The organism is Streptomyces sp. NPDC059166, assembly GCF_042755185.1.
GTDB lineage: Bacteria > Actinomycetota > Actinomycetes > Streptomycetales > Streptomycetaceae > Streptomyces.
This window is the reverse complement of record NZ_JBHZCI010000024.1, coordinates 1-55,028: the sequence shown is the minus strand read 5'-3', so window position 1 is coordinate 55,028 and position 55,028 is coordinate 1. Positions and strand designations below refer to the sequence as shown.

Below are 55,028 nucleotides of genomic sequence, written 5' to 3'. Positions count from 1 at the left end.
GTCGAGCTCGGCGTTCCAGAGCAGATACCCCTCGACCTGGGCCAGGCCCCGGGCGCTGTCCTTGTCCGGCTTCACACGGTCCTCCTCTTCCCTCGAGCCGTCCGCGGGGCGTCAGAGCTGCTTGTCGCCGGGCGCCACGGTCACCGATTCGTGCGGCCGGGTGGCGGCTTCCTCGAGCGCGCGGATCGAGGGATAGTGCAGGTCGAAGGCGGGTGACTCGGAACGGATCCGCGGAAGCGTGAGGAAGTTGTGGCGCGGCGGCGGGCACGACGTCGCCCATTCGAGCGAACGGCCGTAGCCCCACGGGTCGTCGACCGTGATCTGCTTGCCGTACTTGGCGGTCTTCCAGACGTTGTAGAGGAACGGGAGCATGGAGAGCCCGAGCACGAACGAGGAGATCGTCGAGATCGTGTTCAGCAGGGTGAAGCCGTCCGCGGCGAGGTAGTCCGCGTACCTGCGGGCCATGCCCTCGGCGCCGAGCCAGTGCTGCACGAGGAAGGTGCCGTGGAAGCCGCAGAACAGGGTCCAGAAGGTGATCTTGCCGAGCCGCTCGTCCAGCATCTTGCCGGTGAACTTCGGCCACCAGAAGTGGAATCCGGCGAACATCGCGAAGACCACCGTGCCGAAGACGACGTAGTGGAAGTGCGCGACGACGAAGTACGAGTCGGAGACGTGGAAGTCCAGCGGCGGCGAGGCGAGCAGCACACCGGTGAGCCCGCCGAACAGGAAGGTGACGAGGAAGCCGATGGACCAGAGCATCGGCGTCTCGAAGGACAGGGAGCCCTTCCACATCGTGCCGATCCAGTTGAAGAACTTCACACCGGTCGGAACGGCGATGAGGAAGGTCATGAACGAGAAGAACGGCAGAAGCACGCCGCCCGTGACGTACATGTGGTGCGCCCAGACCGTCACCGAGAGGCCTGCGATGGCGATCGTCGCGGCGACCAGGCCGATGTAGCCGAAGATCGGCTTCCTGCTGAAGACCGGGAAGATCTCCGTGACGATGCCGAAGAACGGCAGCGCGATGATGTACACCTCCGGATGGCCGAAGAACCAGAAGAGGTGCTGCCACAGGAGCGAGCCTCCGTTGGCGGGGTCGAACACGAGGGCGCCGAACTTCCGGTCGACCTCGAGCGCGAAGAGCGCGGCGGCGAGGACCGGGAAGGCGAGCAGGACCAGGACACCGGTCAGCAGGACGTTCCAGGTGAAGATCGGCATGCGGAACATCGTCATGCCGGGGGCGCGCATGCAGATGATCGTGGTGATGAAGTTGACCGAGCCGAGGATCGTGCCGAAGCCGGAGAAGGCCAGACCCATGATCCACATGTCGGCGCCGACGCCCGGTGAGCGGACCGCGTCGGTGAGCGGGGAGTAGGCGAACCAGCCGAAGTCGGCAGCGCCCTGCGGGGTGAGGAAGCCGGCCACCGCGATGAGGGAGCCGAAGAGGTACAGCCAGTACGCGAACATGTTCAGCCGCGGGAACGCCACGTCGGGCGCGCCGATCTGCAGCGGCATGATCCAGTTCGCGAACCCGGCGAACAGCGGTGTAGCGAACATCAGCAGCATGATCGTGCCGTGCATCGTGAACGCCTGGTTGAACTGCTCGTTCGAGACGATCTGGCCGCCCGGGCGGGCCAGCTCGGCCCGCATGACGAGTGCCAGGACGCCGCCGATGAGGAAGAAGGCGAACGAGGTGCTCAGGTAGAGCGTGCCGATCGTCTTGTGGTCGGTGGTGGTCAGCCACCTGATGACCACGTTCCCCGGCTGCCGACGCCGTACAGGCAGTTCGTCCTGGTAGGCGACATCGGCTTCCACCGGTGCTGAGGGGCCCCTCGTCGTCACTGCGGCACTCCTTCGGTCGACGGCCGGTTGCGGACTCGGCGACCAGGATGGACTCCCCGCGGGGGCACCGCAGGTCATCTCCGTACGCAGTGCACCAGTGGTTGACAAAGGACACTCCACTGGCCGAAGGGCGCGGCCCGCTCGTTGACGCGGTGGGGCCTGATGCTCAGTTCGCCGCCCAGGAACGCATCGCCTCCCGGGTGGCGAAGTCGGCGACGTTCTTGTCGAGGGGGTGGTCCGTGTACTGGTGGATGCGCCAGGCCGCCTCGATCCGCGGCGCCGCCGGCTTGCCGTAGTCGGCGATCCAGAGTCCGTCACCCGCGTAGCCGCTCGTGTCGTGGCCGGTCCAGAACGCGCGGTTGCAGTAGAGCAGGACCCGGTGGCGGGGGCTCAGTCTCTTCACCTCTCGGATGAAGCGGTCCTTGTCCGCGCTGCCGGCGCGCGTCCCTTCGCCCGTCTGCTCCCAGTCGACGGCGAGCAGGTCACCCTCCCTCGGGCTCGCGTGTTCGAGGAAGTACGCGGCCTGGTCCTTCGGGTGGCCGGGCCAGAGGAAGTGGTAGAAGCCGAGGACGCATTCGGAGTCCCGCACGCGCTTCACCTGGCTCCTGAGCTTCGGATTGACGTAGGAGCGGCCTTCGGTCGCCTTGACGAACACGAAATCCAGTCCGTCCGTGTCGAATTCCGTCTGGAAGGCGCTGACGTCGACACCGTGCAGCACGGGCGCCACCTCCAAGTGGGGGATTGTGGTTCCGCTTGTCTCTGCCATGGCTGCCCACCCGGGGCCGGCTCATCCCCCGCGCGGCTGCTGAACCGATTCGTCGCCCTCGGCAGCCGATCGCGGCCCTCGACGGCCTGCCCGGGGTCCGGCTTCCGGGCCCACGGCCCGGTGGGTGACACTGTCCCCGGAACGCCCGCCGCGAGTCGCACACGCACACGGCTCCGGCCGCCTCCGGCGTGCGGAGCATCCGAGGACGAGGAGCATCTCTCATGCCACGCACCATGTCCGTGTCGGACACCATCCTGATCAGGGCCGCGCCCTCGGCCGTGTACGACCAGGTGAGCGACCCCACCGCCATGGGCCGCTGGAGTCCCGAGAACCTCGGGGCCCGCGTGCTGGGAGAGCGCCGCAGTGCTCACGTCGGCATGGTCTTCGAGGGCAGGAACAAGCGCGGCTCCTTCCGCTGGACGACCCGTTGCACGGTCACCGCGGCGGACCCGGGTGAACGGTTCGCCTTCCGCGTGCACGCCATCGGCGCCCGGCGCCCGCTGCTGCCAGGGGCGATCGCGCTGTGGGAGTACCACTTCGAGGCGGTGGACGGCTGCACCCTGGTCACGGAGACCTGGACGGACAACCGCCGCGCCTGGCCCGACGTGCTCGCCAACGCGTTCGACCGGGTGGCGACCAGAGGGCACACCTTCGCGGAGTTCCAGCGCGCCAACATCCGCACGACACTCGAGCGGCTCAAGACCGCGCTGGAGCAGACCGGCCCGGGCGGTTCGGCTCCGGGCGCGAGTGATCCGCGCCAGGGCTGAACCGTCGTCGAGTCCACAGCTCGGTGTACGGGCCCCCCTGGCCAGGCCGGCCGAAACGTGCCGCCGGCGCGCGCCGGCGGCACGCGCCGGGCAGGCGGGGGTCCTGCTGTCGGTGCCCGGGGGCACACTTGGCTGAACGAGCGGCTGTCCGGCGAAGGGGGCAGACATGGTGACGGCACCGGACGGCGGATTCGAACCGGCCACCGGTGACGGTCCGGTGCCCGGCGATGCGGCGGCCGAGCGCGCCGGTGAGGTACGCACCGCCTTCGAGGGGATGCTTCAGATCCGGAGGCTGACAGGCTCCGACCACGCACATCCGGAGGGCGTGCCCGCCCTGTGGGAGCTCCACCGGCCGCTCAGGGCGGTGGCGCTCGCCCTGGAGGCCGCGGGCTTCCCGGCCTCGGCGCTCACCCCGTCAGGCGACCGCGCCCGCACGGGCTACCGCGTGTCCGAGGACGGGACGCCGGGTTCCGTGAGAGTCGAGTGGGCCGGTCCTCCGGGGAGCGGCGCGGTCCACGACGAGGAGGAGGCCCTGAGCGGCTGTGGCGCAGCGCTGCGGCGACTGGGCTGGACGGTCCTGTCGTACCGCGGCCGACGCCGGCGCCGGTTCCTCGAGGTCGAGCCGCCGGCCGGACTTCGCGCCTGAGTCCGTCCGGCGGCGCCGTACGGCGATTGTCAGACCCATGAGGGATCCTTGACGGTCCGACACCTCCGAGGGGGAGATGCTGAGATGCACCAAGCCGAAGTCGCCGCGGCACAGGCCTACATCCGCTTGCTGGCGGCCACCCGTGCCGCGCTCGCCTCGCCTGAGGACGCGCCGCTGTACATGCCGGTTCTCTCCTCCCCGATGGAGGAGGCCGACGAGGCTCTGCGCCTGGCCGGGCTCGCGGGCAACGAGGACCGCTTCTTCGCGCTCGTGCGTGAGATGCAGCCGAGCGTGTCGGGTTCCGGCCGGTGAGAGCTCCTCACGGTGGTGCCGCTCCGGAGTGATGCGCCGCCCGCCCCGTTGTGCCTGACCGGGCGGAGCGACTCGTCGGGCGCGCAGCCGCCGGACGGGTCGGCCGACCGCAGTTGCATGCGGCAGGCGGGCGTCGGGGCGTCCCGGGCCGAGCGCCTTCGGACCGGAACGGGCCATCGGCCGAGTTCCGGAGGCCCACGCCGTCTCACGCGCAGGTCGTCGTGTCCACGGGCATCCGAGGGGGACGGTCTGCCCGTTCGCATTTCCTGGTGACCTGAGTCCGCCCTCGCCCGCCACCTCGCCACCCGCTGTGCGACAGGCGCCGTGCGCGTGCCTGTCCGGAACCATCTCAAGGGCGCCTGCTCGCCTGCTTGCTCTCCCGGGCGGGCATGGGGGGGACGCAGCAGCCCTCGACAGGGAAGCGGACCCCTCGCGCACCGGACTGGCCGCGGTCCTGGGAACAGTTCGTCGAGCGGAGGGCGTCCGACGGGTCCGGCGCCGGCGAGCTCCGCGTCCGCGCATCCACGACATGTGCCCCATGCCGCGCATGCCCGCGCGGAGAGGGCGCCGTTGACGCGTCCGGCTGTGGTGAATTGATTCAAACCACCAGGAAAACGCGACGGACACCTTGACGCGCAACAGCGGTGAAACCTAGCGTACGCGGCAGATGAAACGATTCACATCCTCGATCCCGACCGATCGCCGGATGCTCTGCTTACGAGGTGCTCATGTCTGATGTGTCGGCCGTCAAGGCAGCTTTGAAGTCTCAGGTCATAGAGACGCCGTCCTGGGGGTACGGAAACTCGGGGACCCGTTTCAAGGTCTTCGCCCAGCCCGGTGTGCCGCGCGATCCCTTCGAGAAGCTGGCGGACGCGGCGCAGGTCCACGCCTACACCGGGGTCGCACCCAAGGTGTCGTTGCACATCCCGTGGGACAGGGTGGACGACTACGCGGCACTGGCCGGCCATGCCGAGGACCTGGGACTGAGAATCGGCGCGATCAACTCCAACGTCTTCCAGGACGACGACTTCAAGCTCGGCTCGGTCACCCACCCGGATCCGAAGATCCGGCGCAAGGCGACCGACCATCTGCTCGAGTGTGTCGACATCATGGACGCCACCGGCTCGCCCGATCTCAAGCTGTGGTTCTCGGACGGCACCAACTATCCGGGTCAGGACGACATCGTCGGCCGGCAGGACCGCCTGGCCGAGGCCCTCACCGAGGTGTACGGGCGGCTCGGGGAAGACCAGCGGATGCTGCTGGAGTACAAGCTCTTCGAACCGGCCTTCTACACCACCGACGTCCCCGACTGGGGTACCTCGTACGCCCACTGCCTCAAGCTCGGGCCGAAGGCCCAGGTCGTCGTCGACACCGGACACCACGCGCCGGGCACGAACATCGAGTTCATCGTGGCGTTCCTGCTGCGTGAGGGAAAGCTCGGAGCCTTCGACTTCAACTCCCGTTTCTACGCGGACGACGACCTGATGGCGGGTGCCGCGGACCCGTTCCAGCTCTTCCGGATCATGCACGAGGTGGTCAGGAACGGCGGCCTCGATCCCGCGGCCGACGTCAACTTCATGCTCGACCAGTGCCACAACATCGAGGCGAAGATCCCCGCCGTCATCCGCTCGGTCACCAACGTCCAGGAGGCCACGGCGAAGGCACTGCTGATCGACACCGAGGCCCTGGCCGGCGCACAGCGGTCCGGTGACGTCCTCGCGGCCAACGGGGTGCTGATGGACGCGTTCAACACGGACGTGAGGCCGCTTCTCGCCGATGTCCGTGAGGAACTCGGCCTGGATCGCGACCCGTTCGGGGCCTATCTCGCGTCCGGGAACCAGGCGCGCATCGCAGCCGACCGCGTCGGGGGCGACCAGGCGGGCTGGGGAGCTTGATCCACCGCTCCCCCGCCCCGGACAGCCCCCGCCGTACCCGCCCGTCCTCCCCACCGAAGGAAACCCCATGACGTCCGCGACGCACCCCGAGGTCGCCGCGCTCCTGGAGCGCGCCCACCGGATCGGCTCCGATCCCCGCAACACCAACTACGCGGGTGGCAACACCTCGGCCAAGGCGACGGAGACCGATCCGGTCACCGGAGGCCGGGCCGACCTCCTCTGGGTCAAGGGGTCGGGCGGTGACCTGGGGACATTGACCGAGGACGGCCTCGCGGTCCTCCGGCTGGACCGGGTGCGCGCCCTCAAGGGGGTGTACCCGGGGGTCGAGCGCGAGGACGAGATGGTCGCGGCGTTCGACTACTGCCTGCACGGCAAGGGGGGTGCGGCGCCGTCGATCGACACCGCCATGCACGCGCTGGTCGAAGCGGCGCACGTGGACCATCTCCACCCCGACTCCGGCATCGCGCTGGCCTGTGCCGCCGACGGCGAGAAACTGACCGCCGAGTGCTTCGGCGACAAGGTGGCGTGGGTGGGCTGGCGGCGGCCAGGGTTCCAGCTGGGCCTCGACATCGCGGCGGTCAAGGAGGCGAACCCGCAGGCCGTCGGGGTGGTCCTGGGAGGTCACGGCATCACCGCGTGGGGCAGCACGTCCGAGGAGTGTGAGAGCAACGCCCTGTGGATGATCCGGACGGCCGAGACCTTCCTCGAGGAGCGCGGGCGGGCGGAACCCTTCGGTCCCGTCCTCCCCGGCCGGGAGGCGCTCGGTGGGAGCGCTCGCCGGGAACGGGCCGCTGCGCTCGCCCCGGTCATCCGCGGGCTGGCCTCCACGGACCGTCCCCAGGTGGGGCACTTCACCGACGCGGAGCCCCTGCTGGACTTCCTGTCACGAGCCGAGCACCCCCGGCTCGCGGCCCTCGGCACGTCCTGCCCCGACCACTTCCTGCGGACCAAGGTCCGCCCGCTGGTGCTCGACCTGCCGGCCGACGCACCACTGGACGAGGCGGTCGCCCGGCTCCGGGTGCTCCACGAGGAGTACCGGGAGGCGTACCGCTCCTACTACGAGCGCCACGCCGCACCCGACTCGCCGCCGATGCGAGGCGCCGACCCCGCGATCGTGCTGGTGCCCGGTGTCGGGATGTTCTCGTACGGCAAGGACAAGCAGACCGCCCGGGTCGCCGGGGAGTTCTACCTCAATGCCGTCAACGTGATGCGCGGGGCCGAGGCGGTATCCGCCTACGCTCCGATCGAGGAGTCCGAGAAGTTCCGCATCGAGTACTGGGAACTGGAGGAGGCCAAGCTCCGCCGTATGCCGAAACCGAAGGCGCTGGCCACCCGGGTGGCGCTCGTCACCGGAGCCGGGTCGGGCATCGGCAAGGCCATCGCCCGGCGGCTGGTCGCCGAGGGAGCGTGCGTCGTCGTCGCGGACCTGAACACCGCGGCCGCCACGGCGGTCGCCGATGAGCTCGGCGGCCCGGACAAGGCTGTCGCGGTGACCGTGGACGTCACTTCCGAGGACGCCGTGGTGGAGGCGTTCGAGGCGGCCGCGCTGGCCTTCGGCGGAGTCGACCTGGTCGTGAACAACGCCGGGATCTCGATCTCCAAACCCTTGCTGGAGACCACGGCGCGGGACTGGGACCTTCAGCACGACATCATGGCGCGTGGGTCCTTCCTGGTCTCGCGCGAGGCGGCCCGCGTGATGCGGTCCCAGAACCTCGGCGGCGACATCGTCTACATCGCGTCCAAGAACGCCGTGTTCGCGGGCCCGAACAACATCGCCTACTCGGCCACCAAGGCCGACCAGGCACACCAGGTCCGTCTGCTGGCCGCCGAACTCGGGGAGCACGGCATCCGGGTCAACGGGGTCAATCCTGACGGGGTGGTCCGCGGCTCCGGCATCTTCGCGGCGGGCTGGGGGGCCCAGCGCGCCGCGACGTACGGGATCGAGGAGGAGAAGCTCGGCGAGTTCTACGCCCAGCGCACGATCCTCAAGCGCGAGGTGCTGCCCGAGCACGTCGCGAACGCCGTCTTCGCGCTGACGGGCGGGGACCTCACCCACACCACCGGCCTGCACATTCCGGTCGACGCCGGGGTGGCGGCGGCCTTCCTGCGCTGACGCCGTGCCACTCGGCCGCGCCCCGGACGCCTTCGCGTACCTGTCCGGGGCGCGGCTCCCCGTCTTGATCGGATGAGATTGCCATGCCTGCGAGTTCCACGAACGATCCGGTTTTCGCCGCGGTTGACCTCGGTGCCACCAGCGGCCGGGTCATCACCGGACGGGTCGGCCCGGAGACCCTGGTGCTGAACGAGGTGCACCGTTTCACCAACACCCCTGTGGAGCTTCCCGACGGGCTCCACTGGGACGTGCTCTCCCTGTACCAGGGCATCCTGGACGGTCTGCGCTCAGCGGCGCGGCTCGGTCCCGTCGCCTCCGTGGGCGTGGACACGTGGGCCGTGGACTATGGCCTTCTGGACTCGGACGGATCCCTGCTCGGCCTCCCCTTCCACTACCGTGACGCGCGCAACGCGCCCGCGGCGGACGAGGTCCTCGGCCGCTTCGGCGCGGAGGAGCTGTACGGCGCCAACGGACTGCAGCACCTGCCTTTCAACACGCTCTTCCAGCTCGCGGCACACCGCTCCTCCGCACAGTGGCCGACGGCCCGGACACTGCTGCTGATCCCGGATCTGCTCGTGTACTGGCTCACGGGTTCGCTGGGGGCGGAGGAGACGAACGCTTCGACGACGGGCCTGCTGGACGCGTGTACCGGCCGGTGGTCGGACACGCTCATCGAGCGGCTGGGTCTGGAGCGTTCGCTGTTCCCCGCGCTTCGGCGGCCGGGTGAGCGGGCCGGCGTGCTGCTGCCGCACGTGGCCTCGTACACCGGCCTGCCGCCCGACACCCCGGTGACCGTCGTCGCCTCGCACGACACCGCGTCGGCGGTGGTGGCGGTTCCCGCCACGGAACCGGGATTCGCGTACGTGTCGTGCGGGACCTGGTCGCTGGCCGGCCTCGAACTGGAGGCGCCGGTGCTGAGCGAGGAGTCGAGGGCGGCGAACTTCACCAATGAGCGCGGTGTGGACGGCACGGTGCGCTACCTCCGCAACATCATGGGGATGTGGCTGCTGGAGGAGTGCCGTCGTGCGTGGGAGCGGGACGGCGCTCCCACGGACCTCTCCGGCCTCCTTGCGGACGCGGCGCGTTCGCGGCCGTTCGCCGCGGTGATCGATCCCGACGATCCGGTGTTCCTGGCGCCGGGAGACATGCCGTCGCGGATCGACGCGGCGCTGTCCAGGACCGGCCAGCCCGCGCCCGCGGGGCGCGGAGGCTATGTGCGTTGCGTGCTGGAGAGTCTTGCCCTGGCCCATCGCAGGACTCTGCGCGAGGCCGCTTCCCTGGCGGGCCAGGAGATCCGCCGGGTCCATCTGGTCGGCGGTGGTTCGCGCAACGAGCTGCTGTGTCAGTGGACGGCGGACGCGACGGGCCTGCCCGTCACCGCGGGCCCCGCCGAGGCGACCGCCTTGGGCAATGTGCTGCTGCAGGCACGGGCACGGGGGCTGGTCGGTGGCCTGGCGGACGTGCGCGGGCTGGTGGCGCGCACCCAGGGGCTGCGTCACTACACCCCGCAGGGTGACTCCGCCGCTTGGGACCGGGCCGCCGACCGGCTGTCCGTGGTGGTCTGACCGGGCTGGGGTCCTTCACCAGGCACGCGAGCCCGGCATGATCCGAACGGGAGGCCCTGGGTGCGGTCCTCGTGCCGGGTCTCCGGCTCCAGGACCGTGCGGAGCCGGCCGGTGCGAGCGCGGCCGGCCGGCGTCGGCGGAGGCCGCCGGTGCGGGTCAGGCCGCTGCCAGCCCCAGTTCCTGATCGCCGAGCGGCTCGAAGTGGCGGGCCACCTCGGCATCGGTGACATCCGCGAGCCGGGCCGGGCTCCAGCGAGGTGTCCGGTCCTTGTCGATGATCCGGGCACGCACCCCCTCCACCAGGTCATGCCCGGCGAAAGCCCGGCAGGAGACCCGGAACTCCTGGTCGAGGACCGCTTCGAGGCCGCCGAGTGCCCTCGCCCGGCGTACGGAGGCGAGGGTCAGCTTGAGCGCGGTGGGTGACAGGGTGAGCAGCGTGGCCGCGGTCTCCTTCGCCTCGGGCACTCCGCTGTTCTCCAGCCGGTCGATGATCTCCTCGACGGTGGCTGCGGTGTAGCACTCGTCGATCCACTCCCGCTGTCCGGTGAGCTCTCCACCGGTCGCGGCGGCCGAGTGGCGCCGTACGGTGTCCGTCACATCGGCGGCTCCGGTGCGGGAGAGCTCGGCGGTGAGTCCGGCCAGCCGGTCCGAGGGCACGAAGTGGTCAGCGAGCCCGCACAGGAGGGCGTCGGCCGCGCCGACGGGACGGCCCGTGAGCGCCAGGTGGGTGCCGAGCTCGCCCGGCGCCCGGGCCAGGAGGTGGGTTCCTCCGACGTCCGGGACGAAGCCGATTCCGGTCTCGGGCATCGCGACACGGGAACGCTCGGTGACGACACGCACGTCGCCGTGGGCCGACACGCCCACCCCTCCGCCCATCACGATGCCGTCCATCAGCGCCACGTACGGCTTCGGGAACGCGGCGATCCGGGCGTTGAGGATGTACTCGTCACGCCAGAAGGCGAACGAGGCGTGACCGCCGGCTCGGGCGTCCTCGTGGATCGAGCGGATGTCGCCACCCGCGCAGAGGCCGCGTCCGCCTGCCCCGTCCAGCACGACCGCGGTGACCGCGTCGTCGGTGGCGGCCGCGTGCAGCGTTTCACGGAGGCGGAGCACCATGTCGTGGGTGAGGGCGTTCAGGGCCCGTGGGCGGTTGAGGGTGATACGCAGGACGCTTCCCTCCCGCTGGAGGAGGACGGGTTCGTCGTTGTTCATGCGTGCGCTCCGGGTGGGCCGTGGACGGTCTCCGGTTGCCATTGTGCGACGGGCCCCGCGTGGCCCTCACGCCGGGTCCGCGTTCGTAGCGCTGTGGCATTCGGGCATCGAGGGCTCGACAATTGAGGCCTACGGGCCGCGACGTCCGGCCTGACCGCCGGACAACCTCCGGAGCAGGCATGACCGACTCTTCACGGCGAGCAGACGACGACGCCGCGCCATGGCGCCGGTCGGCCCGGGGCATGGGCACGACCGGGACGTCCGAGCGCCTCGCCCTGAACCGGACGGGCAGCTTCGAATGGGATCTGGACGCCGGGACCGTGGATTTCGACGACGCCGGACTGACGGTCCTCGGCCTCGATCCCGCCTCGTTCGACGGATCGCCGTCGGCGCTGGTCGCCCGGCTGGACGACTCGGACCGGGCGCGCCTGGACGTGACCCTCGACGAGGCGCTCTGGGGCGGCGGCGACTCCTACAGTGTCCACTTCCAGGTGCCGATGGAGGACGGCACCCGGCAGTGGACCCACGTCCAGGCGCGGATCCTGCGGACCGGGGACGGTCGTGCGCGCCGTGTCATCGGTCTGGTGCGGGACGCGACCGCCGAGGTCACCCATTCGGCCTTCGTGCTGGACCTGGAGAAGAGACGCCGTCGTCAGACCGGCATCGTCGAACGCACCACCACTGCGATGTCACGCGCTGTCACCGTCGACGACGTGACAGCGGCCCTCACCGGCCCGGGCGGGCTGGTCGGGATCGGCGCGGACGGGCTCGCGCTCGGCCTGGTGGAGAACTCCGCGCTGAGGATCATCGCGCTGAGCGGCGACTCGGTCGAGGCCGTCGAGGGTCTGGGCTCCGGGCGGCTGAATCCGGCGCTGCCGCTCGGGGACACGGTTCTGAGCGGGCGGCCGCGGTTCATCACCTCGCTCTCCGAGCTGGTCAGGCGCTATCCCGTGCTCGAACCCCACGCCGGCGAACTGGACTTCCGCGCAGTCGCCTACCTGCCGTTGATCGCCCAGGCGCGCACGCTCGGAGGTCTCGCGCTCTTCTACCGTGACCGCACCGCGTTCAGCGCGGACGAGAGGATCCTCTGCCTGGGCCTGGCGGCCATCGTCGCCCAGTCCCTGCAGCGGGCCATCCTGTTCGACGAGGAGCGTGAGTTCGCCACCGGCCTCCAGTCGGCGATGCTGCCACGGCGCATCCAGGCGGTGGAGGGCGGCGAGATCGCGGTCCGCTACCACTCGGCCTGGAGCGGACGGGAGGTGGGCGGGGACTGGTACGACGTGATCACGCTGCCCCGCCACCGGATCGGCGTCGTGGTGGGCGACGTGCAGGGGCACGACACACACGCGGCGGCGATCATGGGTCAGCTCCGCATCGCCCTGCGCGCGTACGCGGCCGAGGGCCATGCTCCGGCGACGGTTCTCGCGCGGGCCTCACGGTTCCTGGCGGAGCTGGACACCGACCGGTTCGCCACGACCACGTACGCGCAGGTGGATCTCGCCACCGGTGCGGTGCGGGTGGCGAGGGCCGGACACTTCGGGCCGCTGATCAGGCACACCGACGGGCGGGTGGGCGCTCCGCAGGTCCGTGGAGGGCTGCCGCTCGGCATCTCCACCCACTTCCAGGACGAGGAGTTCCCCGAGACCCGCCTCGATCTGGTGCCCGGGGAGACGCTCGTCCTGTACACGGACGGTCTGGTGGAGGAGCCGGGCGCCGATGTGGACGCCGGGGTCGCCGCGCTGATCCGTGAGGTGAGCGAAGGCCCCGACGGCGCCGAGGCGCTGGCGGACCATCTGTCGGATCGCCTGTGGGAGCAGTGGGGTTCGGGGGACGACGTCGCGTTGCTGGTTCTGCGGCGCAGTCCGGATGTCGGGTCGGCGAGTGCGCCGAGGCTCCATCAGTACATCCACCAGGCGGATCCGCAAGGGCTGTCGGAGGCCCGGTCGATCGTCCGTCAGGCGCTGGCGGACTGGGATCTGGCGGCGCTCGCGGACGACGCGGAGCTGGTGACCGGGGAGCTTCTGGTCAACGTCCTGCTCCATACGGAGGGTGGCGCGGTACTGACCCTGGAAGTGCTGCCGGAGCCTGTCAGGCGCATCCGGCTGTCGGTGCAGGACCGGTCGAGCGTGTGGCCACGACGCCGTACCCCGGGCGAGACCTCGACGTCGGGGCGTGGTCTGCTCCTGCTCGACGCGGTGGCCGAACGGTGGGGCATCGAGCCGCGGGGCGAGGGGAAGGCCGTCTGGTGCGAGATCGGGCCCGGCTCCTGATCCGCGTGTCCGTGCGAGCGCGTTGCGGCACATGGTTCGTACGACCCCGTCGCAGAGAGAGCGGGCGAACGCGGCGGGGGTGAACCGCAACGGGGACTTTGCGGTGCACCCCCGTCCGGTACGTCGGTGTCGGACACCTCGGTGCCGGAAGGCGTCGGACGCGTCAGTGCTGGGCGCCGCGCCGCTTGCGGACGGACCACAGGATGCCGCCGCCGGCGAGCAGGACCGCGAACGCGGCTCCGCCGATGATCGGCGTCGCGGACGACGAACCGGTCTCGGCCAGGTCGGGCGCGCTGCTGCTGGGCTCGGCCGCTGCGGGCGCGGCCTCGGTGGCGGTCTCGCTCGGCGTCTCGCTCGCCTTCGGGGCCGAGGTCGGCGGCTCGGTGCTGGGCTTCTCGGAAGGCTTCTCGGTCGACGCGGGCGGAGGGGTGTCCTCTTCGCAGACCGGTGCGGTCTTCGTCTCGTCCCGCGAGAAGTTGGCGCCGTCGCCGGCCTTGACGACGAGGTGGACCGTCAGCTCCTTGTCGTGCTTCGGGAGCTGGAGCGGCTTGTCGGTCCTGAACTCCCGGCCGAACTTGGTCGTGGGAAGCAGAACTTCCCCGTCCACGATCGACACGGTCACCTCATTGGTGACCCCGGAGTTGTAGGCCGTCAGGTCGAGCGACACTTCGGAGCAGGTCACGGCCCAGGTGGGGGTGTGAGCTGCGGCCGGACCGGCGGAGATGACCCCGCCCGCCAGGCCGGCAACCGCGGCGGCCGCGAATGCTCCCGCGCCTCGCCACGATCTCCTGGGTATGGTCATGGATTCTTCCTCCATATGAGTTCACCGCTGAATGGCGGTGGGGCGCACAGTACTGCCCGCCGTCCCGGAGGCCACACCCGCCCCTGCTCAATGAGGTGCCAACCGCGCCCAGACCGCCGCCACTTGTGACATGCCGGACACTTCAGGATGGCCGGAAGCCACTCCCCCACTTCTTGTCCCGGTCGCCGTCGCCTCTGTTCAGAGGGGCTTGTGCATGATGTGCAGTCCCACATAGCCCTCGGTGGGATGGTTGAACCCCTCCGGCAGGGTCCCGATGACGTCGAAGCCGAGGGAGCGGTAGAGCCCGACCGCGCGGGTGTTCGTCTCCACCACGGCGTTGAACTGCATGGCCCGGTAGCCCGAAGTACGCGCCCAGTCCACGGTGTACCGGCACAGCGCCCGGCCCACGCCCCTGCCGGAATGCTCCGGGGAGACCATGTAGCTCGCGCTGGCGATGTGAGAGGCGTTGCCCATGTGGTTCCTGTTCATCTTGGCCGTGCCGAGTACGGTGCCGTCGTCGTCGACCGCGACGACCGCACGAGCGGGGGCGGGGACGAGCCACCACTCCCGGGCATCGCTCTCCTCGAGGTCCACGGGGTAGGTGAAGGTGTCGCCCGCTGCGACGATGGTCCGGAAGAAGGGCCAGATCGCGGGCCAGTCCGCGGGGTCGGCTTCTCTGATCAGCATGGGGTCACGATGCGGCGACGACCCGCACCCGGCAACTGATTTATCGTCCTCGGCCGCGAGAGGCCCGCGCTGCCGGGCCGGCCGCCTCCCAGCGCTCGCGGCCGGTGGTGCGCGCGACCGGGGGTGCGCCTGTCGCGGCATGACTTCGTCCGGATCATCCGGCGTCGTGTCCTGGCCGAGGGCTCGCGGCCGCCCGTGGTTTCGGCCGCGGAGGGAGGCTGCTTCGGGCGGCGTCCCGGCGAGGGGGCCGCGTCCACTCACGTGGAGCCCGGGCCGCGCCTGCTGCCGGCCTCGGAACCATGCCTGCCCCGCTCCTCCCGTGAGCCGGTCACCCGGTGCGACCGACGTAGCGGGGGGCGGCGGTTCTCGCCGGCTTGTGGAAACCCCTCCCGGACCGGGGAAGTCGCGGTCAGAGCCGATCGAATCGGTCGGCGCCCTGCCGCGTCGCGACGCCGAGGTGCTCACCGACCCGGTTGACCATCAGGGTCATCTCGTAGGCGACCTGCCCCACGTCCGCCTCGGCCGCGCTCAGCACGCACAGGCAACTGCCGTCCCCCGCGGCCGTCACGAAGAGCATGGCCTCGTCGAACTCCACCATGGTCTGACGGGCGCGGCCTGCCCCGAAGTGGCGGCCTGATCCGCGGGCCAGGCTCTGCAGCCCCGAGGACACGGCCGCCAGGTGCTCGGCGTCCTCCCGGGCGAGGCTCGTGCTGGCCCCGGTCACCAGCCCGTCGTTCGACAGCACCAGGGCATGCCGGATGTGCTCGACCCTTCCGGTCAGATCATCGAGGAGCCAGTCAAGTCCCCGTTCCAGCGCCATGTGTGCGTCCTCCCCGTTCATCTGTTCCCCGCGTCCCGCGCAAGCCTTGCGTACGGCCTGCCCGCGGGCAAGCGCGTCCCCGCCCCGGAGGCGCTGCTTCACGCCACGCCTCCGCACACCCCGGAACGGCGTCGCGCACGCTCGTCCGGACCGTGCGAGCGTGCGGACCTCCGGAGACCGGCCCGGCTGTCACGCAGATTCCGCGCCGTGGCCGACGGAGTCGAGGAGCCGCGCGGTGTGCATCCGCCCGGCGTATTCGACCATGCGGATCAGCACCTCCTTGCCGGAGTCGCGGTCGCGCGCGTCGCACAGGACGACGGGGGTGCCCCGGTCGAGGTCGAGTGCGCGTGAGACGTCGTCCTCGGCGTACGTACGCGCTCCCGTGAAGCAGTTGACGGCCACGACGAACGGGATACGCCGGTGCTCGAAGTAGTCGACCGCCGGGAAGCAGTCCTCCAGCCGGCGGGTGTCGGCCAGCACGACGGCACCGAGCGCGCCCTGGGAGAGCTCGTCCCACAGGAACCAGAAGCGGTCCTGACCGGGGGTGCCGAACAGATAGAGGGACAGACCGGAACGGATGGTGATCCTTCCGAAGTCCATGGCGACGGTCGTGGTCGTCTTCCGGGCCACCGGGCCGGTGTCGTCCACGGACTCTCCGGCCTCGCTGAGCAGTTCCTCGGTCCGCAGCGGCCGGATCTCGCTCACCGCGCCGACGAGGGTGGTCTTCCCGGCCCCGAAGCCACCGGCCACCAGTATCTTCAGTGCGAGCGCGCCGGATTCCACGGACTCTTCCTCGACCGTGCTGTGCAGGTTCTCGGACGACATCGACCACTTCTTCCGCGAAAGGCCATCGGTAGGGGCGACAGCATGACAATCAGGGGCGGGTGTCCGGAGGCGGTGAACGGATTCCCACGGATCTGTCCGAACGAAATCGCTCCGCGCCCGGACGCGTTCGCATTCCACTGCGAATGCGCGCGGTGCACGATCACCACCGATGCGCTCAGAGCGCCCGGAGGCCGTCGATCACTTCGCGCAGGATGCGCTCGTCGGGCAGGTACGCCGGCGGCACGGGCATGCTGACCCGTACGCACCCGGCTTCGAGGAGGTCGCCGAGCAGCACCCGGACCACGCCTACGGGCAGATCGGCTTCGGCGGACAGTTCCGCCACCGACTGGGGCTCCTCACGGCAGAGTGAGAGCAGGGACCGGTGCTCGGGCCCCAGCAGCGCGTAGCCCTCGCCGTCCGTACCGCTCCCGGCCGCCACGAGAGCCATCAGGTCGAACCGGACACCGGTCGCCCCCTCCGTCCTGCCGCCCGTGACCGCGTACGGCCTGACCAGAGGACCTGCCTCGGCGTCGTACCACCGGCTGCCGTCCGGTGCGGCCGTCGCGCCGCCGTCGCCGCGTCCGCCGTCCGGTGGTCGTGGAACCGTGCCCCCGAACGGCGGTCCGCCCTCGCCCATGCGTGTGCCTTCCTCAGCCTGCCGCCGGCGGCCCGGCGAGTCTGACCGGGGAGGCCAGGTGCTCCCCGACGCGCTTCACCAGGCGCGCCATCTCGTAGGCCACCAGTCCGATGTCCGCGGACGCGGTGCTGAGGACGGTGAGGCAGGAGCCGTCCCCGGCGGCGGCGACGAAGAGGAAACCGTCGTCCATCTCGACCATCGTCTGCCGGACGCCGCCGACACCGAAATGCCGGCCCGTCCCCTTCGCGAGGCTGTTGAAACCCGAGGCCACCGCCGCGAGGTGCTCGGCGTCCTCCCGGCTCAGCGCTTCGGACGACCCCACGGCGAGGCCGTCGTTGCTCAGGACGACGGCGTGGCGGATGTCGGTGACTCGTGCGACCAGATCGTCGAGGAGCCAGTCGAGTTCGCCCGTGCGGCGGGAAGCCCTTCCGGGCCTGTGGTTCACGATCATGCAGGGTCTCCTTCGGTGTGCGTGCGTGACGGCGCCGGGGCGGGGACCGCGGGCGGGGACTGGGCACCCGGCAGGGTGCCTCCCCCGCGCACCCACCCGTCGCGGTACGCCGTCATGCGAGCGCGCGCCAGTTCGGGTGTGCGTGCGGCCGGGGAGCCCGGTGCGTCGGGATCCGGGCCGTCTTCCTCGGAGGGCCGCTGTTCTCGGAGTTGCGGGACGAGACTGGCCTGCCGGATCCGACGCGGCAGCGTGCCGTCCTCCTCGGCCGCCTGCCGGTCGACCTGGACGGCCGGCCTGGGCGGGCGTGCCTGAGCGCCCCCGCCGGCCGGCTCGCGCGGCTCGAGGGCGGGGACGGCGACGGGCGTGGGGAACTCTGCGGCACGTGGTCCGGTCCGGGAGCCGAGGTCCTCCCTCACCACCTCGGTCGTGGTGGCCGGCGGGTCGGCGGCGGTCGGCGAGCCACCCGGGGGGCCGACGCGCAGCAACGCGGTGGGCAGGAGCACCACGGCGGTGGTCCCGCCGTAGGCGGAGGTGCGCAACTGGACCTTGACCTGGTGGCGGGCGGACAGTCGGCTGACGACGAAGAGACCGAGCCGGTCGCTGTCGAACAGGTCGAGCGTGTCGGACTGTGCGACACGCCTGTTGGCCTCGTCCAGGAGTTCCCTGCCCATGCCGAGGCCCCGGTCCTCGATCTCCAGGGCGTACCCGTTGCCCACCGGTTCGCCACTGATCCGTACCTTGGTGTGGGGCGGTGAGAACTGTGCCGCGTTCTCGACGAGTTCGGCCAGCAGGTGGGTGAGGTCGGCCACCGCCACGCCTTTGACGGCGGCGTCCGGGAGCGGCCTCACCTCGACCCGCGCGTAGTCCTCGATCTCGGAGACCGCCGCGCGGACGACGTCGGTGAGGGGTACGGGCATCCGCCAGGCGCGTCCGGGCGCGGCGCCCGAGAGGATGATCAGGCTCTCCGCGTGTCTGCGCATGCGGGTGGTCAGGTGGTCGAGGCGGAAGAGGTCGCCGAGTTCGCCCGGATCGTCGGTGCGCCGTTCCATTCCGTCCAGCAGGGCCAGTTGGCGGTGGACGAGCACCTGGCTGCGCCGGGCGAGGTTCACGAAGACGCCGGAGATGCCTCCGGCCAGTTCGGCGCGTTCCACGGCCGCGTCGAGTGCCGCGCGGTGCACGGTGTCCAGTGCCTCTCCCACCTGCCCGATCTCGTCGTGCGACGTCCGGGCGGTGGGCGCCTCCCGCCGTACGTCGATCTCCTCACCGGCGCGCAGTCGGCGCATGGCGTGGGGCAGTTTGTGCCGTGCGATCTCCAGGGCGCTGTCCCGGAGGCCGACGAGCTCGACGACGAGCGCCCGGCCGATCCGTACGGAGATGAGCAACGAGGCGGCCACCGCGAGGAATCCCAGGAGTACGGCCGCGCCGGACGGGGTGGACAGCACGCGGGCGAGGGGGAGCGCGTCGGCGGTGGCGCCGTTCTTCGCCGGCCGGCCGATGGAACGCAGTCCCTCCTGGACGGCTCCGGCGTCTCGCCCCCAGGCCCCGGGTGAGACCGCCGCCGCCGCGAGGCGTCCCGGCCGCGCGGCCAGGACGGTGTCCTCAGCCGCCTGGAGCCTCCGATAGGCGCCGCTGCCGGCAAGTCCGAGCCAGGCCTCCCGGCCGGCGCCGGGGACATCGCTCCCGGCGGCTTCGGCGAGCGCCCTGCGGCTCGCCACGGCCTCGCCGAACAGGTGCAGCCGCTGCCCTTCCAGGGTGCCGGTGAGTGCGGCGGCCGCGAGCAGGCTCTCCTCGCGGGCCAGCATCTCCCCGCTGCGGGTCAGTTCGAGAAGGACGCGAGGGGCGGAGCCGGTCGGTGAGTCCTGGCCCGAGGTCAGGGCTCCGGGGACCCGGAGGGCGGCCTCGATGGTCGAGGTGTAACGGGTGTAGGCGTCGTCCGTGCCCGAGGCCGCGCCGGTGTCCGCGCCCCGCGCGTCCAGGAGGCGGGCCCGCAGGGGGGCGAGGTCGCGCGCACGGTCCAGGAAGGCGCGGAGACGGGCCGCCGCTTCGGCGGGAAGGAAGCCGGCGTCGGCGACGCTGTGGTCCTCTCCCAGACGCAGCGCGCCCAGCGCCCCGTCGGTGCGGCTCACTCGTCGCTCCAGCTGGGCGGCGTGGCCGTCGCCGGGTTCGGCCAGCTGTCGCACCGCGGCGGTGCGTTCGTCCTGCAGCGCCTGGACGGCTGAGGCCACGGGCGTCAGGACGGTCTCGTCCACCCGTCGGACGTCGCGCTGACGGGCCAGGTCCTGGGCGGTGGTGACGGTGGCCAAGCCCCACAGAGCCAGCAGGGAGACCACCGGGACCATCAGCAGGGAGATGATCTTCGCCCGTACCGTCCTGGGGCGCAGCGAGATCCGTCCCGGCGGCTGTCCGCCGGTCGGGGGCGGTCCCGCCTCGTGCCCTTGGCCCTCGTCCGCGGGCGGTCCCGCGTGCGCGCGCCGTCCGCGTGGCGGGTTCGCGGGCCCGTCGGCGGGTGGGCCGGGGTCCGTGGTCGTCGTGCGGGGTGTGCGCATGGCCTCCTCGTTCCGGATGGGGAGCTCTCCGCCCCGAACTGCCTTGTGGCCGGGGCCCGCCACGGGGCCGGTGGCTCTCAGGGGGCCACGGCCCTCTCCCGCCGGGCGAGGGCGACGCCGCTCCGGGCGGGGGGTGCCGGCTCGGCCTGGCGGGTCCTCGCGGCGGGCGACAGCGCGACGAACGCCGAGGTGAGGAAGAGGTACGAGCCGAGTCCCACGGCGAGCGGGAAGATGAACTGCATCACCGTGGCCCCCGGGAGGGCGGCTCCGGACGGAGCGACCCGGACACCGACGGCGAGCATCCCCGTGTAGTGCATGCTGCTCACTGCCGCGCCCATGACGAGGGAGGCGAGGGCGACGGCCCGGGGCGACCTGATGTTGAGGGCTGCCCACAGAGCAGCGGTGGCGGCGACGACGGCGATGGCGACGGAGGCCGCGACGAGCCCCGGGTCGTACGTGACGACGCCGTGGAGCCTCAGGGCGGCCATACCCAGGTAGTGCATGCTCGCGACACCGAGACCGGTGGTGAGGCCCCCTGCGAGGAGGGCGGCGGGGCGATTGCGGCCGTAGCCGACCATGAAGACGCCCGCTCCCACGACGAGCATCGCGACCAGCAGGCTGAGAAGGGTGAGCGGCACGTCGTAGCGGATGTCGGTGCCGGTGACCCCGAAGCCGAGCATGGCGACGAAGTGCATCGTCCAGATCCCGGTTCCGAGAGCCGATGCGGCGGTGAGCAGCCAGTTCCGGCGGGAGCGGCCACGGGCTCCGAGCGCACGCACGGTACAGCGCAGCCCGAGGGCGGCGCCGATCGAGGCCATCGCGTACGACAGCACGGGGGTAAGCCAGCCGAAGGCGGCGTGGTCCAGGTGTCCCATGGGTCCGGGAGGCTAGCCCGCGGCGGACGGCACAACGGCGCCGCGTTTCGAAAGGTGCTGGGAGATGACAGAGAGTGGTGTGCCGCCGATCGGCCGGCGTCCGGACGAGTACGCCGACGCGATACGTTTCGCCCGGCTCCGGGCTGCGCGATCATCTCCTCATGGCCTATGACCACACGCACGTACAGGACTTCTTCACGACGCGCGCGGCGGGCTGGGACAGCCGCTTTCCCGACGACGGCCCCGCGTACGCAGCCGCGGTGGACGTGCTCGGGCTGGGTCCCGGCGACACGGTGGTCGACGCGGGGTGCGGCACGGGGCGTGCGCTGCCGGCCCTGCGTGCGGCGGTGGGAGCCGGGGGCACGGTCGTGGCGGCCGATCTGACGCCGGCGATGCTTGACCGGGCGAGGCTGGCGGGGAGGCAGGCGTACGGTTCGCTGCTGCTGGCGGACGTCACGCGGCTCCCGCTGCGCACGGGCTCCGCGGACGCCGTGTTCGCCGCCGGGCTGATCTCGCACCTCCCGGAGCCGCTCCAGGGGCTGCGGGAGCTGGCCCGCGTGGTCCGCCCCGGCGGCCGGCTGGCACTGTTCCATCCCGTCGGCCGGGCGGCTCTCGCGGCCAGGCACGGCAGGGACCTCGCCGACGACGATCTCAGGGCTGAGTCCAGGCTCGTCCCGCTGCTGGCGGAGGCGGGCTGGCACTGCACCGGTTACGTCGACGAGGACAGCAGGTTCCTGGTGCCGGCGGTGCGCACCGGCTGAGCGGTCGGCGGACCGGTCGGCCTCGAAGGTCAGGCGCCGGGTGAGCCGTTCGAACGGGGATGCGGCACTGGGCAGCCCCTGACGCCCGGGGTGGGGAAGGTGCCGAGGTCCGCGACCTCGTACCCCTCCCGATAGCCCTTGATCTCGGGGTTCTGACGGGCGTAGTGGGGCACCCTGCGGGGCGGCAGCAGCCTGACCGCCCGCGCCCTCAGCCGTAGCGCCCCGCGGGTCAGGCCGCGGGCGGTCCGCCCCGGTCGCTCGTACCGGAAGGCCCGCAGCAGCGAGTCGTCGAGCAGCGCGAGGCTCGCCCCGCGCACCAGCGGGGCGAGCGGGCGCGGATACCAGGAGCCCATCAGTTCCAGCGTGGCGTCGGAGACGGCGCGCGCCCCTTCGTCCCAGCCGAAGTGCTCGTTCTCGTACGCCTCCAGGAGACGCTCGAAGTCGTCATAGGTCTGCGGCAGGTCCTGGATGCCCATCCGGGCACCCAGGGTGCGGTAGTACGCGGCGAAGGCGCGCACTTCGTGGCCGGACAGCTTCCGCCAGCCGTAGGTGTCGAGCCAGCGTTTGGGCGTGACGACGAAGGTGCACAGGACGTAGCGCATGTCGTCGTTGCTGATGTCGTAGCTGCGGTGCATCGCGTTGATCCGGCGGATGGCGGTGCGGCCCCGGTCGCTCTCGAAGCCGTGCTCGAGCACCGTGTCCAGGAGCAGTGCGGTGTCGTCGTATCGCTTCTGTGAACGTTCCGTCAGTTCCGCCGTCCGCGCCAGCAGTCGGCCGATGCTGGGTACCGCGTAGGTCCGGTACAGGGCGAGTTCGAGGGCGCGGGTGATGTCCCAGGGGAATTCACAGGTCACGGTGAGCCGGTAGATCTCCAGGAAGTCCTTCTCGGGGTCCAGACGCCGGATCTCCCTCAGCCGCTCGTACCTCTTCGTCATGCCGTCCCCCCTCGTCCGCCGGAGCCACAACCCTACGGGCGGCGGGGTGCGGGCACCATGGCGCCAGGGGCGCGTCGGCCTGCCCGGACCATGCCGGGACCGGTGGCCGCCTCCACGTCTTCCCTTGTCAGGGCCTCGACGAGAGGGTTACCCAGTAGTTAAGGTGCGCCGACGGACCAAGCGATCTGGGATGAGGATGGGTGCTGTGGCTGGGACGGACGACACGGTCGCGGAGGACGACGCGCTCTTTGTGCTGACCGCGGTGCTGCTGACCCCCGCGCAGTTTCCCAGCGTGCTCGGCGACGACTACGTGGCCTCCTGCGAGTCCCTGGGGCTGGAGCCGTTCGCGGAAGGCTACGGCCTGGTGCTCGGCCAGGACGGTTCCGGCGCCCGCTGGACGGTCGTCGTCGAGGACGTCTCGCTGGTGGCCGTCGCCATCGCCGCGTGGGACTGCGGGATGGAGTACGACCTCTCCCCCGACGACCGGTCGGTGGTCTGCGCGCTGCCGGGATGGCCGCTCGCCCTCGCCGTCGCGGCGCCCGGCGTACCCGAGCCCCACGACCCCCTGCCCGACCCCGCCGAGGAGGGTGAGGCCCCCGCTCCGCTGACCCCGCCGGACACCGAGGTCTGGGGGCCGGCGCAGCGACGGCTCGGTGCCGACGAGATCGCGCTCCAGTGGGCCCTGTGGCGGGGGCAGATCGACGGTGGGAGCGAACCGGGGGAGGCCGATCCCGGCCCCGGCGAGCAGGAGGCGGAGGACGGTGGGGCTGACGCGCCCGAAGCCGTGGCCTCCGGTCAGCACCCCGGTGTGCGCCGAGCGCTCGCCGCCGCACGGGCGTACGTGGGCTCCCCGCCGCCGCCCGGCAGGATCAGGTCGGCCTTCGCGCCGGGCGGAGCCCGTACGCTCCGCGTGGACGGGCCGGGCTGGTCCCTCGTGGCGAGGACTGACGACATCGCCTTCGTCCTTCTCGACGAGGAACCGGGCGAGATCATCCCGGTGCACCGCGGTCCGGAGCTGCCAGGACTGCTGGAGTCACTCGATGCCCTGGCGGTCCGCCCTTCCTGACGGGGGACCGCTCCCGTCGGACCGGGGCGGCCGGACACCGCCCCGGCGCGGTGTCCGGAACGGTGGCTCCACGGCTGGGGACAGGCCGTCGCGTGCGCCGGACCCGACCGGCGCGAGGGGGCGTGTTCGGCCTCGCGCGGCGTCGCACCGGGCGCCGTCCGCTTCTCCGCGGACACCGGTGAGGCACAGCCTCCCGCGCCCCGATCCGTCCGGCCTCAGACGCGCTCCAGCGGACGATGGGGTTCAGCCGGCAGCCGCACTTCGATCCCGTCGCCCGGCCGGACCCGTCCGCCCGTGAGGACGACGCCCATGATCCCTGCCTTGCGCACGACGGCGCCGCCGGGCCCGCGCCCCACGACCTCCTTGAGCAGCCCCTTCCGGAAGTTCTCGATCTGGAGACAGGGGTTGCGCAGCCCCGTCACCTCGACCACGGCCTCCGGTCCGAGGTGGAGCAGCGTCCCCGTGGGCAGGTTCAGGAGGTCGATGCCGGCGGTGGTGACGTTCTCCCCGAGGTCCCCGGGCCCGACGTCGAATCCCGCCGTCCGGAGCTCGGCGAAGAGCTCCTCGTGGATGAGGTGGACCTGTCGCAGATTGGGCTGCGTCGGGTCCTGCGCGACCCGGGAGCGGTGCCTGACGGTGACACCGGCGTGGACGTCACCCTCCACACCGAGCCCGGCCAGGAGGGTGACGCTCTGCCTGTTCGGTTTGGTGAAGGAGTACGCGCCGTTGCTGCTGACCGCGGTGACCGTGCTGTTCAGCGCCCTATCTCCTTACGGCTGATCCTGCGGAGCCTGCGTCTCTGCGACGGGTCGAGCATCAGGTACCCCACCGCGGGTACGCCGATGAGAACCAGCAGCGACCACCAGAATCCGATGAACGGAATCAGGATGACGGCCGCGACGACTCCCCCGATGGCGATCTTTGCACCGTTTGACATGATCCATGCCTCCTTCGCGGCCGAAGCCGCTCCTGATGGGAGAACGCCTGTGCGCCCTTGTCGGTTCCACCTGCCCGGCGGGAGTTGCGGGGCGGGCCGGGACCGTGCGACGCGCCAATCCGGTTCCGGCCGCCTTCAGCGCAGCGGCTCGCCGACCTCGTGCATGTGGCGAAGGGCCTGGCGGTAGGACTCGACGATGCCCGTCTCGGCGTAGGGCATGCCGAGGGACGCGCAGTGCGCCTTCACGAGCGGCTGTGCCAGGCGCAGGTGCGGCCGGGGCATGCTCGGGAAGAGGTGGTGCTCGATCTGGTAGTTGAGGCCACCGAGCAGCCAGTCGGTGAGCACGGCCCCCCGCACGTTTCGCGAGGTGAGGACCTGTCGCTGAAGGTGTCCCCAGCGGTCTCCGTCGGGATCGGGCATCTCCATGCCCTTGTGGTTCGGCGCGAAGGCCATGCCCAGGTGGAGACCGAACAGCGCGTGGTGCACGAGCGCGAAGGTGAGGGCCTTGCCCGGGGACATCACGGTCAGCAGCAGCGTGCCGTACAGGCCGAGGTGGGTGGTGAGCAGAAGACCGGACAGGGCACGCTCACGGCCGGGCTGCCGGCGCAGGAACTGGAAGCCGTAGATCTTGAGGGCGAAGCCTTCCAGCAGCAGCATCGGGAAGAAGAGGCGGGCCTGGTTGCGGGTGAGCCACCGGGCGAAGCCCTCTCTGCGGACTGCCTGCCGCTGGGTCCACACCAGGGCGCCGACCCCGACGTCGGGGTCCTTGTCGACGTGGTTCGGGTTCGCGTGGTGCCGTACGTGCTTGTCGTTCCACCAGGCCTCGTTCATGCCGAGGAGGAGGTCGGCGTGCAGGAGCGCGAGGATTCTGCCGGCCCTGCGGTCGGCGGTCATCTGGGCGTGGCCGGCGTCGTGCCCGAAGAAGGCGGTCCTGGCCCACAGGACGGCGAGCGGCAGGGTGAGGAGCAGGTTCCACCAGGTGTCGCCGACCAGCGCCATGGCGGTGACGACGGCTCCGAGGGCCAGCAGATTGACGGTGATTCCCGTCGCGTACCAGCCGGTGCGCGACTCGAGCAGCCCCTGTCCTCTGACGGCCTTCAGCAGTGGGGCGAAATCACTTCCGGACGGCTGGGGTCCGGCTTTCTCCTCCGTTCCCTCATACGTACGCTGCGTTGGGGTGGCTGTAGCCGCTTGGGGCATGACGTCTCCGGTTTCCGAGCTTCCGCGCCGACTTCGTGAAAGGTACGAAGAACCGTCCTCCGCCGGCCATGGCGCCCTCACCCGGGTCGTGCGGGGGGTTACCCCACGGTCCGGTGGTGGTGCGAGCCGCACCCCGGGGCGGCGCCGCCCGTGGACGGCCCACGCGGCCTGGACCGGCTGGGCACCCCGGCCTCACCCGGTCACGGCGGCCACGCGTGAGTGCGGGCCGGCTCCGTCCCTTCCCGTGACGCGACTTCGACCTTTCCCGCGAATTCGGCGGCTTTCTCCTACTCGGAAGAAATTCAGGGAATTCAGGGGAGTGACGAAATGCGGAACTCGCGGCCGGCCTCGAGGGCATGGATGCAACAGGTAAGTCAAGACTTACCTTGACGGAACTTCGGCCGTATGGTGCGTCTCGAATCGAAGGAGTTCCTCGTTGTCGAAGACAAATGATTCCGCCGTACGCGAGGTCGAATCGGAGCAACGTCACGTGTCCTCGTTGTACGAGCTGCTCGCCCAGCGGCTCTCCGAGGCCCGGGCGCACCGGGCGAGTGTGCTGAAGGCCCAGGCGGACGGCCCCGGCGAGGCGTACGAGCGGGAGGTCGCCGCCGACCGTCTGGCCAGGGAGATGAACCGGCTGGAAGGGGCCGAGAAGGGGCTGGTCTTCGGACGCGTCGACCGGGCGGACGGTACGGCCCTGCGTATCGGGCGGATCGGGCTGCACACGGAGGAGGACGACCTGCCGCTGCTCGTGGACTGGCGCGCGAACGCGGCGCGGCCCTTCTACGAGGCGACACCGGTCCACCCGATGGGTCTGCGGCGGCGCCGGCATCTGCGCCTCGACGAGCGCACGGTCGCCTCGGTGACCGATGAACTGCTCGACGGGACCGCCCCTACCGACGAGGACGTCGTGGGGGACGGCCCGTTGGCCGAGGCTCTGTCGGCACGGCGTACGGGCAGGATGCACGCGGCCGTCGCGACGCTTCAGGCCGAGCAGGACGAGATCGTCCGCTCGGCCCACCGCGGGGTGACCGTGGTGCAGGGCGGGCCGGGCACCGGCAAGACGGTGGTCGCTCTGCACCGGGCGGCCTACGTCCTGTACGCGTTCCCTCGCGCGGCGGAGGAAGGCGTCCTGGTGGTGGGCCCCAACGCCCGTTTCCTCGACTACATCTCCCAGGTCCTTCCCTCGCTCGGGGAGAACGACGTCGATCTGATGACCTGTCAGGAACTCGCCGGAGTGTCCCCGGGCGCGGTGGACCCGTTCGGCACGGCGCGCCTCAAGGGGCGCCCGGACTTCGCCGACGCCTTGGCCGGCCTGCTGAGAGACCTCCAGGCTCCCGCCGGTGACCTCACCGTCCGGGTCGGGCAGGAACTGGTCCGTCTGTCCGAGAAGGAGGTCGCTTCCGCACGCACCGCCGCCCTGGCGGCCGCGTCCGGCCACAACCCCGCGCGCCAGGTGTTCAAGGAACTCCTGGTCGACGCGGTCACCGACGCGATGCAGCGGGACATGGGCGACCTCCTGGAGCAGATCGACGCCGACGCCGTGCGGATGACGGGGCTCGACCTCGATCGGTTCACGGGGGCCTCCCGGCACGGTGCCGAGGGCGCAGCCGCCCCGGGTCCGGCCCACGAGCTGGACCTGGACGCCATAGGGGCCGATCTCCTCGACGACGCCGGTGTCGACCGGGCGGTCGAGGCGCTGTGGCCGCGCCTGGTGCCCGGCGACCTGGTGGAGGCACTGCTGACGGATGCCGGCGCCCTGGCCGAGCGCCTGCCGGCCCTGACCCCTCAGGAGAGGTCCCTGGTCCTGCGTGATCCGGGCGCCCCGTGGACCGACGCGGACGTGCCACTGCTCGACGAGGCGGCGAGCCTGGTCGACGGCCCGCCCGGGCGGACGTACGGGCACGTCGTCGTCGACGAGGCGCAGGAACTGACCGCCATGCAGTGGCGGATGGTCGTCCGCCGCTGCCCGGCGAGGGCCATGACGCTGGTGGGTGACTTCGCCCAGTCGGGTCCGGCGACCACGGCACGCGACTGGAAGGAAGCCCTGAGCCCGCACGTCGGGACGCGCTTCCGGCTGCACGACCTGACGGTCAGTTACCGCACCACCCAGGAGATCCTGGAGAGCGTCCGGGACCTGCTCGCGCGGATCGCTCCGGACCAGCGGCCCACCCGGTCACTGCGCAGCGGCGAGAGCCCGCGCACCGTGACCACAGGTGCAGGCGGGCTGGCCACCGCCGTCGTGGAGGAACTGCGCGCGCAGAGCGCCGCGCACCCGGACGAACTCCTGGGAGTGATCTGCGCGGACACCCGGGTGGGTGAGTTGACGGCTCACGGCGTCACCGGCCTCGCACGCGTCGTGCCCGCGTCAGAGGCACGCGGCCTCGAGTTCGACGGGGTCGTCGTGCTCGGCCCCGAGGAGATCGTCACGGCCCGCCCCGGCGGGGAGAGGGACCTGTACGTGGCTCTGACCCGGGCCACCAAGCGTCTGTGCACGATCACCACCCGGCCGGTGTGACGCCGCGGGCGCACAAGGCAACGCGCCGTCGGCGGAGGCACCGGGGCGTTCCCCGGTGCCTCCGCGCCCTCGCCCTCGCCCACCTCACGTGACCACCGGGCCGGTCGCCACGTCGTCGTGGTGGAGGGAACCACGGGGCGCCGGCAGGCGTGTCGGCTGGTACCGGCCCGAGGATCAGGAGTGCTCACATGCGGCGTAGGCGGATTCTGCACGGCGGCGCGCTCGCGGCCGTCTCGGCGCTCCTGCCCGCCTCCGTACGGGCCGAGTCCGTTCCCGCGGGGGCGACGGACCACCCGGAAGCCCGGTGGTATCCGGCCTCTGCGTCGAACCGGACCGCTTCGAAGGGCATTTCACCGCGGCCGGTGGATCTGGTCGTGATCCATGTCGCCCAGCAGTCGTTCTCCCAGACGGTGGGCATCTTCCGGAATCCGGCGAAGAAGGTGTCGGCACACTACGTGGTGCGCTCGGGGGACGGCTTCGTGGCGCAGTGCGTGCGGGAGGACGACATCGCCTGGCACGCGGGCAACTGGGACTACAACACCCGGAGCATCGGCATCGAGCACGAGGGCTGGATCGACGAGCCGGAATACTTCACGCGCTCGATGTACGAGCGTTCCGCGAGGCTGACCGCCGGCATCTGCGACCGCCACGGCCTGCGGAAGGACCGCGCGCACATCATCGGTCACCACGAGGTGCCCGGCAGCGACCACACCGACCCGGGGGACGCCTGGGACTGGGACCGCTACATCGGTCTCGTCAATCTGGTCTGAGCCGGGGTGCCACGCGAGGTGCGGCACCGGGGCACGCGAGCCCGCGATGATCCGGACGGGAGGCGCTAAGGACCGTCCCGGTCACCGGGTCCGCGCAGCGGGGCTCCGGCCTCTCCCGGTCCCGAGGTCCGGCCGTCCGGCCCCGGCAGCGCTTCGTCCGCACCCGCCATGGGCTGCGCCATGGCTCCGTCGCCCCTGAGGCGTTCCAGGTCGGATGCGCGTACCTGGATGACGAAGAGAGCGATCAGCGCGGCGACCACGGCGAGGACGGCCGCGGCGACGAAGGCGCTGGACACCCCCGAGGCGAGGACCTGGTCGCCCCAGGGCGAGGGAAGTTCACCTGTCCTGCGGAACTCCAGCTGCTGGGCGGGCGTCGCCTCGGCCATGAAGCGGGGGAACTGGTCCTCGGCCTCGTTGCGGCTGGCCGTACCGAAGACGGTGACGAGGATGGACAGGCCGAGCGAACCACCCACCTGCTGGGTGGCGTTGAGCACTCCGGACGCGGCGCCCGCCTCGCGCGGGGCGACACCCGACACCGCCATCAGCGTGAGTGACACGAACTGCATGCCCATGCCGAACCCGAACACCAGGATCGGTCCCAGGATGCTTCCGAGATAGCTGCTGTCCACGTCGGTCAGCGTCAGCCAGCTGAGGCCGGCCGCGGCGAAGACCGCTCCCGTCACCATGAAGGGCTTGGGTCCCCACCTGGGCAGCAGCTGGGACGCGATCCCGGCGCTGACGGCGATGATCGCGCTGACCGGCAGGAAGGCCAGACCGGCTCGCAGCGGACTGAAGTCGAGGATGTTCTGGACGAACAGGGTCAGGAAGAAGAACATCCCGAACATCGCAGCGGCGAGACTCAGCATGATCCCGTAGGTGCCGGCCCTGTTGCGGTCCCGGAACATGCCCAGCGGGGTGATCGGCTGTCTGGACTTGCGTTCGACCGCCAGGAAGGCTGCGAGGAACGCCACGGCCGCGACGAAGGCGCCGATCGTCAGGGCGTCGCTCCAGCCGTCCTCGGACGCTCTGATGAAGCCGTAGACGAGCAGCACCATGCCGAGGGTGGAGGTGAGCGCGCCCAGCAGGTCGAAGTGGCCCGGATGCCGTTCGGATTCCTTGATGAACCGCGGTGTGGCGAAGGCGATCAGGAGCCCGATGGGCACGTTGACGAACAGCACCCACCGCCAGTCGAGCCATTCCACCAGGACACCGCCGGCGAGCAGACCGATGGCGCTGCCGCCCGCGGACACCGCCGCGAAGACGCCGAACGCCCTGTTGCGCGCGGGGCCTTCGTCGAAGGTGGTGGTGATGAGGGAGAGCGCGGTCGGTGACGCGATGGCCCCGCCCACCCCCTGCAGCGCACGGGCCGCCAGCAGTTGCCACGACTCCTGCGAGAGTCCGCCCAGCAAGGAGGCGAGCACGAAGAGCAGGACGCCGAAGACGAAGACCCTCCGGCGTCCGAGGATGTCGCCCAGCCTCCCACCCAGCAGGAGCAGCCCGCCGAAGGTCAGCGTGTAGGCGTTGATCACCCACGACAGGGTCTCCGTCGAGAAGCCGAGCGAGGTCTGGATGTGCGGCAGGGCGATGTTCACGATGGTGATGTCGAGGACCACCATCAGCTGACACGAACAGATGATGAGCAGCGCGATGCCGTTGCCGCGGCCCTTCTCGGGGGAGGCGGCAACGGGCGCGGAATTCGCTCGGGAAGAGGTCATAGGTCTGTGTGCCATCGGGTCGGCAGTGCGTACAGACGGTGAACGCGAATCGTTCACTCCCCGACGGTAGGACGGACCGGAGGGCACCGCCAATCGATCACACGCGGGCCGTCCGCCCGCCTCGGCAGCGAAGGCGCGGCCGCCGGTATCCGCAGGCGCCGTGGGTCGCGGGCCGGTCCGCAGCGGGGCCGAGACCCTGCCGGGTACGTGGACCTGCGAGCGGTGCGAGCCGTTCGCGGCCCGGCCGTCCGGCTTCACCCGTTCGCCCCGCGCGTCCTGCGCGCGGCGGACCGCCGCGTGCAGAGTCGTAGGCATGAGCGAGAGCGGTGACTCCCAGGGGCCCGACGCGCGACGCCTCGGACCGGCCGGCGCCGTGGACACGACCGTGGAGGCGCTCGGTGCGCTGTCGGAGGCGCTGGAAACCGTGGAACGTGCCCGCGGGCAGCTCTACGGCTTCCATCAGCTCACCGGAGGCGCGGACCTCGCGCTGGACCGGGCGGTCGAGTTGCTCCGGATGGCCGGTCACGCCGAGCAGGCCGATCTGGTGGAACGCGAGATCGTGGGCCGGAACGTCGTTCCCGGCCGCTGGACCTTCCAGTTGGTCGAGGAGTACGAGGACACCTACTACCGGCCGTTCGCCGAGGTCGAGGAGCGGCTGCGCCGCGAGCTCGCCGGGGGGCGGCGGCACCTGTACGAAGCGGCGATGAAGGAAGCCCGCCGGACGCACGGCCACCCCCAGCACACCGCGCGGCCCTGACATGGACCCGGCTCACGCCCTGCGGCGGATCGCCTTCCTGCTCGAGCGCTCCCAGGCGGCCACGTACCGGGTCAAGGCCTTCCGCACCGCCGCCGCGGCGATCGACGCGATGGACCGGGACGAGGTCGCCGAGCGCGCGGCCCACGGTTCGCTGGAGACGGTGCGCGGCATCGGGCCGAAGACGGCCAAGGTGGTCCGTGAGGCGGTGGAGGGAGCGGCGCCCGCCTACCTCGTCTCCCTCGAGGACGAGGCGTCGGCCCCGTTGGCACAGGGCGGACAGGCGCTCCTGGCCCAGATCCGCGGCGACTGCCATCTGCACTCCGACTGGTCCGACGGCGGCAGCCCCATCGACGAGATGGGCAGGACGGCCGCCGCGCTGGGCCACGAATGGGCGGTGCTCACGGACCACTCCCCCAGGCTCACCGTGGCCAACGGTCTGTCGACCGAGCGACTGCTGGACCAGCTTGCCGTCATCGCGGAACTCAACACCCGGTGGGCACCGTTCCGGCTGCTCACCGGCATCGAGTGCGACATCCTTCCCGACGGTTCGCTCGACCAGGACCCCGCCGTGCTGGAGCGGCTCGACGTGGTGGTCGTCTCGGTCCACTCGAAGCTGCGCATGGACAGGGCCGCCATGACGAAGCGGATGGTCGCCGCGGTGCGGAATCCGAACGCCGACATCCTCGGCCACTGCACGGGGCGGCTGATGGGCGCGAAGACCCGTCCCCCCTCGCACTTCGACGCGGACGAGGTGTTCGGGGCCTGCGCGGAGGCAGGGACGGCGGTGGAGATCAACTGCCGCCCGGAACGGCTGGATCCACCGCGCGACCTGCTGCGCCTGGCGGTCGCCTCGGGCGCCCTGCTCTCGATCGACACCGACGCGCACGCCCCGGGTCAGCTGGACTGGCAGGCGTACGGCTGCGCGCGGGCGGAGGAGTGCGGGGTGCCCGCCGACCGCGTCGTCACCACGTGGACGGCGGAGCGTCTTCTGGCGTGGACCGGTGCTGAGGGGTGACGAGCCCGGGACGGCGAGCGCGGGAGGAGGAGCAGGGGCGCGGGGTGACGCGGCAGGGCACCCCGTCGCCGCTTCATGACATGGGCGCGGGAGGACGGGCGCGAGGCGCAGGACGAGCCGGTCGCGGGCGTCCGGCGTAGAGTCGATCACGCTGTCCGTGCGACTCCGGAGCACCTGACCGGAGCAGGAGGAACGATGTCCGCTGACCGCACCGGCCCCTGCCTTCCCAGACCCCGCGGGTCCCTCTCGGACGGGGTGATCGGCCATCTGCGGGGTGACGGCCCGCTCCCGGATCCTGAGGCCGCCCTGACCGCGGAGCCCTACGGTGACGACCTCCAGCTCGCTCTCTACGTCTGCTACGAGATGCACTACCGGGGATTCGAGGGCGTCGCGGCCGAGCTGGAGTGGGACCCGCCGCTCCTCGCGGTCCGCGCGGCGCTCGAACGGCGCTTCCTCGGCGCGCTGCGGCGGGACGCCGCACCCGACGCCGGCCTCGACGACATCGTCGGGGCTCTCCTCACGGAACCGGTCCGGGGCGAAGGGCTTTCATGGTTCCTCCAGGAGCGGGGAGAACTGCGGCACCTGCGCGAGTACGCGAAGCAGCGCTCGCTCTACCACCTCAAGGAAGCCGATCCGCACGCCTGGGTACTGCCCAGACTCGGTGGCCGCGCCAAGGCGGGCATGGCCGCGATCGAGTACGACGAGTTCGGCGCCGGGCGCGCGGACCGGGTCCACGCCCGGCTGTACGCAGGCCTGATGAACGACCTGGGCCTCGACACCGCGTACGGCCGCTATCTGGACCTCGGCCACGCGCCCATGCTCGCGCTGGTGAACCTGATGTCGCTGACCGGGCTGCACCGCCGGCTGCGAGGGGTGCTGGTGGGCCATTTCGCCGCCGTGGAGATCACCTCGTCACCCGCCTCGCGACGCCTGGCCCACGCGATGGCCCGGGCAGGCGCGGGCCCGGCTGCCGAGTTCTTCTACACGGAGCACGTCGAGGCGGACGCCGTCCACGAGCAGGTCGTACGCCGCGAGGTGATCGGGGGCCTGCTCGAGGAAGACCCCGGGCTGGAGGCCGAGATCGCGTTCGGGATCACGGCCACGTCCTTCCTCGAGGACCGGCTCGGGGACCGGATGCTGTCCGACTGGCGTGCGGGCAGGTCCTGACCGTCCGCCCCACCGCCCTTCCGAACACCTGCAGGACCTCACGACGACGAAGGACCGAAGGGAGCCGCAGATATCCGCAGCACTGACCGAGGACATGCGTACGGCCCGCCTGATGACTCTCCCGGGCGTGTACACACCGCAGCACGACACCCGGCTGCTCATGGGCGCGCTGGATCAGGAGCGCCTCCCACCCGGCACCGAGGTGCTGGATGTCGGCACGGGCAGCGGGGCGCTCGCCCTGCACGCCGCGCGGCTGGGCGCGCGGGTGACGGCCGTGGACATCGCGCGACGCGCGGTCCTGACCGCTCGGCTGAACTCGCTGGTCCACGGCCGTCGTGTCACCGTGCTGCGCAGTGACCTCCTGTCGGCACTGCCCGGCAGGTCGTACGACCTGATCGTCTGCAATCCGCCCTACGTGCCCTCACCGGAACCATGCCTCCCCGGGCACGGCGCCGCGCGGGCGTGGGAGGCGGGCCCCGACGGCAGGGCCGTCCTGGACCGGATCTGCAGCGTCGCGCCCACGGCGCTGCGTCCCGGCGGCCGGCTGCTTCTCGTGCACTCCGGGCTCTGCGACAGCGACGTCACGCTGCGCCGCCTGGCCGACGCGGGGCTGCGGGCCCGGGTGTGCGAACGCGCCTCGGTGCCGCTCGGCCCGGTGCTGCGCTCCAGACTGCGCTGGCTCCGGGAGACGGGGCTGATGGCCGAGTCGGACACGATGGAGGAGCTGGTGGTCGTCCGTGCCGAACACTCCTGAACACAGGTGCCGGATCACCCTGGGGGACGAGGGGCCGCTCCTCGTCCAGGGCCCCGTGGAGGTCACCTGCCCGGACGGCAGCGTGGCGGTCTCCGACCGTTTCGTCGTGGCCGTCTGCATGTGCCGGCGCAGCCGGATCTACCCGTGGTGCGACACGAGCCACCGCCGCCGTCAGAAGCCCCGCTCCCCGGACTGAGGGCGCCGAAGCACCTCACTCGCTGATCCGGAGCCGTGCCTGGGTCGCGCCGCGGAGGCGACGCGAGACGGTCCGCAGCCGCGGGTGGCGCTCATGGGCCTGGGCCGCACGACGGTCGAGTTCCTCGGCCAGGCGTTCCGATCGCTTGCCGATGTCCAGTTCGTCGAGGATGCGGTCCACCTCGGCCAGCAGCGCCCCGTGCAACTGCCACTGCCTCGGGTGTTCCTGCACGTCCTCGAGCAGCAGGTCCGCGACGCGGTCCCGGGTCTCACGACTGCGGGAGAGCGCGTCGGCCAGGCGCTCCTCCGCCTCCTCACCGCTGTCGGCCATCGGCGTGGTGATCATCGTCGCGAAGCCCTCGACGGCGTCGGACATGTGGCCGAACAGTTCCGTCAGGCCGTCGGCCACGTCGTCCGGGAAGAGCGTCTCCTCGGTGCGTGCCTTCGCGAGGTCCGTCAGTGTCCGTGTCAGGACCCGGAGCACCACGGCGCAGATCTCCAGTGTGTCGAGACCGGTCCGCAGGACGACTCGGTTGAGCAGTCCCTCCTTGACGCGGGGGTTGAGCATCAGGCTCTCCTCCGCCTGTCGCAGCGAGGCGTCCACCTCGACGATGTCGTGGTCCAGGCGACGGGCTTCGTGGAGCCGTGCGGCGGCCTCCGGTACGGGATGGTTGCCGCCGATCTCCTCCCCCAGGGCGCGGAACATCGTTCCCATCCGCTTCCCCAGGCCGCCGATGGAGACACCGGCGGACTCGACCCAGACCGGCGGTGCCAGCAGGAGGTTGAAGAGGAGCCCGACACCGGCACCGATCAGGGTTTCGAACACTCGCTCCCACGCCTGGGCCGCGACCTGGGAGACACCGAGGACGAGCATCGCGCTGATGGCCACCTCGGGCACGAATTCACCGACCCGTACGAGGCGTCCGATCAGCAGGGACGTGAAGATGGTCAGGCCCAGGCTCCACCAGCTCAGCCCCACCAGGGCACTGAACCCGCCTGAGATCAGGACACCGACCACGACCGCGTTGACACGCCGGATTCCGGTGGTGAGGGTCGCGTAGAGGGTCACCTGGACCACGAGGAGGGCGGTGAGAGGAGCGGTCAGGGGCGAGGGGTGAGGGTCGGGCAGCGTCCACTCGGCCACCACGAAGGCGATCACGGCGGCCGCCGTGGACCGCAGTGTCTGGACGGCGGCCGGCTCGGTGGTGCGCTGGACGAGTTTCACCACGGGTTCGGGTGTGGAAACGGCAGGCATTCCTTGACGGTGCCCGGAAGCGCCCTCCCGCAGCGGTTCCGGGGCGCCCCGGACTCCGTACGGACGTATCGGTGCCGCCGTCGGCGGCGGCCTCCCGGGGTGCCGTCCGGCCCGGAGAGGCGCTCCGGTCCGTGCGGAGGGATGGTGGAGTCATGGCCGTCTCACTCACGCCGCCCACGGAGACACCTCCCGTGGAGGGCTGCATAAGCGAAGCTCATGTCGAACGCGCCGACGGAGGGATCTGGGAGCATCCGGCTTTCTGGGCCGCACTCGTGCTCCTGGGTTCGGCAGTCGTCGCCGGATTCTTCATCGCACGCATCTTCGGTTTCGCCTGACGGCGTCACCGGCCGCCCGTCCTTGCCGTCCTGACCGGACTCAGTCGGGCAGCCGCCGTCTGCCCGGTTTCACGGAACGGCCCTCGATGAGTGCCCGCCGGATCTGCGCCGCGGTCGCCCGTGCGTGGTCGGAGGTCGCGGTGCGTTCGGCCACCGATGTGACGAACCGGTGGGTGGGGCGCAGGCACTGGCCGCACGGGGTGTCGCCGTCGAGCAGATAGCCGTCCTCGCACCTGGGGTTCGGGCAGGGGCCGGGGCCGACCAGGGCTTCGGCGATCTCCTGGGGGGCCCAGCGGCGGCGGCCGTCCTCGTCCTTCTCGTGCAGGGCGTGGGACCACCGGACGTTCCATCTGCGCTCGACGCGTTCGAGAAGCTGGTCGGGGGTGCGCCTGGCGAGTTCCTGGTGGATCAGGTCGTACACCGTCCGGGGGTGCCGGTGGCCGAGTGCCTGGACCAGCGGTTGCGGAAGCGCCTGGACGATGTATCCGACTGGATCGCCGCCCGCTCGCTGACGCCACTCGCGGCAGGCGCACGCGCCTTCCGAGGGCAGGGCACGGCCGCACCGGCCGCACATGCCCCGGCAGTCCGCGCAGAGACCGTCGTCGAGTCCGTCCACATGGGGTGCCGGTGCCCTGCCGCAGTCGCGGCAGCAGGCCGCGCAGGGGCCGCAGAGTCGCTCGTCACCGGTCCTGGTGGTCCACTGGCGCTGCTGGCAGCGGCAGCACAGGGCGTTGTTGCAGTACTCGTGGTGGGCGGCGCCCGACTGGCGTCCGGGGGGCGGGAAGGACATTGCGGCGGTCTCCAGGTACGCGGCGGGGGCGGTCAGGTCCACACCATGTCGACGAAGTGCGCGCAGCCCCTCGGACGACGTTATCGTCCTGGCGGGGTCACGTGCGGCACTCCGTCACGTTCGGTCCCCATTCTCCCGTACCCGGAGAGTGCGAGGGGTCAGGGGCGCAGGCCGCTGACCACGTCCGCGGTCGCGGTGATCCCCTCGTGGATGGTGGGGGCCATGCTCGTACCCGCGAGGAGGAAACCGAGCAGGGCGCACACGATGGCGTGCGAGACCTTGAGCCCGCCGTTGCGCAGGAAGATCACTGCGAGGATCAGCAGGAGCAGTACCACCGAGATCGAAACGGCCATGGCCAACCTCCTCCGCCGCGCCGGAATTGCGGCATTCGGCGGCCAGTGTGGCGCAGCGGGGAGGCCGTTCGGCGCACTGGCGTGTCCGCCGAACGGGTGTTGACGCTCGGTGACCGTCCGAGGCGTCCGCAGGTGGGTCAGGAGCTGCGTCGGCCGGCCGGTTCGCGTCGGCGCAGGAAGGCTTCGAGACCGGGCAGATCGTCGGTGTTGAGGTGATCGACGTCCGCCGCGAGCAGTTCTGTCCAGACGGCGTCCCTGGCAGGACCGGGGAGGTCGGGCGTTCCCCAGAAGCGGACCCGCCGGCCGCTGCTGTGGGCCGTGGTCACAAATGTGCGCAGCCGCTCGCGTTCGGCGGCGGGGAACGGACCGGCACCCTGCCAGGCGAAGCTCGTGGCCCAGTTGGTGCTGATGAGCGGGATGAAGGAGGCGGGGGCGGAGGTGCCGAGATCCTCCGGCCGGCCGTCGTAGAAGGCGTAGCGGGTGCTCTGGGCCTCCATCGGGATCCGGGCGGCGCGGTCCCCCGAGATGACGGGTGTGACGGCGCCCGCACGGACCCGGCCGTGCACGGAGCGGCTGAGGATGTGGCGGTAGCGGTGGAGCACCCGGTCCAGCTCGAGGTAGGTGGCGGCTCCGTCGGTCTTGATGTCGATGAGCAGCTGCAGCGGGCCGGGGTGCCCGGCGTGGACGGACCCGTGGTCGGCCCGGACCCGGGCGAGCAGGGGCTCCAGGTAGAGCGAGACGAGGGTGCGCGAGGGGTCGAGGCTCTCGGCTTCGTGGGCGACGAGCAGTTCGCCTCCGACGAGGAAGATGTCCGCCTCGACGCTGGTGAAGCCGTGCGCGAGGGCGTCGTACAGAGGGCGCGGGTGGAGATAGTCGTTGTGCGCGTGGGCCCGTTCCAGCGGGCGCGGGGCACGGGGGCGCGCGGGCGCGGCGGCGGCCGGCTGTGCGGGGACGAACGCTCCCGCGGCGGCGGTGGCGAGGGCGGTGGTGACGACTCTGCGACGGGTCAGGCGTGCCATGGGGGTCTCTCCCTGGAGCGGTGGGGGAAGAGCGGACGTCGGACCCGTCGAGTATCGGCGCACCGGATGCCCGAATAGCCTGCACCTGACAAGAGTTGGAGGACCCGTCGTCCGCCCGTCGCCTGCTCTGCCCCCGGAGTTCTGCTGCTTTGCCCTCCGGCCCGTGGCACGGCCGGGGCGGGGTACGTGATCCCACGTGCCCCGCCCCGGGACGGCCCTACGGCGCCGGGAGTTCCGTCAGCGCGGCCACCGAGTCGCGATGCCGGCCCGCGGTGCCGTACGCGACGGAGTCGGCCTTGGCCCGCTTCAGGTACAGGTGGGCCGGGTGCTCCCAGGTCATGCCGATGCCACCGTGCAGCTGTACGCACTCCTCGGCGGCGTGCACCGCGACCCCGGAGCAGTAGGCCTGTGCCACCGCCACGGCGAGCGGGGCGTCCGGGCTGCCGGTCGCGAGCGCGTCCGCCGCGTTGCGGGCCGCGGCGCGCGCGGAGACCACCTCCAGCCAGAGCTGCGCCATCCGGTGCTTGAGGGACTGGAACGAACCCACCGGCCGGTTGAACTGGTGACGTTCACGGGTGTGCCGGACGGTCTCGGACAGGCACCACTCGGCCACACCGAGCTGTTCGGAGGCGAGGAGGCCGGCGCCCACCAGAAGGCCCCGTGCGACCGCGTCCGCCGCCGGTCCGGCGTCCGCCAGCAGGGTGCCGTCCGCCCCTGCGAGGGTGACGGCGGCGAGCGGGCGGGTCAGGTCGAGTGGGACGAGCGGCTGTACGGTGACGCCCTTCGCACGGGTCTCCACCGCGTACAGGCCCTCGGCCGTGGGGACCAGCAGCACATCGGCGACCGCGGCCTCCGCGACACCGGTGACCGTCCGGTCGAGGGTGCCGGTCATCGCGGCCGCGCCGTCGGCCGGAGCGGTGGCGAGCGGCACGGCGAGCACGGCGACCCGGGTGCCCGCGGCCAGTTCGCCGAGGAGCTCCGCCGCAGGTCCGTCCTCGGCGCCCAGGGCGAGCAGGACCTCCGTGGCGACGACGGCGCTCGTCAGGTACGGGGCCGGGGCGGCGCTGCGGCCGAGTTCCTCCAGGACGACCGCCGCCTCACGGTGGGAGGCGCCCTGCCCGCCCAGCTTCTCCGGCACGAGCAGCCCGGCCGCGCCGATCCCCGCGGCGAGCGATTCCCACAGCCGCGGGTCGTACGGCGTGTCGGACTCGATCGCGGCGATCACGGACGGCGGGCCGGCCCTGTCGGTGAGCAGCGACCGTACGGCGGACCGCAGGTCCTCCTCCGCTTCCGAGTAGAGCAGGTCGGGTGCCTGGGCGGTTCCGGTCTGTGCGGTCATCGTGCGAGATCCTTCCAGGCGACGTCCTTGTCGTTGCGCGGTTCGGCGGGCAGGCCGAGGACGCGCTCGGCCACGATGTTGAGCAGGACCTCGCTGGTACCGCCCTCGATGGAATTGCCCTTGGAGCGCAGGTAGCGGTATCCGGCGTCACGCCCGGTGAAGTCGACGAGTTCCGGGCGTCGCATGGTCCAGTCGCTGTACAGCAGGCCCTCGTCGCCGAGGAGTTCGACCTCGAGACCGCTGATCTCCTGGTTCAGCCGGGCGAAGGCGAGCTTCATCCCGGAGCCTTCGGGGCCGGGCTGGCCCGCCACGAGCTGCTGGCGCAGCCGCTCCCCGGTGAGCCGGGCGACCTCCGCCCCGACCCACAGGGTGAGCAGTCGCTGGTGCAGGTCGTGGGTGCGCAGCTCCGGCCGTTCGCGCCAGGTCCTGGCCACGGTGGCGATCATGCCTCCCTCGCGGGGGATGCGTGAGCCGCCGATGGAGACGCGTTCGTTCATCAGGGTGGTCTGCGCGACCTTCCAGCCGTCGCCGACGGCGCCGAGCCGCCGGTCGTCGGGGATGCGCACGCCGGTGAGGAAGACCTCGTTGAACTCGGCCTCCCCGGTGATCTGACGCAGCGGCCGGACCTCGACACCCGGGTCGGTCATGTCGCAGACGAAGTAGCTGATGCCGCGGTGCTTGGGGACGTCCGGATCGGTGCGGGCGATCAGGATCGCCCACCGGGCGAGATGCGCGCTGGAGGTCCAGACCTTCTGCCCGTCGACCACCCAGTCGTCACCGTCCTTGACGGCGCGTGTGCCGAGAGCGGCCAGGTCGGACCCGGCACCGGGCTCGCTGAAGAGCTGGCACCACACCTCGTCGCCGACCCACAGGGGCTTCAGGAACTGCTTCTTCTGCTCCTCGGTGCCGTAGCCGAGGATCGTGGGGGCCGCCATGCCGAGCCCGATCCCGATGCGGCGCGGGTCGTTGTCGGGCGCCCCCGCGGCGGCGAGCTCGGCGTCGACGACGGGCTGCAGGGAACGCGGTGCGTCGAGCCCGCCGAGGCCGACGGGGTAGTGCACCCAGGCGAGGCCCGCGTCGAAACGCGCCCGGAGGAATTCCGTACGTCCCGTGGTGGCGGGCGGGTGTGCGGCCAGCAGGTCCTGGGTGAGGCGGCGGACCTGTGCCGCGTCGACAGCTGTGCTCATCGGGCGCCTCCGGAGGGCAGGACGACGATTCGGCCGGTGCTGGTCCCGTCGGCGACCCGCTGCACGGCTCGCGCGGCCTCGGCCATGGGGACGCGTTCGCTGACCAGGGGCTTGACGGCTCCCCGATCGGCAAGTTCGGTGAGCTCGTCGTGGCAGGCCCGTACGGCGGCGGGGTCCTTGGTGTTGTACAGGCCCCAGTGCAGTCCGACGACGGAGTAGTTCTTCACCAGGGCGTGGTTGAGGCCGGGCGCGGGGATGGTCCCGCTCGCGAATCCGACGACGACGACACGTCCTTCGAAGGCGATGCACTTGACGGACTTGGCGTAGGCGTCGCCCCCGACCGGGTCGTAGACCACGTCGGCGCCGCGTCCTGCGGTCGCCTCCTTGACCAGCGCGACGATGTCCTCGCTGTGCCGGTCGATGACGAGGTCACAGCCCAGCTCGCGGGCGATCGCGGCCTTCTCGGGCCCTCCGGCGACCCCGATGACGGTGGCACCGGCCGCCTTGCCCAGCTGGACGGCGGCGCTGCCGACGCCGCCGGCTGCCGCGTGGACCAGCAGCGTCTCGCCGGCCTGCAGGCGGGCCCGCCTGTGCAGTCCGAACCAGCCGGTCTGGTAGCCGATGTGCAGGGCGGCCGCCTCGGCGTCGTCGAGGGCGTCGGGAACGGGCAGCAGGGACGCCTCGTCGGCGACCACGTACTCGGCGAGACCGCCCTCGGGCAGCGAGGGGGTGGCGAGCACCCGGCGCCCGTCCTCGGTCTCGCCGCAGATCTCCACTCCGGGGGTGAAGGGCAGCGGAGGCCTCACCTGGTAGTGGCCCCGGCAGAGCAGCGCGTCCGGGAAGTTGATGTTCGCCGCGCGCACCTTGAGCAGCACCTGGCCGTCACCGGGGGCCGGCCGGCCGGTCTCCTCGAGCTCCATCACCTCGCTCGGTTCGCCGTTCCTGTGCACTCGCCATGCCTGCATGAGGGGCCTCCACAACACTGTCGGCATTACCACTGCTCCGGCGCATACTAAGCGGTCGCTTGCCGACCTGGGAACACCTTGCGCCCCTCGGTTCAGCACGCGGTCACGAGCGCTTCGGCCTGGCCCTCACATGCATGCGCTCCCCCTGGGCCCCGAACAGGCTGAGGAATTCGACCGGCCCGTCCCCCGCGGGTCCGAACCAGTGCGGCAGCCTGGTGTCGAACTCGGCGGCCTCACCGGGCCCGAGCTCCAGATCGTGCTCCGCGAGCTTGAGGCGGAGCCGGCCGCTGAGTACGTACAGCCACTCGTACCCCTCGTGGGTGCGCTGCTCGGGCGTTTCGGCGCATGGCGCCTCCTGTACGACCTTGTACGCCTGCAGGCCGCCCGGGCGGGCGGTGAGCGGCAGGAAGGTCTTCCCGTCCCGGACGATCGGTCTGGCCTTGACGCGCGGATCACCGACCGGGGGCGCGCCGACGAGGTCGTCGAGCGGCACCTCGTGGGCGCGGGCGATGGGCAGCAGCAATTCCAGGCTGGGGCGGCGCCCGCCGGACTCGAGCCGGGACAGGGTGGAGACGGAGATCCCGGTGGCCTCCGCGAGCCCCGCGAGCGTCACACCCCGGTCCTTTCGCAGCCGTCGCAGCCGAGGGCCCACGCCGGTCAGCACGGCGTCGAGGTCGGGATCGTCCTGGTTCGGGTTCTGCCCCGGGTTCCGGTTCCGGCCGGGTTCCTGTTCCGTCATGACCCAATTGCAGAATCAGCAACACCATTTGTCAATCAGCGGCCCGGCGGCTCCCGCGGCCTCAGCGGGGGAAGAGCTCGAAGGTGACGGCCGGGCGGCCACCGAAGCGTCCGGCGGCCGCCCGCGTCGCCCCGGTGAGGAAGGTGCGGCAGTACTCCTCCGGGTCCTGGTCCGTCAGCACCTCGATGTAGGTGCGGTGGGCCAGGAGGGACCGCACGGATCTCTCGAACCCCGGCGCCGCGTCCACCGCATGCGTCGGCCGGTCGGTCCCGGCGACGGCCACCCAGCGGACACCGTCCCACGGTTCGAGACCCAGCTCGGGGAAGATCCACCGGTTTCCCGCGTCGCCTGCGGCGTCGAGCGTGGCACGGCCGACCGCCCGGTGGTCCGGCGTGTTCCAGACCGCTCCACCCCAGGTGTCGCGGTGGTTGAGGGTGATGAGCAGTTCCGGCCGGTGGCGGCGGACGGCCGCGGCGATGTCACGGCGCAGCGTCGTACCGTATTCGATCACCCCGTCACGGTGGCCGAGGAACTCGACCACCCCGACCCCTACGACTGCGGCGCTCTCCCGCTGCTCCCGCTCCCTCAGCGGCCCGCACTCGCCCGGGGCGATGGTGTCGATCCCCGCCTCACCCCGGCTGGCGAGCACATAGGTGACCTCGCGGCCTTCGTCGGTCCATCCCGCGACCGCCGCGGCGCATCCGTATTCCAGGTCGTCGGGGTGGGCGACCACCGCCAGGGCGCGGCGCCAGTCCGTGGGCATGGGCTCCAGCTGCTCCGTCATGCCGGGCACGCTATCCGCCGGATGCCGGTGAACGGACGCATTCCGGATGCGGTTCGGGGCAGGCGGGCCAGGAGTTGCCCCGGCCGGCGGCCGACCGGACCAGGCAGTCATACCCCCAGGGGTATCCTCGAAGGTCAGCCGGGCGTCAACCGGACTCCCGGGGCACGCCCCGCACAGACCACCGAAAGGAATCCCGCCCGTGATCAGCCCAGCCTCCCTCTCCCCCACCGAGGCAGCCGCCCGCCTGGAGGACTTCACCGTCATCGACGTACGAGCCCCCGGCGAGTACGCGTCGGGGCACGTGCCCGGCGCTCTGAACGTTCCGCTCGACCGCATCCCGGACGCGGTGCCCGCCCTGAAATCGGCCTCGGCCCGCGGCGGCCTGCTCGTGGTGTGCGCCTCGGGCGTACGGTCCACCCGTGCGTGCGAGATCCTCGCCGACGCCGACATCGACGCCGTCACCCTGTCCGGCGGGACGTCCGCCTGGGAGGGCGACGGGCACGGACTGGAACGCCCGGAGGGCGCCGGGGCGATCTGGCCGATGGAGCGCCAGGTACGTCTCGCGGCCGGCGCGCTCGTGGTGGCGGGCCTGGCGGCCGGGCTCCGATTCCCCGCGGCACGCTGGCTGTCGGCCGGGATCGGCACCGGTCTCGTCTACTCCGCGGTGAGCGGTACCTGCGGCATGGCGGCCGTCATCGCGAAACTCCCGCACAACCGCGCTCCGCGTTCGGCGGCCGGCCTGGACGCCACGCTCGACGCGCTCCAGGGCTGACGGGGCACGCGCCGGTCCACGCCACCCCGCCGGCCCGGCCCTTCAGCGGTCGGCCTCACCCCGCACGAGGGCGAGCAACCGGTCCAGTACGCGCTCGCCGCCCGCCCGCACTCCGTCGTGCTCGTACTCGCTGGTCACCCAGGTGCGCAGGCCGCGGATCGCCGACGCGGACCGCAGGGCGTGGGCGGTGTCCACGTACATGTCGTCGTGGTAGACGACAGCGGCCACGGGGACCTCGTTGGCCGCCAGACGCTCCGCGTCGTACAGGACGGGCCAGTCGGTGCGCTCGGCGAGGAGTTCGGCGGTCTCCCGCAGCGGGCGCAGGGCGGGGTCGACGTCGAAGTGCCAGGGGTGGATGCTCTCGCCGGTGAACAGCAGAGGCCCTTCCCCGGCGAGCGCAGCGGCCGCGTCGAACTGCGGGAACTCCGCGCGGACCCGTTCGGCCGCCCAGCGGGTGGGGGATCCGCCCTGCCCGTAGATCGACTCGTGCATGAGGGCGTACAGAGGGTGGCCCGCGAAGGAGTTGGCCGCGCGCATGGCCTCCCGGAAGGCGTCCGCGAGCTCGGGCCCTCGCTCCCCGTCGACGAAGGCGTTCTCCAGCAGGTGGTGCAGCCGGTGACTTCCGTCGCCTGCGCCCAGCATGATCCCCAGGGACTGGAAGCCCTCGGGTGTCAGCGTGTGACCACCGTGGTCGGGGCGGTTCGCCGAGAGGTACGAGGCGATCGCGCGTGCGCGGGCGACGTCCTGCGGGTAGCGGGCGTAGTGCGCGGCGACCTTGCGCTCGATCCGGGGGTAGGCGGCCCGGTAGACCTCGTCGGCCGAGGCATCCAGCGAGGGCAGACCTCCGGTGATCAGGACGGCTTCCAGCCCCTCGGGGGAGGCCGACAGGTAGCGCACCGCGCAGAAACCGCCGAACGACTGTCCCAGCACGGTCCAGGGCGCCCCGCCGGTGAGCCGGGGGCGGATCAGTTCGCAGTCGCGGACGATGCTGTCGGCGCGGAAGTGCGCCAGGTAGGCCGCCTGTTCTCCGGGGCCGCCGCGCAGCGGCAGGGTCTGCCGGTTCGCCGGAGCCGAGAGGCCGGTGCCCCGCTGGTCCAGCAGCAGCACCCGGAACTCCCGTACCGCCCGGCCCAGCCATGCCTCCGTACCCACGAAACGGCGCGCGCCGAAACCCGGGCCGCCCTCCAGGTAGACCAGCCACGGAAGGTCCTCGGCATCCCTGCCTGCCGCCACGACCTCGCGGCCGAAGATCTCGAGCGTCTCGCCGTCCGGCTCACCGTGATCGAGCGGGACGGTGAACCAGCGGTCGGTGAGGACGACGCCGGGCTGGCTGTAGCTGTGCACGTTGACTCCTGTATCCGGTGCTTCACGGACAGTTCAGCACATCCGGACGTCCCGGCCGGGTCCGGGTCCTCGCGGGCTGAGCGGGGACTTCCGCGGGTACGCGCCGTCCCGGCGGGACGGCCGCGGGATCGAGAAGCCGGGCCGAGCTTCCGCGAGCGCCGGCCCCGGCGGGACGTGCCGCGAGCCCCCTCCGGCCCGGGGATTCCCCGGACACGCACCGCCCGGGCGTACCCGCCCCTCCCGGCCGCCCCCTCTCCGGACAAGCACCGCCCGGCCGGGAATTCCCCCGGCACGCACCCCGACCCGGGATTCCCAGGAAACGCACCCCGGCCGGGACGGAGAAGCGGGGCCGTCCGGACGGCATGAGCGGGCCACGACGGCCTGTCGGCATCCGGCGCGCGGGGTGCGGCGCAAGGGTGCTCCCGTCAGGACCGGCGATCGCGACGGCGCCGGACTTGAGCGAATGTGCCAGCGTTTGCCATTAACCCGCGTACGCAACTATTGTGTACGCCAGTAATCACCGCACGCGGACCATCCCCGTCCGACACCATGAGAGGCCCACCATGCCCACGGTCCCCACCGTCACGCTGAACAACGGCGTCACGATCCCGCAGCTCGGCTTCGGCGTGTTCCAGGTACCCGACGACGAGACCACCGCCGCGGTCACCAGCGCCCTGGAGGCGGGCTACCGGTCCATCGACACGGCCGCCGTCTACGGCAACGAGGCCGGCGTCGGCCGCGCACTGGCCTCCGCCGGACTCCCCCGCGAGGAACTCTTCGTCACCACCAAGCTCTGGAACGCGGACCAGGGGTACGACGCCGCGCTCCGGGCCTTCGACGCCAGTCTGGCCAAGCTCGGTCTCGACCACGTCGACCTCTACCTCATCCACTGGCCCACCCCGGCACGCGGCCTCTACGCCGACACCTGGCGCGCGCTGGAGAAGCTCCTGGCCGACGGCCGGATCCGCGCCGCAGGCGTCTCCAACTTCCAGCCGGCGCACCTGCACCGCCTGCGGGAGGAGAGCTCACTCGTCCCGGCCGTCAACCAGATCGAGCTGCACCCCGGACTCCAGCAGGGCGAGCTGCGCGCCCTGCACGCGGAGTCCGGCATCGCCACCGAGGCCTGGAGCCCGCTCGCACAGGGCGCGCTGCTCGGCGAGGACGCCGTGACCGCGCTCGCCGAACGCCACGGCAGGACACCGGCCCAGGTGGTGCTGCGCTGGCACCTCCAGCTCGGCAACATCGTCATCCCCAAGTCGGTCACACCGGAGCGCATCCGGCAGAACATCGACGTGTTCGACTTCGAACTCACGGCCGCCGACATGGACGCGATCGCGGGACTGGACCGCGGCATGCGCACGGGCCCGGACCCCGACACCCTCAACTGACCTGGTCCGGCGCCGGACGGGCGGGCACGGCGGGCGCCCGCCCGCCGGAGCCGCGCCACCGGACCGTAGGCCGGCCAGGACAGCCGCCGGGTCACCGGGCACCCTGAGCCGGCGACGACCGGCAGAGCACGACCGGCGGCCTCCCCGCCCTCCCCCGACGCCAGGACAACCTCCGGCCGCCCACCCCTTGACCCACCTCGGGCGCGAAGCCTAGGTTCGGATAGAAAGCGCTTGCTACCAGGTCGGCGCGTCCTTTTCCGCCTGAAGGGGTGTTTCCCACGTCCAGCAATTCCTCGCAGCAGCGGCCGATCCGGGTCGCGATCGTGGGTACGGGCGCGATCGCGCGAGGCAGCCACCTGCCCGCGCTGACCGCGCTCGCCGCCGGGCAGCCGCTGGAGGTCGTCGCCGCGGTGGACGTCGACGCGGACAGAGTGGCGGAGTTCTGCGCGGGCGCGGGCATCGCCCATCCGTACACCGACCTGGACCGGATGCTCTCGGAGCAGCGCCCGGACCTGGTGACCCTCGCCACGCCGCCCAGTTTCCACCGCGACCAGACGGTGGCGGCGCTGCGGGCGGGGGCGTGGGTCTGGTGCGAGAAGCCCCCCTGCCCCTCCCTCGAGGACTTCGACGCGATCGAGGCCTCGGAAGGGTCCGGGGGTGGCGGACCCTATGCCGCGATCGTCTTCCAGCACCGCTTCGGCTCGGGATCCGAGCACGTACGCGGCCTGCTCGAACGCGAGGAGATGGGCCGGCCGCTGGTCGCCCACTGCCAGACCACGTGGTACCGGGACTCGGCCTACTACTCGGTTCCGTGGCGGGGAAGTTGGAGCAGTGAGGGCGGAGGCCCCTCGATGGGCCACGGCATCCACCAGATGGATCTGCTCCTCGACCTGCTGGGACCCTGGGCCGAGATCCGCGCCATGGCCGGCCGCCTGGTGCACGACGTGGAGACGGAGGACGTGTCCACCGCTCTCGTACGCTTCGAGAGCGGCGCGATGGCGACCGTGGTCAACAGCGTGCTCAGCCCCGACGAGGTGAGCAGGATCCGGATCGACTGCGAGCGCGCGACGGTGGAGCTCACCCACCTGTACGGGTACCGGAACGCGGACTGGCGGATCACGCCGGCACCTGGCGTCACCTCCGAGGAGGCCGATCGCTGGAGGGACTTCGGGCAGGATGTGCCCAGTTCGCACGAGGCTCAGCTCAAGGGCCTCCTCGCGGATCTGCGAGCCGGACGCAGGCCGAGGAGCAGCGGCCCGGACGGGCGCAAGAGCCTCGAACTGGTGGCCGCCCTGTACAAGTCGGCCTTCACCGGTATGCCCGTGCGCGCGGGCGAGATCGTTCCGGGTGATCCGTACTACGGCGCCCTGCACGGCAACGCCCCCGGATGGGCCCCGGAGCGCCTCGAGGTCCGGGAAGGGGCGGGCGCGTGACGAACCGCCTGGACGTGGTCCACCGTCACGGCGACCACCTCTCGGTCACGGTGGGTGCGACCGGGGTGGAGCTTCTGCGCTACGTCTACCGGGCCGAGGACGCCTGGGAGGCCCCGAAGCCGTACATCCACCCGCTGCGCACGCTGTCGGGCCGGATCGTGACGGGCTACCGGCCCAACGACCACCGTTGGCACAAGGGCTTGCAGATGACGGCCTCGCACCTGTCGGGCGCGAACCTGTGGGGCGGCAACAGCTATGTGCACGGGCAGGGGTACCTAGCCCTGCCGGAGCGGGTGGGGTCGATGGCCCACGTCGCGTTCGACGAGGTGTCGGTGGAGGCCGGTGGTCTGCGGATCGCCGAGCGGCTCTCCTGGCATCCCCGGAGCGGGGAACTGTGGGCGGAGGAGATCCGCCGGATCGAGGTCCACGACATCGACGAACCGGGCGGCAGCTGGGCGCTCACCTGGTCGTCCGAGATCACCAACCGGCGGGTGGAGCCGCTGCGGTTCGGCAGTCCGACGACTCACGGCCGCCCGGCGGCTGGATACACCGGGCTCTTCTGGCGGGGGCCGCGCGCATTCCGGGACGGCAGCATCATCGCACCGCACGCGGAGGGGCCGGAGCTGATGGGACAGCAGGCTCCCTGGCTCGCGTACAGCGGGGAGCACGACGAGTCCGACGGGCACGCGACGCTCGTCTTCGTGCACGCCCCCGAGAACGACCACTCGGGTGCGCGCGGCGAGCACCCGGCGCACTGGTTCGTGCGCAACTCCTCGTTCGCCGCGGTCGCCCCCTCCTTCGCCTTCCACGACGAGCTGGTCCTGGCCCCTGGCGCGACCCTCGCCAGGCGCTACCGGGTGGTGGTCGCGGACGGCGCCTGGGAGCGCGGCCGTATCGCGGCCATGGTGGACGGGCTCGTCTGGTAGCCCGTCCGTCCGCGCGGGGCCCCGCCGGCGGGTCGCGCCGACGGGATGCCGTCGGACCGGCCCGTGGGGCAGGGTGAACGTATGTCCAGCTACGAGACGATGCCGTTCCACCTCGAGACCGAGCGGCTGGCACTGTGCCCGTGGGAGGAGTCGGATGCCGCGGAGTTCAGCGCCCTCCTCCGCGAACGCGGCACCGAGACGTACACGGTCGAGCGCGCGCGGAAGGGCATCGGGGAGCTGCTGGCCGCCACGACGATGACCGGCATCGCCCTGCTGCCCGTCCGGCGGCGCCAGGAGGGTGACTTCATCGGGTACTGCGGCCTGATCATCGGCCGGTCCACCCTGGAGGAACCCGAGATCGCGTACGAGTTCTTCCGTCGCGCGCACGGGTGCGGGTACGCCACCGAGGCGGCGGGCGCCGTGCTCGGAGCCGCCAGGGCTACCGGGAGGAGACGGCTCTGGGCGACGGTGGGGACGTGGAACACCGCGTCGCTCCGCGTACTGGAGAAGCACGGGTTCGCGCGCGATCGTGTCTCCGTGGAGGACGGCGGCGAGATCGCCTGGATGACGCGCACCCTGCGGTGAGGGTCCGGGGATCCCCCGGAGGGGGGCAGCGGGCAGCGGGACCGGCAGGTTCGTGGCGCTGCCGGTCCGTACGGGAGCTCCGGGATCAGCCCTTGCCCGCCGGGGCGAGGACGAAGAGCGGGATCTCCCGCTCGGTCTTCTCCTGGTAGTCCGCGTAGTCCGGGAACGCCTGCACGGCGCGTTCCCACCAGAGGGCCTTCTCCTCCCCCGTCACCTCGCGGGCGACCATGTCCTGGCTCGTCGTCCCGTCCCTCAGCTCCACCTGGGGGTCGGCGAGGACGTTGTAGTACCAGACTGGGTGCTTGGGTGCGCCGCCGAGGGAGGCGACCGCGGCGTAGCGGCCTTCGTGCTCGACCCGCATGAGCGGGGTCTTGCGGACCTTCCCGGACTTCGCGCCACGCGTCGTCAGGAGGATGACGGGCATGCCCCGCATCGTGGTCCCCCGCGTCCCGCCGGAGCTCTCGATCAGCTCGACCTGCTCACGGACCCACGCCGTCGGACTCGGCTCGTACTCGCCCTCGATCGGCATGCCCTGTGTCCTCTCGTCGAAGTGCTGCCATCGTCGCCCTCCATCATGCTCCGGTGGCGGCGAGAAGCGCGCGGTGACACCGGCCGGGACCGCCTCACACCCGCTGTCTCACTTCCTGGACACACGTGAGACGGCAGAACGGCCTTCCGCGCGCGGAATCGAGGGACTTTAAGCGTCATACATCCAGATATGTACGACATCAGGTCTTGCCCCACTCCGGTGTTCGTCGAGCGCAGGCCGTACCGTGGGGGCAGCGGAGTAAGCCAAGCCTTACTCCGCTGCACTCTGCCCGTGCTCGTCCGCCCTAAGGAACAACACTCCATGACACGCCCCGTCCGCGTCGCCATCGTCGGAGCCGGTCCCGCCGGAATCTACGCTGCGGACGCGCTTCTCAAGTCCGAGGCCGCCCAGGAGCCGGGCGTATCGATCGACCTGTTCGAGCGCATGCCCGCGCCCTTCGGCCTGATCCGGTACGGCGTGGCGCCGGACCACCCGCGGATCAAGGGCATCGTCAAGGCGCTGCACCAGGTCCTGGACAAGCCGCAGCTGCGCCTCTTCGGGAACGTCGACTACCCGAACGACATCGGCCTGGACGACCTCAGGTCCTTCTACGACGCCGTGATCTTCTCGACCGGCGCCGACGCCGACCGGGCCCTGGACATACCGGGCATCGATCTCGAGGGTTCCTACGGCGCCGCCGATTTCGTCGCCTGGTACGACGGCCACCCGGAGGTTCCGCGCACCTGGCCGCTCGAAGCCGAGAAGGTGGCGGTCCTCGGAGTGGGCAACGTCGCCCTGGACGTGGCGCGCATCCTGGCCAAGACGGCGGACGAGCTGCTCCCGACCGAGATCCCTGCGAACGTCTACGACGGCCTCAAGGCGAACAAGGCCCTCGAGGTCCACGTCTTCGGCCGGCGTGGACCGGCCCAGGCGAAGTTCAGCCCGATGGAGCTGCGCGAGCTGGACCACTCGCCGAACATCGAGGTCATCGTCAACCCCGAGGACATCGACTACGACGAGGGGTCGATCGCCACCCGCCGGGAGAACAAGCAGGCCAACATGGTCGCCTCCACGCTGGAGAACTGGGCGATCAGGGACGTCGGCGACCGGCCCCACAAGCTGTTCCTGCACTTCTTCGAGTCGCCCGTCGAGGTGGTCGGCGAGGACGGCCGCGTCGTCGCCCTGCGCACCGAGCGCACCGAGCTGGACGGCACGGGCAACGTCAGGGGCACCGGCCGCCACACGGACTGGGACGTGCAGAGCGTCTACCGTGCGGTCGGTTACTACTCGGAGGAGCTGCCGAAGCTGCCGTTCGACGTCGTGTCCGGCACTGTGCCGCACGCGGCAGGCCGGGTCCTGACCGGCGACGAGCCGATGCCCTCGGTCTACGTCACCGGATGGATCAAGCGCGGTCCGATCGGCCTGATCGGCCACACCAAGGGGGACGCCAACGAGACGGTGGCGTGCCTGCTGGAGGACCACGCGGCAGGACGGCTGGCCGAGCCCGCGCAGCCGGAGGCCGACGCGATCGTGGACTACCTGGAGCAGCGCGGTGTCCGCTACACCACCAAGGAGGGGTGGCACCGCCTGGACGCGCACGAGCAGGCGCTCGGAGCCGAGCAGGGCCGTGAGCGCGTCAAGGTGGTCGACCGGGCGGCGATGCTGGACGCCTCCGGAGCCTGATGCCCTTCACCAGGGGCTTTCGTTCGGATCAGGCCGGATCAGGAAGCTGGGCCTGGTGCCGTGCATCGCAAGGCGGAGGAGGGAGTCGACGCAGAGCGTCGGGGACCGACGACAACGCCGCGAGGTGCGGCACCGGGGCACGCGAGCCCGGCATGATCCAGACGAGAGGCTCTGGACCGCTCCGCGCCCCGGCGTCCTCCTCGACGAGGACGCCGGGGCGCGGCCGCTCGGCGGGCGGGAGGAGGCCGGGCGAGCGGTCCGGTCTCGGGTCGGGCCGGACGCACGACGCGCACGGCCCGCGCCCCGGGCCCGTAGGTGCGAAGTCCGTGGCTCCGGACGCGGGGGCCTGCCCCGCGCGTACGGCCCGCCTGCTCGCACACCTGTGCCGAGGGGGAGCCGGAGCCCCGAGGTCGTAGACTCGCCGGATGGCCAAGTACTTCGATGTGCACCCAGAGAATCCCCAGCGCCGCACCATCACCAACGTGGCCGAGAGCATCCGGTCCGGAGCCCTAGTCGCCTATCCGACCGACTCCTGCTACGCGTTGGGATGCCAACTCGGCAGCCGCGACGGCATCGACCGGATCCGCTCCATCCGGAACCTGGACGACCGCCACCACTTCACGCTGGTGTGCCAGAACTTCGCACAGCTCGGCCAGTTCGTGCAGGTCGACAACGACGTCTTCCGCACCATCAAGGCGTCGACACCCGGCAGTTACACCTTCATCCTGCCCGCCACCAAAGAGGTGCCCCGGCAGTTGCTGCACCCGAAGAAGAAGACCGTCGGCGTCCGCATCCCCGACCACACCGTCACCCAGGCCCTCCTGGGTGAGCTCGGTGAACCCCTGCTCTCCAGCACCCTGCTCCTGCCGGACGAGGAGGAACCGCTGACTCAGGGCTGGGAGATCAAGGAGCGGCTGGACCATGTCGTGGACGTGGTGCTGGACTCCGGCGACTGCGGTACGGAGCCGACCACCGTCATCGACTTCTCCGGGGGCGAACTGGAGATCGTGCGCCGGGGGGCGGGCGACGTGACCCGCTTCGAGTAGACGGGGGTTCCGCACGGTCACTCCACACTTTCGGCGCCCGCTCCGAGATGCGCGTACCCCTGGGTGCCTGCTTCGGTTGAGGGGTCCCCTCAGCCCACCCAGGGAGTGATCATGAGCGAGCCAGACGACGTCAAGGAGCGCCTCCAGGAGATGCGTCACCGGGCCGAGGACCTGGAGAGGGCGGCTGAGAAGGCCGGCGACCCCTCCGAGCGGCAGCGGCTCGAGGACGAGGCGCACCGGCTCGAGTCCCGGAGCGAGCAGGTCAGCGGCATGTCGAGCGGGGACATCTATCCCATGTGGTAGCCGCCGGCGTGGCTTCCGGCGCCGCGGGGCGGGCCTCGGCTTGCCACCGCCGAGGGGGCGTGTTACCACCGGTACAAGGGTGACATGCGGTGGATGCGCGGAGGGCGGGGCACGGGCTTCCCCTCCCCCGCCCCGCTCTCCGCCCGCGCTCCGCGAAGGGGAATCCGTGACGTACATGAGATGGCAACCGTTCCTGGAAGCCGTTCAGGAACGCGGTGAATATCCTTCTGCGCTGGAGGCGGAGCGGGCGTCACGGGTGGTCCTCGCACTGCTGGGGGCCCACGTGGTCGGCGAGGAGAGGAACGAGCTCGCCGCGTGCCTGCCGGAGACCTTCGCCCTCATCCTCCTCAACCCCCTGCAGGCCGCCGAGCCGCTCAGCGCCGAGCGTTTCGTCCGTGCGGTCTCCGCGTGGATCGAGGGGGCCAACGAGCGGACCGCGGCCTGGGACACGAGCGCGGTTCTCAGCGTCGTGGCCGACGCCGCCGGGGACGCGCTGCTGGAGCGGGTACTGCTCCAGCTCCCGCCGGGCTACGACATGCTGTTCGGCCACCCTGAGTCCTGACGCGGTCTTCGGACTGTGCGGGGTGCCCGGCCGGAGGGCGTCGGGCTCCTCACAACGCCGACCGTCCGGCCTGATCCCCGTGCGGCCGCTCCCCGTCCGACCCGCCGGTGGCGAAGGGCGGGCACGGGATTCCTACGGTGCTCACCGGGCCCGGTCCTGGCGTACGGGAGGCATCCCCGACCTCAGCAGGTCCGGTGGATGTATCCCTTCCGGCCCTCGGGGAGCACCGCCAGGTCGCGCTGGACGAGGGAGACCTCGTCGCCCCATGCCGAGCAGGCGTCGTCGAAGTCCCCCGCGCCTTCTCCCTCGTACTCGACGGCGAACACCCTGCCGTCGTAGGTGTCGGCGTACGCGCCGCACTCGTCGTAGCGCGCGCACTCCTCGGTCACCGCGAAGTCGAAGCCGATCGCGGCGCCCTGCCCGAGCAGCTGGGTGGTGTTCTTCTGCCCGATGGCGAGCCCGGCCGCGTGGGCGCGCTCCGCGAGGACCGTGGCCAGGGCCGCGTTGCCGGACCGGGTCAGCCTGCCCTCCGAACGCTCGAAGGAGTCCAGGTTGTCGGGCTCGACCGCCTGGAAGCCGCTTTCGGCGCATCCGTCGATCCAGCCACCGACGACATCCGCGAGCTCCGCGCGCTTGCGCGGCGTCGAGGTGTCCAGCAGCACCTCGTCCCAGCCCTCGTCGATGACCGTCCTCCCTCCGGCGTCACGCAGCAGGAGGCCGGGGTGGGTGTTCTGCCACCATCGCAGCGTGCCGGGCTGCGTCTGGAAGGCGTTCACTTGACATCCTCGCCGCCCTGAAGGACGGCGATTCCCGCCTACCGTGCCGTTGAGGGCTGCGGTGTCGGGTGGGTTCCTGCTTCGCTGCGCGGTG

General features: G+C 71.5%; 55 protein-coding genes (1 of these 55 running past the window's edge). 26 read left to right on the top strand and 29 right to left on the bottom strand.

What is annotated here, in order from left to right:
• The 3 genes from ACFXOA_RS19460 to ACFXOA_RS19450 form a co-directional block, all read right to left on the bottom strand.
• Nucleotides 1-75, bottom strand: the beginning of a protein-coding gene (locus tag ACFXOA_RS19460) for a hypothetical protein (protein ID WP_385029585.1). Its footprint begins 267 nt before the window's first position; the window shows 75 of its 342 coding nt (coding positions 1-75); it begins with the start codon at nucleotides 73-75; its stop codon lies beyond the left edge, outside the window.
• 36 nt (nucleotides 76-111) lie between these two features.
• Nucleotides 112-1,842: a cytochrome c oxidase subunit I gene (gene ctaD / locus ACFXOA_RS19455; RefSeq protein ID WP_385029581.1), complete on the bottom strand. Its 1,731-nt coding sequence runs from the start codon at nucleotides 1,840-1,842 to the stop codon at nucleotides 112-114.
• A gap of 166 nt (nucleotides 1,843-2,008) precedes the next feature.
• The gene (locus ACFXOA_RS19450) at nucleotides 2,009-2,560 is read right to left on the bottom strand and encodes a glycoside hydrolase family 25 protein (protein WP_385029763.1); all 552 of its coding nucleotides are present in this window, start codon (nucleotides 2,558-2,560) and stop codon (nucleotides 2,009-2,011) included.
• 269 nt (nucleotides 2,561-2,829) lie between these two features.
• Between ACFXOA_RS19450 and ACFXOA_RS19445 the strand changes: the two genes are divergently transcribed.
• The 6 genes from ACFXOA_RS19445 (at nucleotide 2,830) to ACFXOA_RS19420 (ending at nucleotide 9,906) form a co-directional block, all read left to right on the top strand.
• Entirely contained in the window at nucleotides 2,830-3,375 is a 546-nt protein-coding gene (locus ACFXOA_RS19445; protein WP_385029578.1) for an SRPBCC family protein, read from the top strand.
• Between the two features lie 166 nt (nucleotides 3,376-3,541).
• Nucleotides 3,542-4,021 (top strand): hypothetical protein, encoded by a 480-nt coding sequence (locus ACFXOA_RS19440; protein ID WP_385029575.1) that lies wholly within the window; start codon nucleotides 3,542-3,544, stop codon nucleotides 4,019-4,021.
• Between the two features lie 84 nt (nucleotides 4,022-4,105).
• Nucleotides 4,106-4,333: a hypothetical protein gene (locus tag ACFXOA_RS19435; protein WP_385029572.1), complete on the top strand. Its 228-nt coding sequence runs from the start codon at nucleotides 4,106-4,108 to the stop codon at nucleotides 4,331-4,333.
• A 728-nt stretch (nucleotides 4,334-5,061) separates the two neighbouring features.
• Nucleotides 5,062-6,228, top strand: a complete 1,167-nt coding sequence (gene rhaI / locus ACFXOA_RS19430; protein WP_385029569.1) for an L-rhamnose isomerase — start codon at nucleotides 5,062-5,064, stop codon at nucleotides 6,226-6,228.
• Nucleotides 6,229-6,295: 67 nt separating this feature from the next.
• A complete protein-coding gene (locus ACFXOA_RS19425) occupies nucleotides 6,296-8,341 on the top strand; it encodes a bifunctional aldolase/short-chain dehydrogenase (protein WP_385029566.1) in 2,046 nt (681 codons plus the stop codon).
• Between the two features lie 83 nt (nucleotides 8,342-8,424).
• On the top strand, nucleotides 8,425-9,906 hold the full coding sequence (locus ACFXOA_RS19420) for a rhamnulokinase family protein (protein ID WP_385029563.1): 1,482 nt from the start codon (nucleotides 8,425-8,427) through the stop codon (nucleotides 9,904-9,906).
• Nucleotides 9,907-10,062: 156 nt separating this feature from the next.
• On the opposite strand, the gene ACFXOA_RS19415 is transcribed toward ACFXOA_RS19420, so the two are convergent.
• The gene (locus ACFXOA_RS19415) at nucleotides 10,063-11,118 is read right to left on the bottom strand and encodes an enoyl-CoA hydratase/isomerase family protein (protein ID WP_385029560.1); all 1,056 of its coding nucleotides are present in this window, start codon (nucleotides 11,116-11,118) and stop codon (nucleotides 10,063-10,065) included.
• A 179-nt stretch (nucleotides 11,119-11,297) separates the two neighbouring features.
• On the opposite strand from ACFXOA_RS19415, the gene ACFXOA_RS19410 reads away from it, so the two are divergent.
• Entirely contained in the window at nucleotides 11,298-13,388 is a 2,091-nt protein-coding gene (locus tag ACFXOA_RS19410; RefSeq protein WP_385029557.1) for a SpoIIE family protein phosphatase, read from the top strand.
• Nucleotides 13,389-13,551: 163 nt separating this feature from the next.
• Here the strand turns inward: ACFXOA_RS19410 and ACFXOA_RS19405 are convergent, their stop codons facing one another.
• From ACFXOA_RS19405 to ACFXOA_RS19370, 8 genes are all read right to left on the bottom strand, one after another.
• Complete coding sequence (locus ACFXOA_RS19405; protein WP_385029553.1) at nucleotides 13,552-14,190, bottom strand: LAETG motif-containing sortase-dependent surface protein; 639 nt, start codon at nucleotides 14,188-14,190, stop codon at nucleotides 13,552-13,554.
• 198 nt (nucleotides 14,191-14,388) lie between these two features.
• Complete coding sequence (locus ACFXOA_RS19400) at nucleotides 14,389-14,877, bottom strand: GNAT family N-acetyltransferase (RefSeq protein WP_385029550.1); 489 nt, start codon at nucleotides 14,875-14,877, stop codon at nucleotides 14,389-14,391.
• A gap of 409 nt (nucleotides 14,878-15,286) precedes the next feature.
• Nucleotides 15,287-15,697: a roadblock/LC7 domain-containing protein gene (locus tag ACFXOA_RS19395; RefSeq protein WP_385029760.1), complete on the bottom strand. Its 411-nt coding sequence runs from the start codon at nucleotides 15,695-15,697 to the stop codon at nucleotides 15,287-15,289.
• Between the two features lie 189 nt (nucleotides 15,698-15,886).
• A complete protein-coding gene (locus ACFXOA_RS19390; protein WP_385029547.1) occupies nucleotides 15,887-16,522 on the bottom strand; it encodes an ATP/GTP-binding protein in 636 nt (211 codons plus the stop codon).
• Between the two features lie 175 nt (nucleotides 16,523-16,697).
• Nucleotides 16,698-17,159: a DUF742 domain-containing protein gene (locus tag ACFXOA_RS19385; protein WP_385029545.1), complete on the bottom strand. Its 462-nt coding sequence runs from the start codon at nucleotides 17,157-17,159 to the stop codon at nucleotides 16,698-16,700.
• Nucleotides 17,160-17,172: 13 nt separating this feature from the next.
• Nucleotides 17,173-17,610 carry a roadblock/LC7 domain-containing protein gene (locus ACFXOA_RS19380; RefSeq protein WP_385029542.1) on the bottom strand — a complete coding sequence of 146 codons (438 nt, stop codon included), beginning with the start codon at nucleotides 17,608-17,610 and terminating at the stop codon, nucleotides 17,173-17,175.
• Nucleotides 17,607-20,156, bottom strand: a complete 2,550-nt coding sequence (locus ACFXOA_RS19375) for a nitrate- and nitrite sensing domain-containing protein (RefSeq protein WP_385029539.1) — start codon at nucleotides 20,154-20,156, stop codon at nucleotides 17,607-17,609. The genes ACFXOA_RS19380 and ACFXOA_RS19375 overlap by 4 nt, the downstream gene beginning before the upstream one ends.
• A 77-nt stretch (nucleotides 20,157-20,233) precedes the next feature.
• Complete coding sequence (locus tag ACFXOA_RS19370; protein WP_385029536.1) at nucleotides 20,234-21,031, bottom strand: MHYT domain-containing protein; 798 nt, start codon at nucleotides 21,029-21,031, stop codon at nucleotides 20,234-20,236.
• A 161-nt stretch (nucleotides 21,032-21,192) separates the two neighbouring features.
• Here ACFXOA_RS19370 and ACFXOA_RS19365 point away from each other — a divergent pair, with 161 nt between their 5' ends.
• Nucleotides 21,193-21,792: a class I SAM-dependent methyltransferase gene (locus ACFXOA_RS19365; protein WP_385029533.1), complete on the top strand. Its 600-nt coding sequence runs from the start codon at nucleotides 21,193-21,195 to the stop codon at nucleotides 21,790-21,792.
• 29 nt (nucleotides 21,793-21,821) lie between these two features.
• Here the strand turns inward: ACFXOA_RS19365 and ACFXOA_RS19360 are convergent, their stop codons facing one another.
• Nucleotides 21,822-22,727 carry an oxygenase MpaB family protein gene (locus ACFXOA_RS19360; protein ID WP_385029530.1) on the bottom strand — a complete coding sequence of 302 codons (906 nt, stop codon included), beginning with the start codon at nucleotides 22,725-22,727 and terminating at the stop codon, nucleotides 21,822-21,824.
• Nucleotides 22,728-22,932: 205 nt separating this feature from the next.
• On the opposite strand from ACFXOA_RS19360, the gene ACFXOA_RS19355 reads away from it, so the two are divergent.
• Entirely contained in the window at nucleotides 22,933-23,793 is an 861-nt protein-coding gene (locus ACFXOA_RS19355; RefSeq protein WP_385029527.1) for a hypothetical protein, read from the top strand.
• A 215-nt stretch (nucleotides 23,794-24,008) separates the two neighbouring features.
• On the opposite strand, the gene ACFXOA_RS19350 is transcribed toward ACFXOA_RS19355, so the two are convergent.
• The 3 genes from ACFXOA_RS19350 to ACFXOA_RS19340 form a co-directional block, all read right to left on the bottom strand.
• Complete coding sequence (locus tag ACFXOA_RS19350; protein WP_385029757.1) at nucleotides 24,009-24,551, bottom strand: MOSC domain-containing protein; 543 nt, start codon at nucleotides 24,549-24,551, stop codon at nucleotides 24,009-24,011.
• Entirely contained in the window at nucleotides 24,548-24,730 is a 183-nt protein-coding gene (locus ACFXOA_RS19345) for a hypothetical protein (protein ID WP_362552887.1), read from the bottom strand. Before ACFXOA_RS19345 ends, ACFXOA_RS19350 begins: the two co-directional genes overlap by 4 nt.
• Before the next feature lie 135 nt (nucleotides 24,731-24,865).
• A complete protein-coding gene (locus ACFXOA_RS19340; protein ID WP_385029524.1) occupies nucleotides 24,866-25,930 on the bottom strand; it encodes an acyl-CoA desaturase in 1,065 nt (354 codons plus the stop codon).
• A 490-nt stretch (nucleotides 25,931-26,420) separates the two neighbouring features.
• On the opposite strand from ACFXOA_RS19340, the gene ACFXOA_RS19335 reads away from it, so the two are divergent.
• Both ACFXOA_RS19335 and ACFXOA_RS19330 read left to right on the top strand, forming a co-directional pair.
• Nucleotides 26,421-28,448: a HelD family protein gene (locus ACFXOA_RS19335; RefSeq protein WP_385029755.1), complete on the top strand. Its 2,028-nt coding sequence runs from the start codon at nucleotides 26,421-26,423 to the stop codon at nucleotides 28,446-28,448.
• 188 nt (nucleotides 28,449-28,636) lie between these two features.
• Complete coding sequence (locus ACFXOA_RS19330; RefSeq protein ID WP_385029521.1) at nucleotides 28,637-29,218, top strand: N-acetylmuramoyl-L-alanine amidase; 582 nt, start codon at nucleotides 28,637-28,639, stop codon at nucleotides 29,216-29,218.
• A 65-nt stretch (nucleotides 29,219-29,283) separates the two neighbouring features.
• On the opposite strand, the gene ACFXOA_RS19325 is transcribed toward ACFXOA_RS19330, so the two are convergent.
• Nucleotides 29,284-30,933, bottom strand: coding sequence for an MFS transporter (locus ACFXOA_RS19325; protein ID WP_385029518.1), 1,650 nt, complete (start codon nucleotides 30,931-30,933; stop codon nucleotides 29,284-29,286).
• A gap of 313 nt (nucleotides 30,934-31,246) precedes the next feature.
• On the opposite strand from ACFXOA_RS19325, the gene ACFXOA_RS19320 reads away from it, so the two are divergent.
• The 5 genes from ACFXOA_RS19320 to ACFXOA_RS19300 all read left to right on the top strand — a co-directional run bounded on the left by ACFXOA_RS19320 (nucleotide 31,247) and on the right by ACFXOA_RS19300 (nucleotide 34,822).
• Nucleotides 31,247-31,690: a hypothetical protein gene (locus ACFXOA_RS19320; protein WP_385029515.1), complete on the top strand. Its 444-nt coding sequence runs from the start codon at nucleotides 31,247-31,249 to the stop codon at nucleotides 31,688-31,690.
• A 1-nt stretch (nucleotide 31,691) separates the two neighbouring features.
• A complete protein-coding gene (locus ACFXOA_RS19315) occupies nucleotides 31,692-32,705 on the top strand; it encodes a PHP domain-containing protein (protein ID WP_385029512.1) in 1,014 nt (337 codons plus the stop codon).
• Nucleotides 32,706-32,900: 195 nt separating this feature from the next.
• Nucleotides 32,901-33,872 (top strand): iron-containing redox enzyme family protein, encoded by a 972-nt coding sequence (locus ACFXOA_RS19310; protein ID WP_385029510.1) that lies wholly within the window; start codon nucleotides 32,901-32,903, stop codon nucleotides 33,870-33,872.
• 94 nt (nucleotides 33,873-33,966) lie between these two features.
• Nucleotides 33,967-34,626: a HemK2/MTQ2 family protein methyltransferase gene (locus tag ACFXOA_RS19305; protein ID WP_385029507.1), complete on the top strand. Its 660-nt coding sequence runs from the start codon at nucleotides 33,967-33,969 to the stop codon at nucleotides 34,624-34,626.
• A complete protein-coding gene (locus ACFXOA_RS19300; protein WP_385029504.1) occupies nucleotides 34,610-34,822 on the top strand; it encodes a CDGSH iron-sulfur domain-containing protein in 213 nt (70 codons plus the stop codon). Before ACFXOA_RS19305 ends, ACFXOA_RS19300 begins: the two co-directional genes overlap by 17 nt.
• Before the next feature lie 15 nt (nucleotides 34,823-34,837).
• Here ACFXOA_RS19300 and ACFXOA_RS19295 read toward each other — a convergent pair whose 3' ends face one another.
• Nucleotides 34,838-36,076, bottom strand: a complete 1,239-nt coding sequence (locus ACFXOA_RS19295; protein WP_385029501.1) for an aromatic acid exporter family protein — start codon at nucleotides 36,074-36,076, stop codon at nucleotides 34,838-34,840.
• Between the two features lie 152 nt (nucleotides 36,077-36,228).
• On the opposite strand from ACFXOA_RS19295, the gene ACFXOA_RS19290 reads away from it, so the two are divergent.
• Nucleotides 36,229-36,411, top strand: a complete 183-nt coding sequence (locus tag ACFXOA_RS19290; protein ID WP_385029498.1) for a hypothetical protein — start codon at nucleotides 36,229-36,231, stop codon at nucleotides 36,409-36,411.
• Between the two features lie 40 nt (nucleotides 36,412-36,451).
• On the opposite strand, the gene ACFXOA_RS19285 is transcribed toward ACFXOA_RS19290, so the two are convergent.
• From ACFXOA_RS19285 to ACFXOA_RS19250, 8 genes are all read right to left on the bottom strand, one after another.
• The gene (locus ACFXOA_RS19285; protein ID WP_385029495.1) at nucleotides 36,452-37,201 is read right to left on the bottom strand and encodes a hypothetical protein; all 750 of its coding nucleotides are present in this window, start codon (nucleotides 37,199-37,201) and stop codon (nucleotides 36,452-36,454) included.
• 158 nt (nucleotides 37,202-37,359) lie between these two features.
• Nucleotides 37,360-37,554 (bottom strand): hypothetical protein, encoded by a 195-nt coding sequence (locus ACFXOA_RS19280; RefSeq protein WP_385029492.1) that lies wholly within the window; start codon nucleotides 37,552-37,554, stop codon nucleotides 37,360-37,362.
• A gap of 137 nt (nucleotides 37,555-37,691) precedes the next feature.
• Entirely contained in the window at nucleotides 37,692-38,573 is an 882-nt protein-coding gene (locus ACFXOA_RS19275; RefSeq protein ID WP_385029489.1) for a phosphatidylinositol-specific phospholipase C/glycerophosphodiester phosphodiesterase family protein, read from the bottom strand.
• A 217-nt stretch (nucleotides 38,574-38,790) separates the two neighbouring features.
• Nucleotides 38,791-39,912, bottom strand: a complete 1,122-nt coding sequence (locus tag ACFXOA_RS19270) for an acyl-CoA dehydrogenase family protein (protein WP_385029486.1) — start codon at nucleotides 39,910-39,912, stop codon at nucleotides 38,791-38,793.
• Nucleotides 39,909-41,099: an acyl-CoA dehydrogenase family protein gene (locus ACFXOA_RS19265; protein ID WP_385029483.1), complete on the bottom strand. Its 1,191-nt coding sequence runs from the start codon at nucleotides 41,097-41,099 to the stop codon at nucleotides 39,909-39,911. The genes ACFXOA_RS19270 and ACFXOA_RS19265 overlap by 4 nt, the downstream gene beginning before the upstream one ends.
• Nucleotides 41,096-42,064 (bottom strand): NADPH:quinone oxidoreductase family protein, encoded by a 969-nt coding sequence (locus ACFXOA_RS19260; RefSeq protein ID WP_385029480.1) that lies wholly within the window; start codon nucleotides 42,062-42,064, stop codon nucleotides 41,096-41,098. The genes ACFXOA_RS19265 and ACFXOA_RS19260 overlap by 4 nt, the downstream gene beginning before the upstream one ends.
• Before the next feature lie 103 nt (nucleotides 42,065-42,167).
• Nucleotides 42,168-42,803: a helix-turn-helix domain-containing protein gene (locus tag ACFXOA_RS19255; protein ID WP_385029478.1), complete on the bottom strand. Its 636-nt coding sequence runs from the start codon at nucleotides 42,801-42,803 to the stop codon at nucleotides 42,168-42,170.
• Between the two features lie 61 nt (nucleotides 42,804-42,864).
• Nucleotides 42,865-43,587, bottom strand: a complete 723-nt coding sequence (locus ACFXOA_RS19250; protein WP_385029475.1) for a PIG-L deacetylase family protein — start codon at nucleotides 43,585-43,587, stop codon at nucleotides 42,865-42,867.
• 199 nt (nucleotides 43,588-43,786) lie between these two features.
• Here ACFXOA_RS19250 and ACFXOA_RS19245 point away from each other — a divergent pair, with 199 nt between their 5' ends.
• Nucleotides 43,787-44,359 (top strand): rhodanese-like domain-containing protein, encoded by a 573-nt coding sequence (locus ACFXOA_RS19245; RefSeq protein WP_385029472.1) that lies wholly within the window; start codon nucleotides 43,787-43,789, stop codon nucleotides 44,357-44,359.
• A 42-nt stretch (nucleotides 44,360-44,401) separates the two neighbouring features.
• On the opposite strand, the gene ACFXOA_RS19240 is transcribed toward ACFXOA_RS19245, so the two are convergent.
• Complete coding sequence (locus ACFXOA_RS19240; protein ID WP_385029469.1) at nucleotides 44,402-45,703, bottom strand: alpha/beta fold hydrolase; 1,302 nt, start codon at nucleotides 45,701-45,703, stop codon at nucleotides 44,402-44,404.
• A 563-nt stretch (nucleotides 45,704-46,266) separates the two neighbouring features.
• On the opposite strand from ACFXOA_RS19240, the gene ACFXOA_RS19235 reads away from it, so the two are divergent.
• The 4 genes from ACFXOA_RS19235 to ACFXOA_RS19220 all read left to right on the top strand — a co-directional run bounded on the left by ACFXOA_RS19235 (nucleotide 46,267) and on the right by ACFXOA_RS19220 (nucleotide 50,035).
• Entirely contained in the window at nucleotides 46,267-47,091 is an 825-nt protein-coding gene (locus tag ACFXOA_RS19235; RefSeq protein ID WP_385029466.1) for an aldo/keto reductase, read from the top strand.
• A 269-nt stretch (nucleotides 47,092-47,360) separates the two neighbouring features.
• Entirely contained in the window at nucleotides 47,361-48,524 is a 1,164-nt protein-coding gene (locus tag ACFXOA_RS19230; protein ID WP_385029463.1) for a Gfo/Idh/MocA family protein, read from the top strand.
• A complete protein-coding gene (locus ACFXOA_RS19225; RefSeq protein ID WP_385029460.1) occupies nucleotides 48,521-49,450 on the top strand; it encodes a PmoA family protein in 930 nt (309 codons plus the stop codon). The genes ACFXOA_RS19230 and ACFXOA_RS19225 overlap by 4 nt, the downstream gene beginning before the upstream one ends.
• An 81-nt stretch (nucleotides 49,451-49,531) precedes the next feature.
• A complete protein-coding gene (locus ACFXOA_RS19220) occupies nucleotides 49,532-50,035 on the top strand; it encodes a GNAT family N-acetyltransferase (RefSeq protein WP_385029457.1) in 504 nt (167 codons plus the stop codon).
• A gap of 85 nt (nucleotides 50,036-50,120) precedes the next feature.
• Here the strand turns inward: ACFXOA_RS19220 and ACFXOA_RS19215 are convergent, their stop codons facing one another.
• A complete protein-coding gene (locus ACFXOA_RS19215; RefSeq protein WP_385029454.1) occupies nucleotides 50,121-50,564 on the bottom strand; it encodes a nitroreductase family deazaflavin-dependent oxidoreductase in 444 nt (147 codons plus the stop codon).
• Nucleotides 50,565-50,885: 321 nt separating this feature from the next.
• Between ACFXOA_RS19215 and ACFXOA_RS19210 the strand changes: the two genes are divergently transcribed.
• From ACFXOA_RS19210 to ACFXOA_RS19195, 4 genes are all read left to right on the top strand, one after another.
• Nucleotides 50,886-52,247 (top strand): FAD-dependent oxidoreductase, encoded by a 1,362-nt coding sequence (locus ACFXOA_RS19210; protein ID WP_385029451.1) that lies wholly within the window; start codon nucleotides 50,886-50,888, stop codon nucleotides 52,245-52,247.
• A 425-nt stretch (nucleotides 52,248-52,672) separates the two neighbouring features.
• A complete protein-coding gene (locus tag ACFXOA_RS19205; RefSeq protein WP_385029448.1) occupies nucleotides 52,673-53,293 on the top strand; it encodes an L-threonylcarbamoyladenylate synthase in 621 nt (206 codons plus the stop codon).
• Between the two features lie 111 nt (nucleotides 53,294-53,404).
• Nucleotides 53,405-53,596 (top strand): DUF6381 family protein, encoded by a 192-nt coding sequence (locus tag ACFXOA_RS19200; RefSeq protein WP_385029446.1) that lies wholly within the window; start codon nucleotides 53,405-53,407, stop codon nucleotides 53,594-53,596.
• Nucleotides 53,597-53,771: 175 nt separating this feature from the next.
• The gene (locus tag ACFXOA_RS19195; RefSeq protein WP_385029752.1) at nucleotides 53,772-54,158 is read left to right on the top strand and encodes a DUF2267 domain-containing protein; all 387 of its coding nucleotides are present in this window, start codon (nucleotides 53,772-53,774) and stop codon (nucleotides 54,156-54,158) included.
• A 182-nt stretch (nucleotides 54,159-54,340) separates the two neighbouring features.
• Here ACFXOA_RS19195 and ACFXOA_RS19190 read toward each other — a convergent pair.
• On the bottom strand, nucleotides 54,341-55,028 hold a 688-nt coding region (locus tag ACFXOA_RS19190), incomplete at its 5' end, for an endo alpha-1,4 polygalactosaminidase (protein WP_385029443.1).

Coding starts and splice junctions, on each gene's coding strand:
- ACFXOA_RS19445 (WP_385029578.1), top strand. CDS start 2,830: ATGCCACGCACCATGTCCGTGTCGGACACCATCCTGATCAGGGCCGCG.
- ACFXOA_RS19440 (WP_385029575.1), top strand. CDS start 3,542: ATGGTGACGGCACCGGACGGCGGATTCGAACCGGCCACCGGTGACGGT.
- ACFXOA_RS19435 (WP_385029572.1), top strand. CDS start 4,106: ATGCACCAAGCCGAAGTCGCCGCGGCACAGGCCTACATCCGCTTGCTG.
- rhaI (WP_385029569.1), top strand. CDS start 5,062: ATGTCTGATGTGTCGGCCGTCAAGGCAGCTTTGAAGTCTCAGGTCATA.
- ACFXOA_RS19425 (WP_385029566.1), top strand. CDS start 6,296: ATGACGTCCGCGACGCACCCCGAGGTCGCCGCGCTCCTGGAGCGCGCC.
- ACFXOA_RS19420 (WP_385029563.1), top strand. CDS start 8,425: ATGCCTGCGAGTTCCACGAACGATCCGGTTTTCGCCGCGGTTGACCTC.
- ACFXOA_RS19415 (WP_385029560.1), bottom strand. CDS start 11,118: ATGAACAACGACGAACCCGTCCTCCTCCAGCGGGAGGGAAGCGTCCTG.
- ACFXOA_RS19410 (WP_385029557.1), top strand. CDS start 11,298: ATGACCGACTCTTCACGGCGAGCAGACGACGACGCCGCGCCATGGCGC.
- ACFXOA_RS19405 (WP_385029553.1), bottom strand. CDS start 14,190: ATGACCATACCCAGGAGATCGTGGCGAGGCGCGGGAGCATTCGCGGCC.
- ACFXOA_RS19400 (WP_385029550.1), bottom strand. CDS start 14,877: ATGCTGATCAGAGAAGCCGACCCCGCGGACTGGCCCGCGATCTGGCCC.
- ACFXOA_RS19395 (WP_385029760.1), bottom strand. CDS start 15,697: ATGGCGCTGGAACGGGGACTTGACTGGCTCCTCGATGATCTGACCGGA.
- ACFXOA_RS19390 (WP_385029547.1), bottom strand. CDS start 16,522: ATGTCGTCCGAGAACCTGCACAGCACGGTCGAGGAAGAGTCCGTGGAA.
- ACFXOA_RS19385 (WP_385029545.1), bottom strand. CDS start 17,159: ATGGGCGAGGGCGGACCGCCGTTCGGGGGCACGGTTCCACGACCACCG.
- ACFXOA_RS19380 (WP_385029542.1), bottom strand. CDS start 17,610: ATGATCGTGAACCACAGGCCCGGAAGGGCTTCCCGCCGCACGGGCGAA.
- ACFXOA_RS19375 (WP_385029539.1), bottom strand. CDS start 20,156: ATGCGCACACCCCGCACGACGACCACGGACCCCGGCCCACCCGCCGAC.
- ACFXOA_RS19370 (WP_385029536.1), bottom strand. CDS start 21,031: ATGGGACACCTGGACCACGCCGCCTTCGGCTGGCTTACCCCCGTGCTG.
- ACFXOA_RS19365 (WP_385029533.1), top strand. CDS start 21,193: ATGGCCTATGACCACACGCACGTACAGGACTTCTTCACGACGCGCGCG.
- ACFXOA_RS19360 (WP_385029530.1), bottom strand. CDS start 22,727: ATGACGAAGAGGTACGAGCGGCTGAGGGAGATCCGGCGTCTGGACCCC.
- ACFXOA_RS19345 (WP_362552887.1), bottom strand. CDS start 24,730: ATGTCAAACGGTGCAAAGATCGCCATCGGGGGAGTCGTCGCGGCCGTC.
- ACFXOA_RS19340 (WP_385029524.1), bottom strand. CDS start 25,930: ATGCCCCAAGCGGCTACAGCCACCCCAACGCAGCGTACGTATGAGGGA.
- ACFXOA_RS19330 (WP_385029521.1), top strand. CDS start 28,637: ATGCGGCGTAGGCGGATTCTGCACGGCGGCGCGCTCGCGGCCGTCTCG.
- ACFXOA_RS19325 (WP_385029518.1), bottom strand. CDS start 30,933: ATGACCTCTTCCCGAGCGAATTCCGCGCCCGTTGCCGCCTCCCCCGAG.
- ACFXOA_RS19320 (WP_385029515.1), top strand. CDS start 31,247: ATGAGCGAGAGCGGTGACTCCCAGGGGCCCGACGCGCGACGCCTCGGA.
- ACFXOA_RS19315 (WP_385029512.1), top strand. CDS start 31,692: ATGGACCCGGCTCACGCCCTGCGGCGGATCGCCTTCCTGCTCGAGCGC.
- ACFXOA_RS19310 (WP_385029510.1), top strand. CDS start 32,901: ATGTCCGCTGACCGCACCGGCCCCTGCCTTCCCAGACCCCGCGGGTCC.
- ACFXOA_RS19305 (WP_385029507.1), top strand. CDS start 33,967: ATGCGTACGGCCCGCCTGATGACTCTCCCGGGCGTGTACACACCGCAG.
- ACFXOA_RS19295 (WP_385029501.1), bottom strand. CDS start 36,076: ATGCCTGCCGTTTCCACACCCGAACCCGTGGTGAAACTCGTCCAGCGC.
- ACFXOA_RS19290 (WP_385029498.1), top strand. CDS start 36,229: ATGGCCGTCTCACTCACGCCGCCCACGGAGACACCTCCCGTGGAGGGC.
- ACFXOA_RS19285 (WP_385029495.1), bottom strand. CDS start 37,201: ATGTCCTTCCCGCCCCCCGGACGCCAGTCGGGCGCCGCCCACCACGAG.
- ACFXOA_RS19280 (WP_385029492.1), bottom strand. CDS start 37,554: ATGGCCGTTTCGATCTCGGTGGTACTGCTCCTGCTGATCCTCGCAGTG.
- ACFXOA_RS19275 (WP_385029489.1), bottom strand. CDS start 38,573: ATGGCACGCCTGACCCGTCGCAGAGTCGTCACCACCGCCCTCGCCACC.
- ACFXOA_RS19270 (WP_385029486.1), bottom strand. CDS start 39,912: ATGACCGCACAGACCGGAACCGCCCAGGCACCCGACCTGCTCTACTCG.
- ACFXOA_RS19265 (WP_385029483.1), bottom strand. CDS start 41,099: ATGAGCACAGCTGTCGACGCGGCACAGGTCCGCCGCCTCACCCAGGAC.
- ACFXOA_RS19260 (WP_385029480.1), bottom strand. CDS start 42,064: ATGCAGGCATGGCGAGTGCACAGGAACGGCGAACCGAGCGAGGTGATG.
- ACFXOA_RS19255 (WP_385029478.1), bottom strand. CDS start 42,803: ATGACGGAACAGGAACCCGGCCGGAACCGGAACCCGGGGCAGAACCCG.
- ACFXOA_RS19250 (WP_385029475.1), bottom strand. CDS start 43,587: ATGACGGAGCAGCTGGAGCCCATGCCCACGGACTGGCGCCGCGCCCTG.
- ACFXOA_RS19235 (WP_385029466.1), top strand. CDS start 46,267: ATGCCCACGGTCCCCACCGTCACGCTGAACAACGGCGTCACGATCCCG.
- ACFXOA_RS19220 (WP_385029457.1), top strand. CDS start 49,532: ATGTCCAGCTACGAGACGATGCCGTTCCACCTCGAGACCGAGCGGCTG.
- ACFXOA_RS19215 (WP_385029454.1), bottom strand. CDS start 50,564: ATGCCGATCGAGGGCGAGTACGAGCCGAGTCCGACGGCGTGGGTCCGT.
- ACFXOA_RS19210 (WP_385029451.1), top strand. CDS start 50,886: ATGACACGCCCCGTCCGCGTCGCCATCGTCGGAGCCGGTCCCGCCGGA.
- ACFXOA_RS19205 (WP_385029448.1), top strand. CDS start 52,673: ATGGCCAAGTACTTCGATGTGCACCCAGAGAATCCCCAGCGCCGCACC.
- ACFXOA_RS19200 (WP_385029446.1), top strand. CDS start 53,405: ATGAGCGAGCCAGACGACGTCAAGGAGCGCCTCCAGGAGATGCGTCAC.
- ACFXOA_RS19195 (WP_385029752.1), top strand. CDS start 53,772: ATGAGATGGCAACCGTTCCTGGAAGCCGTTCAGGAACGCGGTGAATAT.